Source organism: Sphingopyxis sp. HIX (genome assembly GCF_001468285.1).
Lineage (GTDB): Bacteria > Pseudomonadota > Alphaproteobacteria > Sphingomonadales > Sphingomonadaceae > Sphingopyxis.
This window is the reverse complement of record NZ_LNSB01000031.1, coordinates 1-53,705: the sequence shown is the minus strand read 5'-3', so window position 1 is coordinate 53,705 and position 53,705 is coordinate 1. Positions and strand designations below refer to the sequence as shown.

Annotated in this window: 57 protein-coding genes; 37 read left to right on the top strand and 20 right to left on the bottom strand. The window is 68.3% G+C overall.

Going from position 1 to position 53,705, the window contains the following annotated elements; genetic code table 11:
• Positions 1 to 96: 96 nt before the first annotated feature.
• On the top strand, positions 97 to 999 hold the full coding sequence (locus ATE62_RS15180; protein ID WP_058808775.1) for a TolB family protein: 903 nt from the start codon (positions 97 to 99) through the stop codon (positions 997 to 999).
• Here the strand turns inward: ATE62_RS15180 and ATE62_RS15175 are convergent.
• Positions 984 to 2,615: an alkaline phosphatase D family protein gene (locus ATE62_RS15175; protein ID WP_058808774.1), complete on the bottom strand. Its 1,632-nt coding sequence runs from the start codon at positions 2,613 to 2,615 to the stop codon at positions 984 to 986. The two genes, ATE62_RS15180 and ATE62_RS15175, sit on opposite strands and share 16 nt — an antisense overlap.
• A gap of 58 nt (positions 2,616 to 2,673) precedes the next feature.
• Positions 2,674 to 3,795, bottom strand: a complete 1,122-nt coding sequence (locus ATE62_RS15170) for a DUF3667 domain-containing protein (protein WP_058808773.1) — start codon at positions 3,793 to 3,795, stop codon at positions 2,674 to 2,676.
• Positions 3,796 to 3,873: 78 nt separating this feature from the next.
• Here ATE62_RS15170 and ATE62_RS15165 point away from each other — a divergent pair, with 78 nt between their 5' ends.
• From ATE62_RS15165 to ATE62_RS15110, 12 genes are all read left to right on the top strand, one after another.
• Positions 3,874 to 5,154, top strand: coding sequence for a glutamate-5-semialdehyde dehydrogenase (locus ATE62_RS15165; RefSeq protein WP_058808772.1), 1,281 nt, complete (start codon positions 3,874 to 3,876; stop codon positions 5,152 to 5,154).
• Between the two features lie 102 nt (positions 5,155 to 5,256).
• Positions 5,257 to 5,793, top strand: a complete 537-nt coding sequence (locus ATE62_RS15160; RefSeq protein WP_156420585.1) for a hypothetical protein — start codon at positions 5,257 to 5,259, stop codon at positions 5,791 to 5,793.
• Positions 5,794 to 5,847: 54 nt separating this feature from the next.
• Entirely contained in the window at positions 5,848 to 6,102 is a 255-nt protein-coding gene (locus tag ATE62_RS15155) for a CopG family ribbon-helix-helix protein (protein WP_058808770.1), read from the top strand.
• Positions 6,102 to 6,386, top strand: coding sequence for a type II toxin-antitoxin system RelE/ParE family toxin (locus ATE62_RS15150; protein ID WP_058808769.1), 285 nt, complete (start codon positions 6,102 to 6,104; stop codon positions 6,384 to 6,386). The genes ATE62_RS15155 and ATE62_RS15150 overlap by 1 nt, the downstream gene beginning before the upstream one ends.
• Positions 6,383 to 7,036, top strand: coding sequence for a nicotinate-nucleotide adenylyltransferase (locus ATE62_RS15145; protein ID WP_058808768.1), 654 nt, complete (start codon positions 6,383 to 6,385; stop codon positions 7,034 to 7,036). Before ATE62_RS15150 ends, ATE62_RS15145 begins: the two co-directional genes overlap by 4 nt.
• Positions 7,033 to 7,428, top strand: a complete 396-nt coding sequence (rsfS, locus tag ATE62_RS15140; protein ID WP_197411701.1) for a ribosome silencing factor — start codon at positions 7,033 to 7,035, stop codon at positions 7,426 to 7,428. The genes ATE62_RS15145 and rsfS overlap by 4 nt, the downstream gene beginning before the upstream one ends.
• 33 nt (positions 7,429 to 7,461) lie before the next feature.
• Positions 7,462 to 7,890, top strand: coding sequence for a 23S rRNA (pseudouridine(1915)-N(3))-methyltransferase RlmH (locus ATE62_RS15135; RefSeq protein ID WP_058808767.1), 429 nt, complete (start codon positions 7,462 to 7,464; stop codon positions 7,888 to 7,890).
• Positions 7,887 to 9,101 carry a murein hydrolase activator EnvC family protein gene (locus ATE62_RS15130; protein WP_058808766.1) on the top strand — a complete coding sequence of 405 codons (1,215 nt, stop codon included), beginning with the start codon at positions 7,887 to 7,889 and terminating at the stop codon, positions 9,099 to 9,101. Before ATE62_RS15135 ends, ATE62_RS15130 begins: the two co-directional genes overlap by 4 nt.
• A 133-nt stretch (positions 9,102 to 9,234) precedes the next feature.
• Complete coding sequence (locus tag ATE62_RS15125) at positions 9,235 to 10,632, top strand: S41 family peptidase (protein ID WP_058808765.1); 1,398 nt, start codon at positions 9,235 to 9,237, stop codon at positions 10,630 to 10,632.
• 109 nt (positions 10,633 to 10,741) lie between these two features.
• On the top strand, positions 10,742 to 11,224 hold the full coding sequence (locus ATE62_RS15120) for a disulfide bond formation protein B (protein WP_058808764.1): 483 nt from the start codon (positions 10,742 to 10,744) through the stop codon (positions 11,222 to 11,224).
• Positions 11,221 to 11,739 (top strand): demethoxyubiquinone hydroxylase family protein, encoded by a 519-nt coding sequence (locus tag ATE62_RS15115; protein WP_058808763.1) that lies wholly within the window; start codon positions 11,221 to 11,223, stop codon positions 11,737 to 11,739. The genes ATE62_RS15120 and ATE62_RS15115 overlap by 4 nt, the downstream gene beginning before the upstream one ends.
• A 77-nt stretch (positions 11,740 to 11,816) precedes the next feature.
• Positions 11,817 to 12,425, top strand: a complete 609-nt coding sequence (locus tag ATE62_RS15110; protein WP_058808786.1) for a hypothetical protein — start codon at positions 11,817 to 11,819, stop codon at positions 12,423 to 12,425.
• A 256-nt stretch (positions 12,426 to 12,681) separates the two neighbouring features.
• Here the strand turns inward: ATE62_RS15110 and ATE62_RS15105 are convergent, their stop codons facing one another.
• Entirely contained in the window at positions 12,682 to 14,013 is a 1,332-nt protein-coding gene (locus tag ATE62_RS15105; RefSeq protein ID WP_197411700.1) for a metallophosphoesterase, read from the bottom strand.
• Between the two features lie 229 nt (positions 14,014 to 14,242).
• The gene (locus tag ATE62_RS15100; protein WP_058808761.1) at positions 14,243 to 16,189 is read right to left on the bottom strand and encodes a S9 family peptidase; all 1,947 of its coding nucleotides are present in this window, start codon (positions 16,187 to 16,189) and stop codon (positions 14,243 to 14,245) included.
• Positions 16,190 to 16,260: 71 nt separating this feature from the next.
• On the opposite strand from ATE62_RS15100, the gene ATE62_RS23365 reads away from it, so the two are divergent.
• The 11 genes from ATE62_RS23365 (at position 16,261) to ATE62_RS15050 (ending at position 26,734) form a co-directional block, all read left to right on the top strand.
• Positions 16,261 to 16,479, top strand: a complete 219-nt coding sequence (locus tag ATE62_RS23365; RefSeq protein WP_156420584.1) for a hypothetical protein — start codon at positions 16,261 to 16,263, stop codon at positions 16,477 to 16,479.
• Positions 16,480 to 16,601: 122 nt separating this feature from the next.
• Positions 16,602 to 16,922, top strand: a complete 321-nt coding sequence (locus ATE62_RS15095) for a hypothetical protein (RefSeq protein ID WP_231736283.1) — start codon at positions 16,602 to 16,604, stop codon at positions 16,920 to 16,922.
• A gap of 59 nt (positions 16,923 to 16,981) precedes the next feature.
• On the top strand, positions 16,982 to 18,325 hold the full coding sequence (locus tag ATE62_RS15090; RefSeq protein ID WP_058808759.1) for a TldD/PmbA family protein: 1,344 nt from the start codon (positions 16,982 to 16,984) through the stop codon (positions 18,323 to 18,325).
• A gap of 7 nt (positions 18,326 to 18,332) precedes the next feature.
• Positions 18,333 to 19,124, top strand: coding sequence for an inositol monophosphatase family protein (locus tag ATE62_RS15085; protein ID WP_058808758.1), 792 nt, complete (start codon positions 18,333 to 18,335; stop codon positions 19,122 to 19,124).
• Between the two features lie 220 nt (positions 19,125 to 19,344).
• Positions 19,345 to 19,713, top strand: a complete 369-nt coding sequence (gene rpsM / locus ATE62_RS15080) for a 30S ribosomal protein S13 (protein ID WP_058808757.1) — start codon at positions 19,345 to 19,347, stop codon at positions 19,711 to 19,713.
• Positions 19,714 to 19,827: 114 nt separating this feature from the next.
• Positions 19,828 to 20,217 (top strand): 30S ribosomal protein S11, encoded by a 390-nt coding sequence (rpsK, locus tag ATE62_RS15075; RefSeq protein WP_003040416.1) that lies wholly within the window; start codon positions 19,828 to 19,830, stop codon positions 20,215 to 20,217.
• A gap of 106 nt (positions 20,218 to 20,323) precedes the next feature.
• The gene (locus ATE62_RS15070) at positions 20,324 to 21,382 is read left to right on the top strand and encodes a DNA-directed RNA polymerase subunit alpha (protein ID WP_058808756.1); all 1,059 of its coding nucleotides are present in this window, start codon (positions 20,324 to 20,326) and stop codon (positions 21,380 to 21,382) included.
• Between the two features lie 107 nt (positions 21,383 to 21,489).
• Complete coding sequence (locus ATE62_RS15065; RefSeq protein ID WP_082662840.1) at positions 21,490 to 24,090, top strand: TPR end-of-group domain-containing protein; 2,601 nt, start codon at positions 21,490 to 21,492, stop codon at positions 24,088 to 24,090.
• Positions 24,091 to 24,234: 144 nt separating this feature from the next.
• The gene (gene rplQ / locus ATE62_RS15060) at positions 24,235 to 24,657 is read left to right on the top strand and encodes a 50S ribosomal protein L17 (protein ID WP_058808754.1); all 423 of its coding nucleotides are present in this window, start codon (positions 24,235 to 24,237) and stop codon (positions 24,655 to 24,657) included.
• Positions 24,658 to 24,929: 272 nt separating this feature from the next.
• Entirely contained in the window at positions 24,930 to 26,024 is a 1,095-nt protein-coding gene (locus ATE62_RS15055; protein ID WP_058808753.1) for a Ppx/GppA phosphatase family protein, read from the top strand.
• Positions 26,021 to 26,734, top strand: coding sequence for an RlmE family RNA methyltransferase (locus tag ATE62_RS15050; protein ID WP_058808752.1), 714 nt, complete (start codon positions 26,021 to 26,023; stop codon positions 26,732 to 26,734). Before ATE62_RS15055 ends, ATE62_RS15050 begins: the two co-directional genes overlap by 4 nt.
• A gap of 89 nt (positions 26,735 to 26,823) precedes the next feature.
• Here the strand turns inward: ATE62_RS15050 and ATE62_RS15045 are convergent, their stop codons facing one another.
• Together ATE62_RS15045 and ATE62_RS15040 are read right to left on the bottom strand one after the other, a co-directional pair.
• Positions 26,824 to 28,407 (bottom strand): ABC-F family ATP-binding cassette domain-containing protein, encoded by a 1,584-nt coding sequence (locus ATE62_RS15045; RefSeq protein WP_058808751.1) that lies wholly within the window; start codon positions 28,405 to 28,407, stop codon positions 26,824 to 26,826.
• Between the two features lie 134 nt (positions 28,408 to 28,541).
• Complete coding sequence (locus ATE62_RS15040; protein ID WP_156420583.1) at positions 28,542 to 29,240, bottom strand: hypothetical protein; 699 nt, start codon at positions 29,238 to 29,240, stop codon at positions 28,542 to 28,544.
• A 95-nt stretch (positions 29,241 to 29,335) separates the two neighbouring features.
• Between ATE62_RS15040 and ATE62_RS15035 the strand changes: the two genes are divergently transcribed.
• From ATE62_RS15035 to ATE62_RS15025, 3 genes are read left to right on the top strand one after another with little or no spacing between them, the layout of a single operon-like run.
• The gene (locus ATE62_RS15035; RefSeq protein ID WP_058808749.1) at positions 29,336 to 29,905 is read left to right on the top strand and encodes a GbsR/MarR family transcriptional regulator; all 570 of its coding nucleotides are present in this window, start codon (positions 29,336 to 29,338) and stop codon (positions 29,903 to 29,905) included.
• Positions 29,906 to 29,915: 10 nt separating this feature from the next.
• Positions 29,916 to 30,587: a DUF4166 domain-containing protein gene (locus tag ATE62_RS15030; RefSeq protein ID WP_082662839.1), complete on the top strand. Its 672-nt coding sequence runs from the start codon at positions 29,916 to 29,918 to the stop codon at positions 30,585 to 30,587.
• On the top strand, positions 30,580 to 31,683 hold the full coding sequence (locus tag ATE62_RS15025; RefSeq protein WP_058808748.1) for a saccharopine dehydrogenase family protein: 1,104 nt from the start codon (positions 30,580 to 30,582) through the stop codon (positions 31,681 to 31,683). Before ATE62_RS15030 ends, ATE62_RS15025 begins: the two co-directional genes overlap by 8 nt.
• A gap of 229 nt (positions 31,684 to 31,912) precedes the next feature.
• On the opposite strand, the gene ATE62_RS15020 is transcribed toward ATE62_RS15025, so the two are convergent.
• Complete coding sequence (locus ATE62_RS15020) at positions 31,913 to 32,527, bottom strand: sigma-70 family RNA polymerase sigma factor (RefSeq protein WP_058808747.1); 615 nt, start codon at positions 32,525 to 32,527, stop codon at positions 31,913 to 31,915.
• A gap of 112 nt (positions 32,528 to 32,639) precedes the next feature.
• Positions 32,640 to 33,044, bottom strand: a complete 405-nt coding sequence (locus ATE62_RS15015; protein WP_058808746.1) for a BLUF domain-containing protein — start codon at positions 33,042 to 33,044, stop codon at positions 32,640 to 32,642.
• A 196-nt stretch (positions 33,045 to 33,240) separates the two neighbouring features.
• Between ATE62_RS15015 and ATE62_RS15010 the strand changes: the two genes are divergently transcribed.
• From ATE62_RS15010 to ATE62_RS14990, 5 genes are all read left to right on the top strand, one after another.
• A complete protein-coding gene (locus ATE62_RS15010; RefSeq protein WP_058808745.1) occupies positions 33,241 to 33,474 on the top strand; it encodes a NepR family anti-sigma factor in 234 nt (77 codons plus the stop codon).
• Positions 33,471 to 34,103, top strand: coding sequence for a sigma-70 family RNA polymerase sigma factor (locus ATE62_RS15005; RefSeq protein WP_058808744.1), 633 nt, complete (start codon positions 33,471 to 33,473; stop codon positions 34,101 to 34,103). Before ATE62_RS15010 ends, ATE62_RS15005 begins: the two co-directional genes overlap by 4 nt.
• 70 nt (positions 34,104 to 34,173) lie before the next feature.
• On the top strand, positions 34,174 to 35,352 hold the full coding sequence (locus ATE62_RS15000; protein ID WP_082662838.1) for a PQQ-dependent sugar dehydrogenase: 1,179 nt from the start codon (positions 34,174 to 34,176) through the stop codon (positions 35,350 to 35,352).
• Positions 35,353 to 35,362: 10 nt separating this feature from the next.
• Positions 35,363 to 36,103: an esterase/lipase family protein gene (locus tag ATE62_RS14995; protein ID WP_058808743.1), complete on the top strand. Its 741-nt coding sequence runs from the start codon at positions 35,363 to 35,365 to the stop codon at positions 36,101 to 36,103.
• A 43-nt stretch (positions 36,104 to 36,146) separates the two neighbouring features.
• Positions 36,147 to 36,461: a hypothetical protein gene (locus tag ATE62_RS14990; protein ID WP_058808742.1), complete on the top strand. Its 315-nt coding sequence runs from the start codon at positions 36,147 to 36,149 to the stop codon at positions 36,459 to 36,461.
• Positions 36,462 to 36,465: 4 nt separating this feature from the next.
• Here ATE62_RS14990 and ATE62_RS14985 read toward each other — a convergent pair whose 3' ends face one another.
• The gene (locus ATE62_RS14985; RefSeq protein ID WP_058808741.1) at positions 36,466 to 36,984 is read right to left on the bottom strand and encodes a GNAT family N-acetyltransferase; all 519 of its coding nucleotides are present in this window, start codon (positions 36,982 to 36,984) and stop codon (positions 36,466 to 36,468) included.
• A gap of 253 nt (positions 36,985 to 37,237) precedes the next feature.
• On the opposite strand from ATE62_RS14985, the gene ATE62_RS14980 reads away from it, so the two are divergent.
• Complete coding sequence (locus ATE62_RS14980) at positions 37,238 to 37,696, top strand: RrF2 family transcriptional regulator (RefSeq protein ID WP_058808740.1); 459 nt, start codon at positions 37,238 to 37,240, stop codon at positions 37,694 to 37,696.
• On the top strand, positions 37,689 to 38,384 hold the full coding sequence (locus ATE62_RS14975) for a class I SAM-dependent methyltransferase (protein ID WP_058808739.1): 696 nt from the start codon (positions 37,689 to 37,691) through the stop codon (positions 38,382 to 38,384). Before ATE62_RS14980 ends, ATE62_RS14975 begins: the two co-directional genes overlap by 8 nt.
• Before the next feature lie 191 nt (positions 38,385 to 38,575).
• On the opposite strand, the gene ATE62_RS14970 is transcribed toward ATE62_RS14975, so the two are convergent.
• Positions 38,576 to 39,919: an aminotransferase-like domain-containing protein gene (locus ATE62_RS14970; protein ID WP_058810284.1), complete on the bottom strand. Its 1,344-nt coding sequence runs from the start codon at positions 39,917 to 39,919 to the stop codon at positions 38,576 to 38,578.
• The gene (locus tag ATE62_RS14965; RefSeq protein WP_058810294.1) at positions 39,912 to 40,349 is read right to left on the bottom strand and encodes a DUF983 domain-containing protein; all 438 of its coding nucleotides are present in this window, start codon (positions 40,347 to 40,349) and stop codon (positions 39,912 to 39,914) included. Before ATE62_RS14965 ends, ATE62_RS14970 begins: the two co-directional genes overlap by 8 nt.
• 120 nt (positions 40,350 to 40,469) lie before the next feature.
• On the opposite strand from ATE62_RS14965, the gene ATE62_RS14960 reads away from it, so the two are divergent.
• Positions 40,470 to 41,045, top strand: a complete 576-nt coding sequence (locus ATE62_RS14960; protein WP_058810285.1) for a phosphoribosyltransferase — start codon at positions 40,470 to 40,472, stop codon at positions 41,043 to 41,045.
• A complete protein-coding gene (locus ATE62_RS14955; RefSeq protein WP_058810286.1) occupies positions 41,038 to 42,063 on the top strand; it encodes an adenosine deaminase in 1,026 nt (341 codons plus the stop codon). Before ATE62_RS14960 ends, ATE62_RS14955 begins: the two co-directional genes overlap by 8 nt.
• Here the strand turns inward: ATE62_RS14955 and ATE62_RS14950 are convergent.
• The 4 genes from ATE62_RS14950 to ATE62_RS14935 form a co-directional block, all read right to left on the bottom strand.
• Entirely contained in the window at positions 42,054 to 42,512 is a 459-nt protein-coding gene (locus ATE62_RS14950) for a hypothetical protein (protein WP_058810287.1), read from the bottom strand. The two genes, ATE62_RS14955 and ATE62_RS14950, sit on opposite strands and share 10 nt — an antisense overlap.
• Positions 42,513 to 42,584: 72 nt before the next feature.
• Positions 42,585 to 44,129, bottom strand: a complete 1,545-nt coding sequence (locus ATE62_RS14945) for a DHA2 family efflux MFS transporter permease subunit (protein WP_058810288.1) — start codon at positions 44,127 to 44,129, stop codon at positions 42,585 to 42,587.
• 9 nt (positions 44,130 to 44,138) lie between these two features.
• Positions 44,139 to 45,290, bottom strand: a complete 1,152-nt coding sequence (locus ATE62_RS14940) for an HlyD family secretion protein (protein WP_443028867.1) — start codon at positions 45,288 to 45,290, stop codon at positions 44,139 to 44,141.
• A complete protein-coding gene (locus ATE62_RS14935; protein WP_058810290.1) occupies positions 45,290 to 46,708 on the bottom strand; it encodes an efflux transporter outer membrane subunit in 1,419 nt (472 codons plus the stop codon). The genes ATE62_RS14940 and ATE62_RS14935 overlap by 1 nt, the downstream gene beginning before the upstream one ends.
• A gap of 65 nt (positions 46,709 to 46,773) precedes the next feature.
• Between ATE62_RS14935 and ATE62_RS14930 the strand changes: the two genes are divergently transcribed.
• Positions 46,774 to 47,418: a TetR/AcrR family transcriptional regulator gene (locus ATE62_RS14930; protein ID WP_231736282.1), complete on the top strand. Its 645-nt coding sequence runs from the start codon at positions 46,774 to 46,776 to the stop codon at positions 47,416 to 47,418.
• A gap of 184 nt (positions 47,419 to 47,602) precedes the next feature.
• Here the strand turns inward: ATE62_RS14930 and ATE62_RS14925 are convergent, their stop codons facing one another.
• The 5 genes from ATE62_RS14925 to ATE62_RS14905 all read right to left on the bottom strand — a co-directional run.
• The gene (locus ATE62_RS14925; protein WP_058810292.1) at positions 47,603 to 48,643 is read right to left on the bottom strand and encodes a rod shape-determining protein; all 1,041 of its coding nucleotides are present in this window, start codon (positions 48,641 to 48,643) and stop codon (positions 47,603 to 47,605) included.
• A gap of 164 nt (positions 48,644 to 48,807) precedes the next feature.
• The gene (locus ATE62_RS14920; RefSeq protein ID WP_156420682.1) at positions 48,808 to 49,191 is read right to left on the bottom strand and encodes a reverse transcriptase-like protein; all 384 of its coding nucleotides are present in this window, start codon (positions 49,189 to 49,191) and stop codon (positions 48,808 to 48,810) included.
• A 17-nt stretch (positions 49,192 to 49,208) separates the two neighbouring features.
• Positions 49,209 to 51,317 carry a TonB-dependent receptor plug domain-containing protein gene (locus ATE62_RS14915; protein WP_231736281.1) on the bottom strand — a complete coding sequence of 703 codons (2,109 nt, stop codon included), beginning with the start codon at positions 51,315 to 51,317 and terminating at the stop codon, positions 49,209 to 49,211.
• A complete protein-coding gene (locus ATE62_RS23930) occupies positions 51,314 to 52,180 on the bottom strand; it encodes a hypothetical protein (RefSeq protein ID WP_058810293.1) in 867 nt (288 codons plus the stop codon). The genes ATE62_RS14915 and ATE62_RS23930 overlap by 4 nt, the downstream gene beginning before the upstream one ends.
• Before the next feature lie 117 nt (positions 52,181 to 52,297).
• A partial coding sequence (locus ATE62_RS14905; RefSeq protein ID WP_156422288.1) for a M56 family metallopeptidase occupies positions 52,298 to 53,705 on the bottom strand: 1,408 nt, incomplete at its 5' end.

The window sequence follows — 53,705 nt, the reverse complement described above, 5'->3', positions numbered from 1 at the left end:
CGGCGCCGCCGCCGCCGATCGGACGATGGCCAGGCGCTGGGCAAAGCGGCACAAATCCGCCGCGCTTCTGCTAGCGCCCTGCCGGAGGGAAAGTCCATGCCATTTGCCGCCCGTGCCGCGATCCTGTCCTGCACCGTGCTGCTCGGCGCATGCGGCGCCGCGGCCGACACGCCGGTGCCGCGCGCCGCGACGCTATGGACCCCGGCCGCGATCGCGAGCGACGGCTATGAATCCTCGCCGACCTTCACCCCCGACGGGCGAGTGATGATCTATCTCGCCGCCGACAAGGATTTCGCGACCTACCGCCTGATGCAATCGAGCTGCGAAAAGGGCGCCTGGGGTGCGCCGGTGCCGCCGTCCTTTGCGCTACCGCTGCCGGTGATCGAGGCCGACCCCTTCGTGACGCCCGACGGCAAGCGGCTCTATTATATCTCGTCGCGCCACGCGCCCGAAAAAGAGGATTTCGACATCTGGTACGTCGAGCGGACGGCGGGCGGCGATTGGGACGAGCCGCAGCGCCTGCCCGAACCGGTCAACTCGCCCGCCGCCGAACTGCTACCGCGCGTCGATGCCGCGGGGCGCCTGATCTTCGGGTCGAGCCGCAAGGGCAGCGCGGGCGGCGGCGACATTTATGTCGCGACCGAGGTGCGGCCGGGCGAATGGACGGTGGCCAATCTCGGCCCGCCGGCGAGCGCGGGCGCCAACGACTATGAGGCCGAGATGTCGCGCGACGGCCGCACGCTGATCACCGTGTCCGACCGCGGCGACCGCTCGCACCTCTACCGCTACCGCCGCGCGGGCGATCGCTGGGTCGAGGTGGGGCGGATCCCCGCCGACCCTGACCAGTTCCAGGTCGGCCCGCTGCTGTCGCCGAAGGGCGACCGGCTGCTCTTCGCGCAGCGCCACGGCGCACGCTCGGGCGAGATGTTCCTGATCGACCTGGTGCCCGATCCCGACCGCTCTTGGCCGCCCGACTGCCGTGATCAGGCGGCGTTATAGGTCCGCCGTCCGCGCATCGCGGCCATGCTGTGGCTGGCCTTCATCGTCGGACTGTGCTCGCGGATCGTCTCCAGCAGGTGCCAGCTCGCGGTCACCTTGTCGGGCGTCAGCGCGACGGTGACATAGCCGCGGTCCTGCGTGTTCGCCCATTTGAGCTGCGGCGACGCGGCGCGGATCGCGCCGACGCGCGTCTCGTCCGAAATACCGCGCGTATAGCTTTCGTAACCCGGCGAGGTGACGCTCTGCCCAGCGATCTCGATCCCCGCGGGGCTCCCGCCTTCGCTGAGATCATAGGCCCAGGCATTGTGCGTGTCGCCGGTCAGCGTGACGAGGTCGGCATCGGCCTTTTGCGCCGCGGCGAGCAGCCGCGCGCGCGCCGCGGGATAGCCGTCCCACGCGTCCATGTTGAGCGGCAGCCCCGCCTTCGCCGCGGCCTGCGCGGTGGCGACGCGGCGGCGGATATTCTCCGACAGGTCGGTGCCGAACCACTTCTCCGATTCGGGCGGGGTGAAGACGCTGCCCATCACCACCTGCTGCGCGCAGACCTGCCAGCGCGTGCCCGCCCTGGTCGAGGCGGCGAAACCGTCGAACAGCCATTTCTCCTGATCGGCGCCGAGCATCTGGCGCGCGGGGTCGCGATAGGCGGTTTCGGCAAAGGCCTTGAGCTTGGCGGTCTCATCGCCGCCGCCGGCGACGATCTCGTCGAATTCAAACGGACGGTCGCGGCCGGTGACGCGCGTTTCGGGCAGGAAGATCGTCGCGAGGTCGCCGACCTGATAGTCGCGCCAGCGCGTCTCGGCGACGGGCATCCATTCGCGGTAGGCGCGCTCGGCGGCGGCCATGCGGTCGGTCCAGCTGCCTTCGCCTTCATTGTGGTTTTCGGCGCCGCCCTTCCACGCGTCGTTGGCGAACTCGTGATCGTCCCATTGCGCGATCATCGGGAACAGCTGGTGCAGCCGCTGAAGGTCGGGATCGGCGCGATAGGCGGCGTAGCGCAGGCGATAGTCGGCGAGCGCGACGATCTCGTGCGCCGGCTGGATCTCGCGCCCGGGCAGCAATTGGCCGCGCGAGGGATAGTTGCCGACCGGATATTCGTAGAGATAGTCGCCGACATGCGCGACGAGGTCGATGTCGTTTCGCGCGTTCGCATGCGCATAGGCGTTGAACCAGCCGAAGGGCAGGTTCGAACAGGAAAAGAGCGCGAGGGTGAAGGCGCTCGTCGGCCCCTGCGGCAAGGTGCGCGTGCGGCCGGTGACCGACTTGGTCCCGTCGGGCGCGACGAAGCGGTAGAAATACCAGCGGCCGGGCAGCAGGCCGTCGACCGTGAGCTTCGCGGTATGATCGCGCTCGCCGCGCGCGGTCACCGCGCCGCCCGCGACGATCCTCGCGAAGTCGGGGGTTTCGGCGACTTCGGCGGTCAGGCGCGCATCGGAGGCTGCGGCGTAGCGCGTCCAGAGGAGCACGCTGTTCGCCCCCGGCTCGCCGCTCGCGACGCCGTGGGTGAAGCCCTGCGCCATCATCGCATGCGCCGCGCCGGGCAGCGCCAGCGCGCCGAGCCCCGCGGTGCCGAGCTTGATCAGCAGGCGGCGGTCGATCTGGCCCCAAAGCTCGTGCATCGCGATTCTCCCTTTGACACGCGCCGGTTCTCTGCCCGGTCTTTGTGACGTTTCGGTGCTACCCCATCGTGCCCAAGGCGAGCAGCAGCAGCATGAAGGTGATCACCGCCCACAGGCTGAAAAAGAGCAGCAGGCTCGCGCGCACCAGCGATCCGAAGCGCGACGAACGATAGGCGCCGCGCAGCTGACGGTACATGTGGAAGGGAACGTAGAGCATCGCGAAAAAGGTCGCGACATCGCCGACGACGGTCAGGTTGAGCAGCCGCACCACGACGAACAAGAGCAGCATGAAGCTGATCGAGTAAGTGACGAAGACGAAATGGTCATAGGTGTGGAAGCGGCGGCTGAACGGATAGAGCAGCCACATGAAGGGCAGCGACAAGGGGATCAACGCCCAGGCGAATTTATAGGCGTTCGCCTGGAGTTTGTAGAAGATCAGCGCGGGGTTGGCGAAAGCCTTGGTCAGCCCCTTGTCGATCGCGGGCACCCCGGTATCGACCTTCAGCCGCGACAGGAAATCGGCGCTGCTCATCACCTGCTCTTTGGGATCTTCGAGCACCGGCGGCCCCTTGGCGCGTTCCTCGTCGGTCATCTTGGGCTCGACGCCCAGATAGGCGGCGCCTTTCTCCAGCGTCTCGCGCTCCTCGATCAGCCTTTTCTTCTCCTCGACGGTGACATCCTTCGCCGCCAGCCGCGCCTCGACGCGCGCGACCTCCTCGTCGAAGCTCGCCTCGAGCGCGTTCGAGCGCGTCTGCGCGTCGGCCGCCTTGGCGATTCCCTCGCCTAGCCCGCCGCCACTGCCGACCATCGCGAGCACCGCATAGGTCAGGAACACCGCGAACAGGAACAAGGCGAGCGGCGAGACGAAGCGCGCGCGCTCGCCGTGGATATAGCGGCGCGTGAGATCGCCCGGCCGCCAGGCGAGCAAGGGCAAAGTGTTCCAGATCTTGCCCTCGAAATGGAAGATCGCATGGACCAGATCGTGGCCGATCGCGCCGAAGCTGCGGTGGACGTCGGCGCGCTGGCCGCAATGATGGCAATGCGAGCCTTGCAGGCTGGTGCCGCAATTGAGGCAGCGCAGCCCCTCGTGCGCCGCCGCATGCCCGTGCCCCGGCTCGACCGCGCGCGCCGCCAGCCCCGCGGTCACCGCCGCCCCGATGCCTTCGATGTCCCCTGTCATGCCGCCTAGGTAGCAGCGCAGGCCGCAGGCGCAACGGGGGACTTTCACCGTCGGCGCAAAGCATGATAGGGGCCGCGCATGACCGCCAAAGCCCATCTGTCCGCCGTTCCCGATGCCGATGCGCTGATCGCCGACATGGGCGCGCGCGCGCGCGCCGCCGCGAAAAGGCTGGCGGTGGTGCCGACCGCCGACAAGGCCGCGGGGCTGCGCGCCGCCGCGGCGCAGTTGCGGCTGCGCGCCGACTCGATCCTCGACGCGAACCGGCGCGACATGGCGGCGGGCAAGGGCGCGGGCCTGTCGGCGGCGATGCTCGACCGGCTGCGGCTCGACGACGCGCGGCTCGGCGGCATCGCCGACGCGGTCGAGGCGGTCGCGGCGCTGCCCGACCCCGTCGGCATGGAAATCGACCGCGCGGTACGCCCCAACGGGATGGAACTCAGCCGCGTGCGCGTGCCGCTCGGCGTCGTCGGCATCATCTACGAAAGCCGCCCCAACGTCACCGCCGACGCCGCTTCGCTCGGCCTCATGTCGGGCAATGCGGTGATCCTGCGCGGCGGCAGCGAAGCGGTGCAGAGCAATCGCGCGATTCATGCGGCGCTCGCCGCCGGGCTCGCCTCGGTGGGCCTGCCCGCCGACGCGGTGCAGCTGGTCCCGACCCAGGATCGCGCCGCGGTCGGTGCGCTCCTCCGCGCGCAGGGGCTGGTCGACATCATCATCCCGCGCGGCGGCAAGAGCCTGGTCGCGCGCGTGCAGGACGAGGCGCGCGTGCCCGTGCTCGCGCATCTCGACGGGATCAACCATCTCTATATCGACGGCGCGGCCGATCCGGCGAAGGCCATCGACCTCGCGGTCAACGCCAAGATGCGCCGCACCGGCGTCTGCGGCGCGACCGAGACGATCCTGATCGACCGCGCCTATCCCGCCCCGCTCGCCATCGTCGATGCACTGGTCAAGGCCGGGTGCGAGGTGCGCGGCGACAAGGAGGTCGCGGCATTGAGCCCGCACGTCACCCCCGCGAGCGCGAACGACTGGGACTGCGAATATCTCGACGCGATCGTCTCGGTCGCGATGGTCGGCGGCCTCGCGGGCGCGCTCGCCCACATCGACGCGCATTCGAGCAAGCACACCGAAGCGATCGTCACCGAGGACACCGCCGTCGCCGAACGCTTCCTCGCCGAAGTCGACAGCGCGATCGTGATGCACAACGCCTCGACGCAATTCGCCGACGGCGGCGAATTCGGGCTGGGCGCCGAGATCGGCATCGCGACGGGGCGGCTGCACGCGCGCGGCCCGGTCGCGCTGGAAGGGCTCACCACCTACAAATGGCTGGTGCGCGGGTCGGGGCAGGTGCGGCCTTGAGCGCGGCAAACAGGCGATTTCGACGGTGAGCCATTGATGCGCCGCCGAATCAAATTCGCCTTGGTCATCCTGGCAGTCGCCGCGACCCCCTTTTGCTGGTCGATGGCGCGCGACCTGTTCCCATTCCTGTTGGCTGACAAGGACGAAGCCGGCAACGCCAAGGCCGCCATCGCGTTGCAAGTCGCCGCCGAGCACAGACGATTGCATATCGGCGAAGCGCCGCTTTCGTTCTCCATTTCAATGCCGGCCCGTTGTTATTCGGTGCCGAAGGCCAGTGTCCGGACGGAGTTTCGGCTGCCGAACAAGACGATCGACGGCATCGACGAAGATTTCCGGTCGCGTTCGGACATGGTCACCATGAACGGCTATAACATTCCCTATGCCCATTTTGCCGAGCAGATCGAACTCGAAGGACTGCAGAAGAATCTCTCGCCGTTCGAACTGGCCGCGCTGAACGCCTGCATGACGGCGACGCCCTTCGCCCGCTGGTGCGACACGCATTTCGAAGAGAATATGGGGGCCGACCATGAGCAGGTCGAACAAAGGCTCGTGACCTATGGCTTCATGCGCCACGCAATCGACGAATATGGCAGCGAAATCCTGTGCACGACGATCCCCGCGATCGAGGATCGTCCCTAGGGAGCAGTCGCACGCTTCCTTGAGTCGTTTGTATACAAGTGATACACCGAGCCCATGACCAAGCATGCCGTCATCTCCGCCCGTATCGACGCCGATCTTCTCGCCAAGCTGGATCGGATCGCAGCATTCAACGAGCGCAGCCGCGCTTGGGTGATCGGCCGTCTCCTCGACAGCGCCGCGACGAAGGAGTTGGAGTTCGTCGATTTCATCCAGGTCGGGCTGGACGATATTGCAGCGGGGCGTGTCGTGCCGCACGAAGAGGTGGTCGCCGAAATCGAGGCCCGGATCGCGGGGCGTAAAGCAGCTTGATGCGGCTGCAATGGGCGGACACCGCTCAAGAAGAACTTTTTCGAGCCGCCGACTTTCTCGACGACGAAGGCATGGGCTCAAGTGCTAAGATGCTGGAAGCCGTTCTTTTGGCCACCAGCCTTTTGGTCCAGCATCCCCAGGTCGGCCCGGCGATCATGGGGTCGCGGATCAGGAAATGGCCTGTCGCCGACCATCCATTTCTGTTGCTATACGAAGTCGACCGGCATGCGATCACCATCGTGCGCTTCGTCCACAACCGCAGCGACTGGCAGTCGCTCCTGTGATCACCACCGGCCTCCTCGGCGGCAGCTTCAACCCGGCGCATGGCGGGCACCGGGCGATCAGCCTCAACGCCATCGACGCGCTGGGGCTCGACGAGCTCTGGTGGCTCGTCTCGCCGGGTAATCCGCTCAAGCCCGCCAAGGGCATGGCGCCGCTGCCCGCGCGGCTCGGCGCCGCCCAGCGCGCCGCGCGGCGCTCGCCGATCCGCGCCACGGCGATCGAGGCCGAGCTCGGCACGCGCTATACCGTCGACACGCTCAAAAAGCTGGTGCGCAAATACCCCAATCGCCGCTTCGTCTGGATCATGGGGGCCGACAATCTCGCCCAATTGCCCCGCTGGCGCGACTGGCGGGGGATTGCGCGACTCATGCCGATTGCGGTTATCGCGCGTCCGGGCTATAATGGCCGCACCCATGCTGCAGAGGCGATGGGTTGGCTTCGGCGCTTCGTCCGGCCCGGCGACCAGAAATCTCACTGGACGGACTGGAGACCGCCTGCCCTCGTGTTCCTGCGATTTTCGCCCGATGTGCGATCCGCAACTGCAATACGGCAGGCCAACCCCCGCTGGTTCGAACGCTATGCAGGCCGCGCGATGCGCGACCCGCTGACGCATTCGCGCCTGGCAGCGCATGAAAGGAATGAAAAAGCTTGATAGCCGCCAGTAAGGATGCCGCGCCCGGCGCCGCACCGAACGACAGCGTGGACGCCCTCCACGCGCTGATCCTCCACCAGCTGGACGAGGACCAGGCCCAGGAAACCATCTCCATCCCGCTTGCCGGCAAGAGCAGCATCGCCGACCATATGGTGATCGCGAGCGGCCGGTCGACGCGCCATGTCTCGGCGATCGCCGACAAGCTGGCGCAGCGGATCAAACAGGAAGCGGGCCGCCTCGTCCGTGTCGAGGGCCTGCCCAACGCCGACTGGGTGCTGATCGATGCCGGCGACGTCATCGTCCACCTGTTCCGTCCCGAGGTGCGCAGCTTCTACAACCTCGAGCGCATGTGGTCGTTCGGCGACGCGCCGCCGGTTGCCGCGGTAAATTGACGCCTCAGCCTCGCACAGGCTAGGCGAGGCGTCATGTTGCTGCACATCATCGCGCGCGGGCGCATCGGGCGCGGGCCCGAGGCCGAGCTGGTCGAGCGCTATATGAAGCGCGTGACCTGGCCGCAGAAGATCAGCGAATTGCCCGACACCGGGGGCAAGGTCCCCGCCGCGGCGCCCGGCAGCCGCACCATCCTGCTCGACGAGACGGGCGAACAGATCAGCTCGCTCGACCTAGCCAAACTCCTCGAACGCTGGCGCGACGACGGGGTGCGCGAGACACGCTTCTGCCTCGGTGCCGCCGACGGCTTCACCCCCGACGAACGCAAGAACGCCGACAAGGCGATCGCCTTCGGCCGCGCGACCTGGCCGCATCTGATGGCGCGCGCGATGCTCGCCGAGCAATTGTGGCGCGCGACCAGCATCATCGCAGGCCACCCCTATCACCGCGAGGGCCAGCAATGAGAGGCGCCTTCGCCCTGCCCATATTGGCTTTGGCGCTCGCCGGGGGCGCGCTCGCCGTCGCGCAGAGCGACGTCTTCGACCCCGCGGCGATCGCCGCCGCCGAGCGCCAGCAGCTGGTCAGCGCCAAGGCGCAATCGGCCGACGCGATGGCGCGTAGCGCCGCGCTCGAGCGCCAGGCGCAGGCGGCGACCGACGCCGCCGACCGGCTGAGGAAACGCAGCGCCGCGCTCGCGGCGCGCATCCAGTCGGCCGAGGCCGATATCAGCGCGGGCGAGGCGCGCGTCGCGCTGGTCGGGCGGAGGCTCGCGGCGCAGCGCGCGGCGCTGGCAGAGCAGGAAGCGCCCTTGCTCGAACTCACCGCCTCGCTCCAACAGCTCTCGCGCCAGCCGCCGGTGAGCGTGCTCGCGCAGCCGGGCTCGCTCACCGACATGGTGCATGCGCGCGCGGTGCTCGACGCGGTGATGCCGGTGATCGAACGCCGCACCGCGGGCGTACGCCGCGAACTCGCCCAATTGCGCGAGACGCGGCGGCAGCAGTCGGTCGCGCTGGCGGCGCTCGCGGCGAGCCGGAAGCAGCTCGCGACGCGGCGCGACGAATTGACGCGGCTCGAGAACGAGGGCCGCCTGCGCTCGCGCGACCTGATGAGCAGCGCGCGGCTCGAGGCGGACCGCGCGCTCGGGCTGGGCGAAAAGGCGCGCGACATCGTCGAGCTGATGGACACGCTCGAGGCCGACGGCACGGTGCGCGCCGAACTTGCCGCGCTCGCGGGACCGGTCGCACGGCCGCGCAACCCCGCCAGCGGCAATCCCACCGCCGCACCGCGACCCAACGCCGAGGCCCAGCTGACCGAGGGCGCCTATCGCCTGCCCGTCGTCGGGCGCATCGTCGCGGGGCTGGGCGAGGTCGACGACAGCGGGGTACGCTCGCGCGGCATCACCATCGCCGCGCGGCCCGGCGGCCAGGTCGTCGCCCCCGCGCCCGGCCGCGTGAGCTTCGCCGGCGACTATCGCGGCTATGGCAAGATCGTGATCATCGACCATGGCGGCGGCTGGACCTCGCTCCTGACCGGGATGATCGCGCTGTCGGCAAGCGTCGGCGACAGCGTCGATGCCGGCGCGCCGATCGGCCGCGCGGGCGCCGACGACGCCTTCATCACCGTCGAGCTGCGCCGCGCCGGACGCCCCGTCGACATCGCCTCGATGCTGGGCTGAACGGGGCCCGTTAATCCCCCGTTTCGCTGCTGTCCCCTATCGGGAAGCGCCGCTTGACGCCCCGGACAATGCATAGGAATATGGCTCGCCGGGGATATAAGGCGCAGACTCCGCCAAAGGCTGAAAGACGATCATGACCGAAACGACCAAGAAACCCGTGTCGACGAAGCGCCGTTTCGCGCTGTGGCAGGGCGCCGCCGCGCTCAGCACGCTCGCGCTGGTGCCGCTCGCGACCGGGGCGATGGCGACCGTCGACACCGCGACGACCGACGAGATTTCGCGCTTCATGGACGTCTTCCTCGAGGTGCGGTCGAACTATGTCGAGCCGGTCGACGATTCGAAACTGATCGAGGGCGCGATCAACGGCATGCTCGCCAGCCTCGACCCGCATTCGGGCTATCTCGACGCGCACGGCTTTTCGACCCTGCGCACCCAGACCGACGGCGAATATGGCGGGCTCGGCCTTTCGGTGACGATGGAGGACGGCGTCGTGAAGGTCATCGCGCCGATGTCCGACACGCCCGGCGACCGCGCGGGCATCAAGGCGGGCGACTATATCACCCACATCAACAAGGAACTGATCTTCGGCCTGACCCTCGACGAGGCGGTCGAACAGATGAAGGGACGCCCGGGCACCAAAGTCGACATCACCGTCGTACGCGAAGGCCAGAGCAAGCCGATGGAATTGTCGCTGACGCGCGAGATCATCGACCTGAAGCCCGTCAAATGGGAAGCGAAGGGCGACGTCGGCGTGCTGACCGTGACCAGCTTCTCGGCCGACGCGACCACCGACCTGCGCGCCGCGATGCTGGCGGTCGAAAAATCGATGGGCAAGAAGCCGCGCGGCTGGGTGCTCGACCTGCGCTCGAACCCGGGCGGGCTGCTCGACGAAGCCGTCGGGATCAGCGACCTGTTCCTCGAACGCGGCGAGATCGTCTCGCAGCGCGGCCGCCGCAAGGGCGACATCGAACGCTATTTCGCCGAGCCCGGCGACCTCGCCGGCGGCGCGCCGGTGATCGTGCTGATCGATGCGGGGTCGGCCTCAGCCTCCGAAATCGTCGCGGGCGCGCTGCAGGACCAGCACCGTGCGGTCGTGATGGGCGAGCGCAGCTTCGGCAAGGGATCGGTGCAGACGGTGCTGCCGCTGACCGAAACCACCGCGCTGCGGCTGACCACGGCGCGCTATTATACGCCGTCGGGGCGCAGCGTGCAGGAAGGCGGGATCGAGCCCGACATCCGCGTGCCGCAGCTGTCGGACCCCGATTACAAGGATCGCCCGCGCTTCCGCGAGAGCGATTTGCGCCGCCACCTCGTCAACGAGAAGAAGGTCGACAACAGCCTGCTCGAAAAGGACGAGAAGGACGATCCGCGCTTCACCGCGACCGCCGAGGAGCTGAAGGCCAAGGGTATCGACGATTTCCAGCTGAACTATGCGCTGCAGACCATCGGCCGGATCAACCCCGCGGCGCGCATGGCGCAGTCGACCAAACCGCCCGCCAAGCCCGCCGCCAAGCCGGTGCGCCGCAACTGATTTTCTTTCCTCCGTCATCCCGGCGAAGGCCGGGATCTCGACCTGGCGTCGCATCGCACCGGCGAGATCCCGGCCTTCGCCGGGATGACGATCTATACAGGTAGGTTTGATGCTGAACTCGCGTATCGCCGCGCCGCTCGTCGCGCTCGCGGCGCCCTTGCTGCTCTACGGCGGCGCTTTGGTGTCGCAGCTCGGCTTCGGCCTGCACCCGTGCGAGATGTGCTATTGGCAGCGCTGGCCGCACCAGGCGGCGATCCTGCTCGCGCTGCTCGCGCTGCTGCTGAACAAGAACGACCGCGCGATGCGCGCCTTCACGCTGCTCGCCGCGATCGCCATTGCGGTGAGCGGCGCGATCGGCGTCTTCCACGCCGGCGTCGAATATGGCTGGTGGCAGGGGCTCACGACCTGCAGCACCACGGGCAGCGGGCCGGTGACGCTCGACAGCATCATGGCGGCGCCGATCGTCCGCTGCGACGTCGCGCAATGGACGCTCGGCGGCATCTCGCTCGCGGGGTTCAACGCGATCTTCTCCTTCGCCGGCGCGCTGCTCGTCTTGATCTTGCTGCGCCGCCGGTCCACATCGGCGGCATGAGCAGCAGCGACAAAAATGCGTCGATGATCCGCGTCGACCAGGCGGGCGAATATGGCGCGACGCGCATCTACGCCGGCCAGCTCGCGGTGATGGGCGACCGCCACCCGATGGCGCGCGAGATCGCGCATATGGCCGAGCAGGAAGAGCGTCACCGCAAATTCTTCGACGCGATGGTCGCGAAGCGCGGCGTGCGACCGACCGCGCTGCAGCCGGTGTGGAACGTCGCCGGCTTCGCGCTCGGCGCGGTGACCGCCGCGATGGGGCCGCGCGCCGCCATGGCGTGCACCGCCGCGGTCGAGACCGAGATCGACCGCCACTACCAGCACCAGCTCGAAGCGCTCGGCGACAGCGATCCCGAACTCAGCGCCGCGGTCGCCGATTTCCGCGCCGAGGAGCTCGAGCACAAGGAAGCCGCGCTCGCCGCGGGTGCCGAAAGCGCGCCGGGCTACCCGCTCTTGAGCTTCGCGATCCGCGCGGGCTGCCGTGCAGCCATCGCGCTGTCGAAGCGTATCTGATAAGGAAAAGGCCTGCCCGTTCATGACGGATGCAGGCGCGCGGTGTCATGCCGCATCAAACGACGAAGGATGATCCGATGACCCGCCTCCCCCTCGCCGCGCTGTTCCTCGCCGGCAGCCTGTTCGCGCTTCCCGCCGCCGCGCAGGAGGCCGACACCAGCGCCGCCGAGAAGATCAACCAGGTCATCGTCTATGGCAATGACCAGTGCGCGCCGAGCGCCGCCGACGAGATCGTCGTGTGTAACCGCCTGCCCGAACAGGACCGTTACCGCGTGCCGCAGCTGTTCCGCGGGGGCGACCCGCTCGACCCGCGCAACCAGGCGTGGCTCAACCGCGTGACGACGATGGAGCGCGTCGGCCGCTTCGGCACCGACAGCTGCTCGCCGGTCGGGCTCGGCGGCTTCACCGGCTGCACGCAGGCGCTCGTCGCGGGCGCGCGGGCCGAGGAGCAGGCCGCCGACAAGACCGACTGGCAGGCGATGATCGCCGACGAGCGCGCCAAGCGCATCGCGGGCATCGACGCCGCCGCCGACGAGGTCGAGGCCGCGGTCGTCGCCGAGGAACGCGCGCTCGCCGAGCGCCAGAAGGCGGCACAGGACCTGGAAGCCCAGGCCAACGGCACCGCGCCGCAGCGCGAACAGGCCGACCCCGAAGCGAGCGAACTTCCGGTCCCGCCGCAGAATTGAGCTGATACTGTCCGTACGCCCGATTGGGGGGTAGGGCGGGAGCGGACATTCCTAATCCTCCCTGTCGCGAAGCGATGGGGAGGGGGACCATGCGAAGCATGGTGGAGGGGTGGAGGCCTCTAACGCTGACGCGTATCGCATCGACCCCTCCACCACCCTGCGGGCGGTCCCCCTCCCCACGGCTTCGCCGCAGGGAGGATTAAGAACGCCCGCTCCCCACCCCGAAGGCGCCCTCCGACCGCCGTCTATCCCGCCTTCACCCGCTGCAGGTCACATCCATCGACGCCGGATAATGCCGCGGATTGGTCGGCACCGAGCGCTTGACCATCAGATAGCCGAGCATGTCGCCCAGCAACGCCTGCTCGGGCACCTTCGCGATCCATTCGCCCAGCGTCTCGCTGCCGTCGCAGGCCGTGCACGGATAATTGTCGGCAAAGCCGAAGCGATTGGCCGCGACCCAGTCCTTGCCCGTCGCCTCGCTGGCGTAGCGCGTCTCGGCCGCCAGCCACTCGTAGCGCGCGTCGTGGCGCAGCAGCTTCATCGCGGGGTTGCTGCCATGGTCGGTGGTCACCGCGGGGATCGACAGGTCGAGTTCGGTGACGTTGCCGTCGCAATCGCGCAGCCGGCGCAGGTCGTTGAGATGCGTGTGGCTGCTCAAGGTCCCGACGATCTGCTTCGAGAAAGCCCCGACCAGCGCCAGATAGACGTCCTGCACCGGCCGCCCGGTATAGCGCGTCAGCCCCGGCGCGCTCCCGGTATAAGCCCGCCCCGGGTCCCAGTTCGCCCCGCCGCCATAGCCATCGATCCCCGGCGGCACATGCATCGCGACGATCACCTTCTCCTTCTTGAGCGCCGCATCGGCCAGCTGGGCGTAGAGCCATTCGATCTGCGCATTGGCGTCGGCCTGCCGCGTCGCGGCATCGACGCAGCTCGCGCCCTGGAAAGTCCCGTAATTGGGATTGAAGATCACCGTGTTGAGCGCGAGCAGCCGCAGCCCCGCGGCCGGGACGCCCGGCGCGGGCTTGCCGAGCGGATAGGCCGAATAGAAACCGCGCGCGAGCTGGCCTGCGTCGATGATATCGCCCGGCTGCGCGTTGATCACCGGCCAGGCAGAAGGGTCGCTCGCGGCGTCGAACGGCGTCTGGCCGCCGGTGGTGAAGGCGCAATAATCCTCGCCGTCGCTGTCGTTGTTGCCGGGCAGGAAGAGCAGCCTCTTCTTCGTCCCCGCGACCAGCCCCTGCAACCCGTCGAGCACCACCTTGAACTGCGTTTCGCGGGTCGCCTGGGGCTCGCCATGCGCTGGCAGGTCGCCGAGATAGAGGATGAACCCCGGATCGTCGGCGGCGATCGCCCGCTTCGCCTCGGCCTGCGCGCGCGTCCACAGGATCGCGCTCGTTTCCTGGCCTTGGCCCCAGATATCGGTGCTGTTGCCATCGTAATGGACGTCGGAGAGCGTTAGGAAGCTGCCGGGCTGGCCGGCCTGCACCGCGATCAGCGGGCGCGCGCCGTTCGAAGGCGCCGGTGCTGCCGCGCATCCGGCGAGCCCCAGCATCGCCGCCAGACCCAAGACTATCGCCGCTTTTGCCATGCTGCCCCCCCTCCTTTGCCCCCCCTGCCCCGTCATCGAAGACTGGGCGCGAGGGAGCGGAGAGTCAAATGGGTGCGAACCGCATGATCCTCCCCGCTCGCGGGGAGGGGGACCGCCGAAGGCGGTGGAGGGGGCTCGCGGCCTGACGCAACGCCGCGTCAGGACGATAGCCCCCTCCGTCAGCGCTGCGCGCTGCCACCTCCCCACAAGTGGGGAGGATCGATGATCGTCAATTCAGCAGATATTGCTTCCAGAACACCAGCGACGCCCAGAAATTATAGTCGGCATTTTCCTTCTTCGCGAAGCCATGGCCCTCGTTGGTGCCGACGAGGTGCCACGCCGTGCCGCCGTTCGCGCGCACCGCCTTGACGATCTGGTCGGCCTCCGACGCAGGCACGCGCGGGTCGTTGGCGCCGGTGACGATGAACAGCGGCTTCTTGATCTCGGCAACGCGGGTCAGCGGCGAGATTTCGAGCAGCTTGGCGCGCTGCGCCGGATCGCGCTCGTCGCCATATTCGACGCGGCGAAGGTCGCGGCGATAATCCTGCGTATTTTCGAGGAAGGTCACGAAGTTCGAGATCGCGACGACGCAGAGGTTCGCGCGCAGCTTGTCCGAATAATGGATCGCCGCGGCATAGCACATATAGCCGCCATAGCTGCCCCCGGTCAGCGCGAAACGCGCGGGGTCGAGCGCCTTGTCCTTCGCGAAATGGTCGAGGAAGGCGCCCATGTCCTTGACGCTGTCCTCGCGCTTGAACGGCCCGTTGTCGAGGCTGACGAAGGTCTTGCCATAGCCCGTCGAGCCGCGGACGTTGGGATAGAAGACCGCGATGCCCATCTCGTTGATCAGATAGTTGGTGCGCCCCATGAAGCCCGGCCGCGACTGCCCCTCGGGCCCGCCGTGGACGTTCATGATCATCGGGCGCTTGCCGGGGAATTTCGCCGGGTCGGGGCGATAGAGGAAGCCCGACACCTCGAGCCCGTCGAAGCTCTTCACCTTGACCAGCTCGGGCTCGACATTCTTGGTGACGTCGAGGCCGCCGGTCTCGCTTTCGGTCCAGCGCGTGACCTTCAGCGTCTTGGGATCGACGCTATAGGCATCAGCCGCCGCGCGCGCCGAGGTGAAGCTGATCCCGATCTCGCCCCAGGGCGCGATCTCGACCCCGCCGATGATCCCGGGGGGCAGCGCCTCGACCGTGCGCACCGCGCCGGTCTTCGGGTCGAGCAGGCGCAGCTTCGACATGCCCGCCTCGTTCACCGTATAGGCGATGAAGCTGCCGTCGTCGGCGACGTCGAAGCCGCCGACTTCCCATTTCTCCGCCGGGCCCTTCGGCGTGAACGCCCCCGTCGCGGGGTCGAGCGTGCCGAGCCGTTCGAACTCGGCGCCCTCGTCGCTGGTGATCCAGATCGTGCCGTCGGGCGCGAACTGGCCGCCACCCCGCGACACCGACTGCGCATGGTCGCCGATCGGGGTCATCGCGCCCGTCTTGAGATCAAGGCGGAAGAAGTCCGATTTCTGCACCGACGTATATTTGCCGACCAGCGCCCAGCTCTTGTCGGGCGCGAAGTCGAGCAGGCCCCAACCGCCGCCCTCGACCTGCGCCGCCAGCCGGTCCGATTTGGGATTGCGCGGGTCGATCAGATAGATGTCGCTGTCGCGCCCGTTGCGGCGCGTCGAGGTGTAAGCGACGAGCTGGCCGTCCTTGCTCCACGCGTTGAGCCCGTTGCGGCTCTTGCCGTCGGTGAGCAGCTCGAGCCGCCCGTCCTTCATCGCATAGATCTGATAGAATTCATTGCCGCCGATGTCCTTCTGCACCAGCATCAGGTCGCCGGTCTTCGGCGACCAGGCGGCACCGCCGACGGGTTCGGCCTCGAAGGTCAGCTGCTTGCGGTCGCCCATCGGCACCGCGACGCGGTGAATCTGGTTGGTGTTGCCGAAGCGCGTCGAGATCAGCATCGACTTGTCAACCGGGTTCCAGCCGACGAAGCCTGCGCCGCGATTTTCCATATAGGGCCGCGTCGCCGCCGCGAGTTCGGCGGGCACGTCGGGCATGCCGTCGGCAACCAGTGCCGCCGGCTTGGGTGCCACGTCGGCGCCGGCGGGCTTCGCCGCCTCCTGCGCGAGCGCGGGCGCGAGCGGCAGCGCAAGCGCGGCCAGAAGGGCAAGATAACGCATCGATGATTTCCCCTGTGTTTTCGAACTGATCCGAACGGACAGGATCTAGACGCTATCAGGCGTTCGCCCGGATGCAAGGTTTCGACGGAAACCAGTCGTCGGTCGACGAAGCGCGCCGCCGCCGCCGAGTCGCGAGCGCAAGCATGTCGAAGGCCTTTTCAGGCCAGTTTCGCTGCCAAAATGGCGGCATGCCCGCCTCCCATCGCGAAATCGTTGCGAATCCGGGGCGAATCGAAGGCAAATTTAACGAATCACGGGCACCTTGTCTTGACTCGGTCATTTATGGCTGAAAACGTGTCGTTTCTGGGAATCGCCGGCCGGGGAGGCTGAAAAAATGGCATCGACATTCGGACCGCGCCTGTTCAGGCGCTCGACCCGCAGTGTGCCCACGGCACGCCATTTGGGCCGCCGAATGACCTTCCACGCCGCCGCCGCGCTCCTCGTTTTCGCCGTGCTGCAGATCTGGCTCGTGTCGAGCGCGATCGCCGCGGGCGCGCCGACCGCGCTCACCTTTATTGCGCTCGCGCTACTGCTCGCGCTCGCGGTGCCGATCGCGCGGACCACCGAACGCCGCTGGTATCATCTGAGCCGCCAGGCGCTCGCCAGCTGGGGGCTGCACGCGCGCTTCCGCCGCGACGTCCGCCGCCTGTGGGTCGCCGCGCTCGCGCTGCCCTTCGTCTGGGTCAGCGGCGCGATGGCCGCGACCACCGGCCTCTCGGTCATCGGCGGCTGAGCGCCCCGCCCCACCGATAAGATTTTGACGGCAAAGCGCGCGCGCCCTAAGGCGCGGCCATGCTGACCGTAGCCGAAGCCCTCGACCGTGCGCAGATGCTGTGCGACGCCGCCACCAAGGCGGGCGCCGACGCCGCCGACGCGCTCTATTATTGCAACGCCGCGACCTCGGTCTCGATGCGCCTCGGCGCATTGGAGGATGTCGAGAGCTCCGAAGGGCAGGACATCGCGCTCCGCGTCTTCGTCGGCCAGCGCAGCGCGAGCGTGTCGACCGCCGACATGGACGCCGGCGAACTGGCGAAGCTGGTCGAAAGGTGCGTCGCGATGGCACGCGAGGCGCCCGAGGATATCTACGCCGGCCTCGCCCCCGAAGAGCTCCTTTATAAGGGCCCGATCCCCGACCTCGACCTCGACGACGCGAGCGAGGCTGACCCGCAGGCGCTGCGCGCCGCCGCGCGCGCGGTCGAGGAGGCCGCGCGCGCGGTCGCCGGGGTGACCAACAGCGAGGGCGGCACCGCAAGCCACAGCCGCACGCGCATCGCGCTCGCGACCAGCCACGGCTTCGCGGGCGGTTACGGCGCGAGCGGGCACAGCCTCTCGGCGAGCGTCATCGCCGGCGAAGGCGCGAGCATGCAGCGCGACTATGGCTGGCACAGCGCGCATTACCTCGCCGACCTCGAAGGCGTCGCGGACATCGGCACGCGCGCGGGCACCCGCGCGGTCGCGCGGCTCAATCCCGGCAAGGCGCCGACGGGCAAACTCCCCGTCGTCTTCGACCCGCGCGTCTCTAACAGTCTCGTCAGCCACCTGCTCGGCGCGATCAGCGGTCCGGCGATCGCGCGCGGCACCAGCTTCCTGCTCGGCAAGGAGGAGCAGGTCCTCTTCGACAGCGCGATTATCATCCGCGACGAGCCGCACCGGCCGCGTGGGCTGCGCAGCCGCGCCTTCGACGGCGAGGGCCTGCCGACCGCGGCGCGCGACCTCGTCGCCGCGGGCAAGCTCACGGGCTGGCTGCTCGACACCGCCTCGGCCAAGCAGCTCGGCCTCACCCCCACCGGCCACGCCAGCCGCGGCGGCGGCGCATCGGGGGTTGCCGTGAGCAACGTCCATCTCGCCGCAGGCAGCGTCACCCCGGCCGCGCTGATGGAGGGGGTCGCCGAGGGGATCTATGTCACCGAGCTGATCGGCCAGGGGGTCAACCCGGTCACCGGCGATTACAGCCGCGGCGCGTCGGGCTTCGCGATCCGGAACGGCGAGCTCGCCGAACCGATCGCCGAATTCACCATCGCCGGCAATCTGATCGACATGTTCGCCGCGCTCATCCCCGCCGACGACCTCGCCTTCCGCCACGCGACCAACGTTCCCACGCTGCGCATCGACGGCATGACCGTCGCCTCGAGCTGAGAACGCCATGCCGGGTCGCAACCTCGAAGCCGTGATCGCCGCCACCCGCGAGGTCGGCGACATGGCGATTGCGCGCTGGCGCGGCGAGGGCCGGCCGGTCGACGTCTGGCACAAGTCGCACGACAATCCGGTCAGCGACGTCGACCTCGCGGTCGATGCGCGGCTTAAAGCCGTGCTCGGCGCAATGGTGCCCGAGGCGGGCTGGCTGTCGGAGGAGACCGCCGACAACGAGGACCGCCTGGCGTGCCGCGCGATGTGGTGCGTCGACCCGATCGACGGCACGCGCGACTTCATCCGCGGCCGCCCCGGCTGGTGCGTGTCGGTCGCCTTGGTCGTCGACGGCGCGCCCGAGCTCGGCGTGCTCTATGCCCCCGCGCTCGACGAATTGTGGGTCGCCGAAAAGGGCAAGGGCGCGACCTTGAACGGCGAAGCGCTGCGCGCCAGCCGCCGGATGATCTTCGACGGCTCGCGCGTTCCCGCCGACAGCCTGCCCAAGATCGACCGCGACCTGATCATGGTGACCAAGCCGAACAGCATCGCGCTCCGCATGGCGCTGGTCGCCGACGACCGCGCCGACCTGGTCGCGACCCTGCGCTGGGGTTTCGAATGGGACGTCGCCGCCGCCGCGCTGATCGCGGCCGAGGCGGGAGCGGCGGTTTCGGACGCCTTCGGCGAGCCGCTGCGCTTCAACACCCCGCGCGCGCAGGCCTTCGGCGTCATCGCCTGCGCCCCCGGAATCCACCGGGCCGTCGTCGCGCGCTTGCACGATCGCGCGGTTGCGCTTACGTCCAAGGAATAGCGGGGCTCACGCCATCGTTTCCGCGTCGCGGAAACCCCATCATCGCGCCGCAGTTCGCTTGACAATTCAGGCGACTCACCTTACTTGCGCCTTCCATTCCGACAGCCTGACCGGACGGCGAAGCGCAGCTGCGCATTCGTGGTCCGTTTTTTGCGTTGGAAATCAGACGCTTTGAGATGGGGCCGTTGCCAGCGACCCTGTGGAGCAGGAGAAAGTATCCATGGCACGTATCGCGGGCGTCAACCTGCCCACCAACAAGCGCGTGATCATCGCGCTCACCTATATCCACGGCATCGGCCGCAAGACCGCCGTCGACATCGCCGACAAGCTGGGCATCGACCACACGCGCCGCGTGCAGGACCTGTCGGACGCCGAAGTCCTGCAGATCCGCGAAACGCTCGACGCCGACCACACGGTCGAGGGTGACCTTCGCCGCACCACGGCGATGAACATCAAGCGCCTGATGGACCTCGCCTGCTATCGCGGCCTGCGTCATCGCAAGGGCCTGCCGGTCCGCGGCCAGCGCACGCACACCAATGCGCGCACCCGCAAGGGCAAGGCCAAGCCGATCGCCGGCAAGAAGAAGTAAGGTCGAGCGCGCCTGCACCCTTTCCAAGAGGGCGGCGCGCTTCCTTGCTTTCCCTGCCGGGGCAGCGGCCTCCAGCCCGCCACCGGCCATTCAGGATTAGGTTAGGATTATATCATGGCTCGTGAACCGCAGCGTCTTCGTCGGCGCGAACGCAAGAACATCTCGTCGGGCGTCGCCCACGTCAACGCCACCTTCAACAACACGATGATCACCATCACCGACGCGCAGGGCAATGCGATTGCCTGGTCGAGCGCCGGCATGATGGGCTTCAAGGGCAGCCGCAAGTCGACCCCGTACGCCGCCCAGGTGTGCGCCGAAGACGCCGGCAAGAAGGCCGCCGAACATGGCGTCCGCACCCTCGAAGTCGAAGTCAAGGGCCCGGGTGCGGGCCGCGAATCGGCGCTCCGCGCGCTGCAGGCGGTCGGTTTCCACATCACCTCGATCCGCGATGTGACCCCGATCCCGCACAATGGCGTCCGCCCGGCCAAGCGCCGCCGCGTCTGACGCCTGCTTCGGATGCGCCCCGGTCGGGGCCGCATCCGCCACCTCCTAACGCCGGACCGGTCGGTTTCCGCCCCCGCCCTGTCCCGCCAAAAGCAAAGGGAAGTCCATGACTGTCAATATCCGGAACTGGCAGGAATTGAAGAAGCCCAGCAACCTGGAAATCAAGGCCGGCAGCGACGGCAAGCGCAAGGCGACCTTCGTCGCCGAGCCGCTTGAGCGCGGTTTCGGCCTGACGCTCGGCAACGCGCTGCGCCGCGTTTTGCTCTCGTCGCTCCAGGGTGCGGCTATCACGTCGATCAAGATCGAGAACGTCCTGCACGAATTCTCGAGCCTGGCCGGCGTGCGCGAGGACGTCACCGACATCGTCCTCAACGTGAAGCAGATCGCGCTCAAGATGGAAGGCGAAGGCCCGAAGCGGCTCCAGCTTTCGGCGACCGGTCCCGCGACCGTCAAGGCCGGCGACATCATGGTGTCGGGCGACATCAAGGTGATGAACCCGAACCATGTCATCTGCCACCTCGACGATGGCGCGACGCTCAACATGGAACTCGTCGCCGACACCGGCAAGGGCTATGTCCCCGCGACCGCCAACCGCCCGGCCGACGCGCCGATCGGCCTGATCCCGGTCGACTCGCTCTTCTCGCCCGTGCGCCAGGTCGCCTACAAGGTCGACAATGCCCGCATCGGCCAGGAACTGGACTATGACAAGCTGTCGCTGACCGTCGACACCGACGGCACCGTGACCCCGGAAGACGCCGTCGCTTACGCCGCGCGCATCCTCCAGGACCAGCTGCAGGTCTTCGTCCACTTCGAAGAAGCGATGAACGACAGCGGCATGATCGGCATGGCGGCCTCGCCCACCACCGCCGACGAGAGCGACGTCAACCAGCTCAACCGCTTCCTCCTGAAGAAGGTCGACGAGCTCGAGCTGTCGGTCCGTTCGGCCAACTGCCTGAAGAACGACAATATCATCTATATCGGTGACCTCGTTCAGAAGACCGAAGCCGAAATGCTGCGCACGCCGAACTTCGGCCGCAAGTCCTTGAACGAAATCAAGGAAGTGCTGTCGTCGATGGGCCTGCGCCTGGGCATGGACATCCCCGGCTGGCCGCCGGAGAATATCGAGGAAATGGCCAAGAAGCTCGAACAGGAGCTGTTGGGCTGATAGCGCTGCTATCCCGATATTTTTTCGATTGGCAAAAGAGCCGCCCTCGGGCGGCTCTTTTCATTTGTGCGCGCAGCGAATAGCTTCCGGGAAAGGGGAGGTATTTGATGCCATTGAAAGAAGCGAGCATTCTTCAGGTCGCCGAGCTGGTGCGCGGTGCCCATGTCGGCGGCGTCAAGGCCTGCGTGCTGGTCGGCGCCGGCGTCTCCAAGACGGCGGGCATCGGGCTTGCGGGCGATTTCGTCGAAAGAATCCGGAAGGGCTATCCCCAAAGCTACGCCAAAGCTTGCGAGGCGGCCGAAACCCCGGGCAATCCCGGCTACGCCGAGTGCATGGCGGCGCTTCCCACCGCCTTGCAGGTGCAGTTGGTCCGCGAGGACATCGACCGGGCGCGGATCAACTGGGCACATATCGGCATCGCACGCCTCGAGGCCGCAGGGGTGATCGATACGATCCTGACCCCCAATTTCGATCCCCTCGCCTCGCGCGCCTGCGCGATGTTCAACCGTTTTCCGGCGATCTACGATCTGGCCGGGCTGCGCGACGATGCGAACAACCAGATCAATTTCGACCGGTCCTTCGTCAAGGGATCGGCGATCTTCCACCTGCACGGTCAGCATACCGGCTTCCTGTTGCTGAACACCGCCGACAAATTGCAGCAGCAGGCCGATCGCATCCGGCCGGTGCTCGACGCGGCGATGAAGGGAAAGCCGATCATCATCGCCGGCTATAGCGGCGAGTGCGACCCGCTGGTGGATCGGATCGCCGAGTTGGCGCCGTTTAACCACGGGCTGTTCTGGGTCTGTCACGACGACCGCGACCCGGCCGCCAATGTGTGCGAAAAATTGCTGGAGAAGGAAAATTGCTGGGTCGTCCGCAACGCCCCCGGCGATCCGTTTTTTATCGAACTGGCCAATGCTCTTGAAGTCCCGGCACCGCAATGCCTCGCCGATCCCTTTGGCCATATGAAGGACGTTCTGGGGGCGATAGCGCCCTTTGATAGCGACGGAAACAGCCCGAACGACCTGTTGCTGACGCAAGCGCAGCAGCGATTGGAGCAGGCGGCCGAGCGTTTTCCGGAAAGGTCGCAGATTACACAATTGATGGCGGACGGACGATATCAGGACGTGTTGGATATATTTGGCACAACAGCAAGTCCCGACGAAGCGGACCGCGACCTTGCCGCATGGGCCGCGACAGAATTGGGCAACGTACTGTCGGACCAAGCTGAACGCAAATCGGGCGAGGAGGGCGACGCGCTCTTCGCTGAGGCCTATGCGAAATATGCCACCGCGCTCGCGATCAAGCCCGACATGCATGAAGCGCTGTACAATTGGGGTGTCGCGCTGTTGGAGCAGGCGGAACGCAAACCGGGTGAGCAAGGCGACGCGCTCTTCGCTGAGGCCTATGCGAAATATGACGCCGCGCTCGCGATCAAACCCGACAAGCATGAAGCGCTGAACAATTGGGGCACCGCGCTGTTGGAGCAGGCGAAACGCAAACCGGGCGAGGAAGGCGACGCGCTCTTCGCTGAGGCCTATGCGAAATATGACGCCGCGCTCGCGATCAAACCCGACAAGCATGAAGCGCTGTTCAATTGGGGTGTCACGCTGTCGGATCAAGCGGAACGCAAACCGGGTGAGCAAGGCGACGCGCTCTTCGCTGAGGCCTATGCGAAATATGACGCCGCGCTCGCGATCAAACCCGACAAGCATGAAGCGCTGTTCAATTGGGGTAACGCGCTGTCGGATCAGGCGAAACGCAAACCGGGCGGGGAAGGCGACGCGCTCTTCGCTGAGGCCTATGCGAAATATAACGCCGCGCTCGCGATCAAGCCCGACAAGCATGAAGCGCTGCATAATTGGGGTGTCACGCTGTCGGATCAGGCGGAACGCACGCCGGGCGAGGAAGGCGACGCGCTCTTCGCTGAGGCCTATGCGAAATATGCCGCCGCGCTCGCGATCAAGCCCGACAAGCATGAAGCGCTGCACAATTGGGGTGTCACGCTGTCGGAGCAGGCGGAACGCACGCCGGGCGAGGAAGGCGACGCGCTCTTCGCTGAGGCCTATGCGAAATATGCCGCCGCGCTCGCGATCAAGCCCGACATGCATGAAGCGCTGTTCAATTGGGGTACAGCGCTGTCGGATCAGGCGGAACGCACGCCGGGCGAGGAAGGCGACGCGCTCTTCGCTGAGGCCTATATGAAATATGCCGCCGCGCTCGCGATCAAGCCCGACAAGCATGAAGCGCTGAACAATTGGGGTATAGCGCTGTCGGAGCAGGCGGAACGCACGCCGGGCGAGGAAGGCGACGTTCTCTTCGCTGAGGCCTATGCGAAATATGCCGACGCGTTTGCAATCAAGCCCGACATGCATGAAGCGCTGAACAATTGGGGTGTCGCGCTGATGGAACAGGCGAAACGCAAATCGGGCAAGGAAGCGGCAGCCTTGTTCGACGGAGCGGAAAGCAAGTTTATGCAAGCCGAGACCATCCTGCCCGGATCAGCCGCCTATAATCTGGCCTGCCTATCGGCCTTACAAGGTCAGGCGGCGGAGGCGGCGAACTGGTTGCGTAAATCCCAGCGCACAGCTTTGGACTTCCCGTCCTGCGACCACATCACCACCGACACCGACTTCGATGCGATTCGCGACACCCCCGAATTTCAGGCGGCGCTCGCCGATGTCGGCTGTGCGCCGCCGCCAGCTTGACTCTCCGCCCGTTTTCGCTAAAGGCACCCGCGAAGAAAACGGGGCCACGCGCCCCGCTTTTCGTTTCAGGGTTTGGGCTCACCCGTAAACGGGCCTGGCTTGGGGTACCTTGTACGGCCCCTCTGACAAACGAAGGAATGGATTATGCGTCATAAATCGGGTGGCCGGAAGCTGCAGCGCACCAGCGCGCATCGTACCGCGATGTTCCGCAACATGTCGGCCTCGCTCATCAAGCATGAGCAGATCATGACCACCGTCGCCAAGGCGAAGGAACTGCGTCCCTATGTCGAAAAGCTGGTCACGCTCGCCAAGCGCGGCGGCCTTGCCAATCGCCGCCTCGCGCAGAGCCGCCTGCTCGACGAAACCCAGCTGAAGAAGCTCTTCGACACGATCGCCGAGCGCTACAAGGATCGCAACGGCGGCTACACCCGCGTGATCAAGGCCGGCATCCGCGCCTCGGACGCCGCCCCGATGGCGATCATCGAATTCGTCGATCGCGACGTCGACGCCAAGGGCCAGGATTCGGGCCCCGTCGAGCAGTATGACGACGAGATGGAAGCCGCGTAAACTCGGACTTTCGATCGAACAAAAAAGGGACCGGAAGCGCGTGCTTCCGGTCCCTTTTTTGTTTTCCAGAGTTCCCGTGGCGACTTTCGGGCGGACGTTGACGGAGTCGACACCCCATCGCTTTTGCGGGGGGCCGGGGATCGCATGGGAGCAGCTCGCCATCCCGACCCTGCCACCCGCCCCCGGGGTTGCCATTACCCCCCCGCGCGCCTAGGCTTGCCCCCAAGTGCACGTCCGGTCTTCGGGCGCGTGAGAAACAGGTAAGAATAGCCATGCGGCAAATGGCAGCGCCCCAGGGGCGGTCGCCGCGGCCCGGGGCGGCAGCGGCGCAGAATCGGAAACCGGCCGGCGGTCATGACCGGCCCGCACCCTTTACGCGGCCCAAAAGCTATGCCGCGATCGACCTTGGCACCAACAATTGCCGGCTGCTGATCGCGCGGCCGCAGGACGGCGAACTGGTCGTCATCGACGCTTTTTCGCGCATCGTCCGGCTGGGCGAGGGGCTGCACGGCAGCGGCCGGATCAGCGAGGCGGCGATGGACCGCGCGGTCGCAGCGCTGTCGATCTGCGCCGACAAATTGCGCCGCCGCCACGTCAGCCTATCACGCGCGGTCGCGACCGAAGCGTGCCGCCGCGCCGCCAACGGGCACGAACTGGCCGACCGGGTGAAGCGCGAAACAGGGATCGTGCTCGACATCATCTCGCCCGCCGAGGAAGCCCGGCTGGCGGTGCTCGGCTGCCACAATCTGATGGAGCCCGGCGACGGCCCGGCGCTGATCTTCGACATCGGCGGCGGCTCGACCGAGCTGATGCACGTCGAGGGCAGCGGCAACGACGTCGCGATCCGCGACTGGGTGAGCGTGCCGTGGGGCGTGGTGTCACTGACCGAACATGCCTCGTCCACCGGCGCAACCATGGCCGAGCGCCAGGCGAGCTATCAGCATATGCGCGAGACGACGCGCGAGGCCTTTGCCGCCTTTGCCGCGCGCGCCGAGCGCCATGCGGGGCAGCCGCTACGCCTGCTGGGCACCAGCGGCACGGTAACGACGCTGGCCAGCGTCTTCCTCGACCTGCCGCGCTACGACCGGCGCGCGGTCGACGGGCTGGTCGTCCCCTGCGACGCGATGCGCGACATCAGCCGCCGCCTGGCCGAGGCGAGCATCGCCGACCGCGCCGAGATCGGCTGCATCGGGCGCGAGCGCGCCGATCTGGTCGTCGCGGGTTGCGCGATCCTGGAAAGCATCATCGACCTGTGGCCCGCCGCGCGCGTCGGGGTCGCCGACCGCGGCATCCGCGAAGGCATCCTCCGCACGCTGGCGATGCAGGGGCGCGACATTCCGGTGACGCGGCGCGAGTATCGCAAATGAGCCAGGGTAAGGGCGGCACCAAGGGCGGCGGCCGGGGCAGCCGCGGCGGGCTGCACGTCCGCGTCAAGACCGCGAAGAAGCGCACGACATCGTCGACGCGCTGGCTGGCGCGTCAACTCAACGACCCCTATGTCCGCCGCGCGCAGGCCGAGGGCTATCGTTCGCGCGCCGCGTACAAGCTGATCGAGCTCGACGAGAAATTCGCCTTCGTCAAAAAGGCGCGCGCGGTGGTCGACCTGGGCATCGCCCCGGGCGGCTGGTCGCAGGTCGTGCGCAAGACCAACCCGCGCGCGAAGATCGCGGGGATCGACCTGCTCGAATGCGAGCCGATCGAGGGGGTCGAGATCCTGCAGATGGATTTCATGGACGATGCCGCGCCGGGCGCGCTGATGGAGGCGCTGGGCACCGCCCCCGACCTCGTCATGTCGGACATGGCGGCGAACACCGTCGGCCATCCGCAGACCGACCATTTGCGTACCATTGGCCTTGCCGAGACCGCCGCCGATTTCGCGGTGCGCACCCTGCTGCCCGGCGGCACCTTCGTCACCAAGGTCTTCGCGGGCGGCGCCGACCACAGCCTGCTGACCCTGCTCAAGCGGAATTTCGCGACCGTGAAGCACGCCAAGCCGCCGTCGAGCCGCAAGGGATCGCCCGAATTGTTCGTGGTCGCGCAAGGCTTCAAGGGGCGGAAGGACGCAGCGGAGGATTAGGTCGGCGGCAGGACGAATACGGACGGTCCCAGCCCCCTCCTGATTCAGAGGAGGGGTTCGATATCCAAAACCCACCCCGAAGCCGCCAATCAGCCACCGCCAAGCTCCACCCGCCGCTCCACCCCGATCGCTTCCAGAAACGCCGCATCGTGACTCACCACCAGCAGGGCCCCGTCATAGCCGCGCAGCCCCGCCTCGACCGCCTCCAGCGAGTCGATGTCGAGATGGTTGGTCGGCTCGTCGAGGATCAGCAGCAGCGGCGGTTTCGGCGCGCCCAGGGTGCACGCCAACCCGGCGCGCAGCATCTGCCCCCCGCTCAGCGTGCCGACCAGCTGCAACGCCGCGTCGGCGCGGAAACGGAAGCGCGCGAGCGCCGCGCGGCATTCATTCTCGCCCGTTTCGGGATGCAGGCGGCGGAAATTGTCGCGGATCGACAGCGCGGGATCGAGCAACGACACCGTCTGGTCGAGCATCGCATGCTCGGGCACGACGCGCACCCGTCCCGCCCAGGGCACCAGCCGCCCGGTGAGCAATGCGAGCAGGGTCGACTTGCCCGACCCGTTGGGTCCGGTGACCGCGACCCGCTCGGGCCCGGTCACCGTGAAGCTCAGCCCATCGACAACCGGTATCCCGGGCGCATATCCCGCCGACACCTCCTCGACTTCGACCACCGTCCGGTTCGCCGCGAGCCCGCTCGGCGCGATCTCGACGGTCAGCGGCTGCAGGACCTCGACCTTCGCGCGCGCCGCCACGAGCGTCTCGCCGGCCTCGGCGCGCTTGCGCTCCGCCAGCCGCGCCCCCGCGCCCGCCGTCTCTTCGGCGCGGCGCTTGAGCGCGCCGATCAGGATGCGCGGCATGTCGCCCTTCGCGGCCTTCTTGCGCCCGCCCTTGTCCTTGCGCGCCTGCCGCTCGCTCGCGCCCTGGATCTCGCGCGCGACCTGCGCCGAATGCCGCTCGGCGTCGGCGAGCCCCTGCTCGGCCTGCGCAAGCTCGGCATCCTTGCGCGCGCGATAGGCGCTCCAGTTCCCGCCGTAGCGCGCGGCGCCGAGCGAGCTCAGCTCGACGATCGCGTCCATTTCCTCGAGCAGTTCGCGATCGTGGCTGACCACGATCATCCCGCCGCGCCAGTCGCGCACGAGGTCGCGCACCGCCTCGCGCCCCTCGCGGTCGAGATTGTTCGTCGGCTCGTCGAGCAGCAGGAAGTCGGGCTCGGCGAGGATCGCCGCAGCGAGCGCCGCGCGCGTCCGCTGCCCGCCCGACAGCCCGGCGAGCAAAGTCTCGGGCGTCGCATCGAGCCCGACGCGGCCGAGTGCGGTTTCGATCCGGCTTTCGAGCGTCCAGTCGGCCTCGGCGAGTTCGTCGACCGTTGCGGTCCCGGTTTCGGCGCGCGCGAGCAGCGCCAGCGCATCGGCCACCCCGAACAGATCGGCGATCGTCTCGCCCACGCCGGGCCGGACGCTCTGGCGCAGCACCGCGAACGTGCCCGACACCGAAACGCTCCCCGCCTGCGGTTCGATCTCGCCCGCAATCAGGCGCAGCAAGCTCGTCTTGCCGACCCCGTTGCGGCCGACGAGCCCCGTCCGCTCGGCAGCGAAGCCGAGGTCGAGGCCGGTGAACAGCGGCTGCGCGTCAGGCGTGGTGTAGTGAAGATTCGCGAAGGTAATCGAGGGCATGGAAATCATCCTGCAAGGCAAGGCTCTGGGGCGATGGCTTGGCGATGAAATCCATGACGGCTACCTATTCCTGCGAAATCAGGCGGCTAACATAGGCCGCGCGCGCCGCCGCCGCAACCCGCGCGCGCCGGCAATCATAGGCCGGACGCCAAAGCCATCGCGCGCATGTCTTGCACGGCCTCGCGCAAATCCTCCTCGCGGATCGTCGCGGCGAGCCCGTCGGCCTCGTCGATCAGCCCGCGATCCTTCACCTGCACGGCATGGTCATAGAGCGCCTCGACCAGCAGATGTTTCTCGAAATCGCTGTCGGGAAAGGCCTTCGACCGATAGCGGTTGGCGAGCACGCGCGTTGCCGACCAGTCCGGCAGGCGCGGGTCGCGGAAGCGGACGCCGAGGCTGTAGAGCTGCCCCGCGGCGCCGCGAAACGCGTAATTGGGCCGGTCGTCGTCGCCCGCGACGCCCGCCGCCAGCACCGGCGCCAGCACCTCGACCGTCTCGGCCAGCCATATGATCTCGGCCTTCTGCCCCTCGACATCGGCCCATTCGGGATCGTTATGCTGCGCGGCGTTGAAGATCGCATGGCCCTGCAGCGCGCGCAGCCGGTTCGCCGTCGCGGGATCGCCGGCATAAAGCTCGGCCGCGGCCCTGGCGCGATCGCGCATCGCCACATAGCCGTCGCGCATCGCATCCTTCTGGCTGTCGTAATCGAGCCGCGCGATAGCCTCGCCCATCGCCTCGATCGCGGCGATCTCGGCCTCAGCCGCGGTGTCGGCTGCCGCCACCGGCGCGGCGAGCGCCATCGCCATAACCAACGCGAGCATCGTCTTTCGCATATTCGCATCCCCAAGCATGCCCGCCGCTTCCCTACCCCGGCCCCATGAATCACGCCAGACTTGACTCCATTCCTGTCCCGACTATTATTTCTGTTATGACAGAAATAATAGAACATGACGCAAAACTCTCCCCGGCGGCGACCGAGTTCATCCTCCATTGGGGCAATCTCGGCGGGCAATGGGGCGTGAACCGCTCGGTGGCGCAGATCCATGCGCTGCTGTTCGTGTCCGACCGCCCGCTGCATGCCGAGGAGATCGCCGACCTTCTGGGCCTCGCGCGTTCGAACGTGTCGAACTCGATCAAGGAACTGCTGGGCTGGCGGCTGATCGAGCGCGTGCCTTTGCTCGGCGACCGGCGCGACCATTTCACCGCCGAGACCGATATCTGGGAAATGGTCACACGCATCGCCGCGGGGCGCAAGGCGCGCGAGGTCGACCCCGCCGAGGCGGCGCTCAAGGCCTGCGTCGCCCGCGCGGCGCACGATCCCGGGCTCAGCGACGGTGCCAAGGCGCGGCTCGCCGACATGCTCGATTTCGTCACGACGATGAGCCGCTGGCACGACGAGATGCTGAGCGTGCCCAAGCCCGCGCTGATGCGGCTGATCAAGCTCGGCGCGGGGGTGACGAAACTGATCAACTGGCGGCCCGGCAAGGGCAAGCAGTAGGAGACGGACGATGTGGGGCGGAGCGCAGCGCGAACCGGTCGAAACGGCCCCCGCCCCGTCGCTGCGCGACGACGAGCCGCTTTACGACACGCGCTTCCGCCGCCTCGTCCCGCGCGGCGACTGGGACGCGCTGCCCGAAGACGTGCGCCGCCGCTTCGCCAAGCGGCTCACGGGGCAGGCGGTCGCGACCTACGGCGGCGAGATCGTGTGGACGCGGCTCTCCCGGGTGGGCTGGCTCCTCGCGCAGCTGTGCCGCCTGATCGGCGCGCCGCTGCCGCTCGAGGCCAGCGGCCCCGCCCCCGCGGCGGTCGCGGTCAGCGAGGAGCGCCATAGCGGCGGCCAATATTGGACGCGGCTCTACGGCCGCCGCCGGGGCCATCCGCAGGCGATCCACAGCGCCAAGAGCTTCGCCGGTCCGACAGGGCTGGAGGAGCATATCGGGCGCGGTTTCGGCATGGCGCTGACCGTGCGCGCCGAAGCCGACGCGCTGATCTTCACCTCCGACCATTATTTCTGGCAGGCCGGCCGCCTGCGGCTGCGGCTCCCCGCCTGGCTCACGCCGGGCGAGACGGTGGTGACGCACCAGCACCTCGGCCACGCGCGCTTCGCCTTCGACCTCAAGGTCACCCACCCGCGCCTCGGCGAACTGGTCAACCAGCACGGGCTGTTCCGCGATGGCTGACCTTCGCGTGCTGCTGATCGGCGCGACGGGCGTCTTCGGCAGCCGCCTCGCCGCACGGGCCGTTCTGGAACAGGGCATCGCGCTCACGCTCGCGGCGCGCGACCGGTCGAAGCTCGATGCGCTCGCGGCGCGGCTCGGCGGTTTGCCGGTACGAATAGTCGATCGCGAAAGCCTGACCGGTGCCGACCTCGCCGGTTTCGACCTCGTCGTCGATGCAGCGGGGCCGTTCCAAGCCTCGGCCCCGACCGTGATCGAGGCGGCGATCGCGGCGCGCGTCTCTTATGTCGACCTCGCCGACGGGCGCGATTTCGTCGCCGCCATCGGCGCACACGATGCGGCGGCGAAGGCCGCGGGGATGAGCGTCACGACCGGCGCCAGCTCGATCCCCGCGCTGTCGCACGCCGTGCTCGACGCGTTGGTCGCGCGCTGGGGCCGGATCGACGCCATCCGCATCGGTATCTTCCCCGGCAACCGCGCGCCGCGCGGGCTCGCGGTGGTACAGGCGATCCTCTCCTATGTCGGCCATCCGGTGCGCGTGTGGCGCGGCGGGCGCTGGACCCAAGTGCCGGGCTGGGGGATGACACAGCGCTGGGCGGTGCCGGGCGTCGGCAACCGCTGGGCAAGCGTGTGCGACACCCCCGAACAGGATCTGCTCGTCGCGCGCTATCGCCCCGCGCAAAGCGCCGAATTTTTTGCCGGCATGGAATTGTCGATCCTGCACCTCGGTCTCGCGCTGCTGGCGCTGCCGGTGCGCTGGGGATGGCTCCGCAGCCTGCAACCCGCGGCCCGGCCCTTGCTCGCGATCGCACGGCTGCTGCTGCCCTTCGGCAGCGATGTCGGCGCGATGGACGTCCGCGTCGACGGGCAGGACGCCGACGGAAAGACCGCCGCCGCGCGCTGGACGCTGCGCGCCGACGGCAATCGCGGGCCCTATGTGCCGACGCTGGCCGCGCTCGCGATGCTGCGCCGCTTTCGCGACGGCCACGCCCCCGACCCCGGCGCCCGCGCCTGTGCGGGGATGCTGCCGCTCGCCGAGTTCGCCGCGGATTTTGCCGTGTTGGGGATCAAGACCAGCCGCGACGATTGCGGCGAGTGACGGCGGATGGTGGCGTTGGGGTGGGGAACTGACGTTGACCTCCCCTCCCGCTTGCGGGAGGGGTTGGGGGTGGGCATGCGGCGTTGCAACGGCCCACCCCGCTGCGACTAGGGCGCAAGCGCCCAAGTCTCGCTGCCCCTCCCGCCTGCGGGAGGGGACATCAGTTTAGTCCTTCATCGGCAGCTAACGCCCGGAACCCTCCCCTACCGAACCAAGTAAGCAGAGGGCCTTACCCCCCGCTCGGCCCGTTCGAGGTCAGGCTGTCGACATCGTCCATGATGCTGCGGAAGGCCTCGCTCGCGGGCAGTTCGTCGTCGCTGCGCAGCGGCATCTGCCCGCCCTCGAGGATCGCGTGCAGCGCGGTGCGCGCGCGCGACACGCGGCTCTTCATCGTGCCCACCGCGCAGCCGCAGATCGCCGCGGCCTCCTCGTAGCTCAGCTGCCCTGCGCCGATCAGCACCAGGGCCTCGCGCTGGTCGACGGGCAATTGCATCAGCCCGCGCTGGACGTCGGCGAGGTGCAGGCTGTCGTCCTGGTCGTCGGGCGCGACGAGCAGCCGCTCGGCGGCGAGCTCGTCATAATCGGCGGTGAATTTCCTGCGCCGCATCTGCGACAGGAAACAGTTGCGCAGGATGACGAAGGCCCAGCTCTTCATGCTCGACGGGCCGGGAATATATTGCTCGCGCGCCTTCCACGCCTTCAGCATCGTTTCCTGGACCAGGTCGTCGGCGAGGTCGGCGTTGCCGCACAGGCTGCGCCCGAAGGCGCGCAGATGCGGCAGCATCGCGGCGAGTTCGCGCTTGAAGGTCGCGTCGTCGAGCGGCCGGGCGGTGTCGCGGGTCATCGGGGGCGCCGCTGGGGACGCCGGGGCGCGGCCGGGAAATTTAACATCATCTTTTGCGGGCTTAGCCCGTTCGGCCGCCAATGCAAAGTCCTATGGGATGGCGCCAGCAGGGTCACCCTGCGCCGCCGTGCCGGCCAAGCGCGAGGAAGTTCGCGATCAGCCTTTCGTCCTGCGGGTCGAGCGTGCCCTGCGCCGCGAGCCGCGACAGATCCTCGTCATGGTCGCGGAACAGCGGGCTGTAGAGCATCGAGAAGCCGGCGAACTCGCGGGTCGTGACCAGCCGCCGCCGGATCTCGATCATCCCGTTGTGGCGCCGGTCGGCGCGGATACGCGCGAGGCACGCCTCGGCCTTCGCCACCGGACCTTCGAGCAGCTGCATGAAATTCTGGCCATTGTAGATGAGCGCGCCGGTCAGCTCGTCGCGCGCGTTGCACCGCTGCGCGCCCTCGACCAGCGACGCGATATCGTCCGGCGTCAGGCCGGGGTCGGCGACGCTTACATAAATGACCGACAGCAATGCGCGACCCTCCCGCCGCCGCGACGCGCGGGGGCTTTGGGCGACCCTAGTCGCCCACCCCCGATCGCGGCTTAACCTGGGTTAACGGCTGAAAATAGTGGCGCGACTCCACATCCCGTCGCAAAAAACAACGCGCCGGGGAACTCGGCGGCATTTTTTTCGTTCCTCGGACATGGCAACCCACGGCGATCATAGGATGAAAGGCAGCGAACTGCGCGGTTCCGCGACCAACGGTCGCCGGACGTCGCAGGGCAGCTTCCCCGGCACCGGCGGCGACCAGTGGCACCGCGCGCTGACCGGCCGCCAGGCGCCCGAGCCGGTGAGCACCAAGCTCAAGATCATCTATGGCAATATCGTCGCCGAGCCGCTTCCCGACGAGATGCTCGACCTGCTGTTCAAGATCGACCAGAAAGCGCCCGGACACGAATGACCCAGGCAAGCGCCGTTTCGCAGCGGGAGGAGGGGCAGCTTTCCGACCGGGAATTCAAGACTCTGCTCGCGGGAGTCATTCCCCATCTTCGCGCCTATGGCCGCAGCCTGTCGGGCAATCCCGACCTTGCCGACGACCTGACGCAGGACACGATGGTCAAGGCTTGGGCCTCGCGCGACCGTTTCGAGGCGGGGACGTCGATCAAGGCGTGGACCTTCGTGATCCTGCGCAACACCTTCCTCTCGCAGATGCGCCGGAACAAGTTCGTCGGCGATTATGACGAAACCGCAGTCGAACGCACGCTGTCGACCCCCGCCAGCCAGGAGGAATCGGGCGAGATGGCCGACCTCCAGCGCGGCCTCATGGAATTGCCGCAGGACCAGCGCGAGGCGCTGATCCTCGTCGGCGCGGGCGGCATGTCGTACGAGGAAGCCGCGGGCATCTGCGGCTGCGCGCTCGGCACGATGAAGAGCCGCGTCTCGCGCGCGCGGCACGCGCTCGAGGACATCATGAACAGCGGCCATTTCAGCCAGAAGCGCGCCGACGCCGCACCCGCGAGCGAGGCGATCGACGCGATCATGGACAGCGTCGAGACCATCGCCGCGCGGCATGGGGCGGGGAGCCGCTGACCCTCTCGACATTGCGCGCGGCGCGCGGCAGACTGCGGTTTCGATCCCCCCAGCGAAACGAGTCAAATCCATGAAGACCCTGCCCAATTTCGCCATCGCCGCGGCGATGCTCGTCGGCGCCTGCTCGACGGGCGCGACGCAGAGCGAAGCCGCCCCCGCCGATACCGCGGCGATCGACGCCAATGGCGAACAGCCCGCGGTCCCGCTCAGCGCGGCGCCCTTCACGGTCGAGGAAGTCGAAAGCTTCAACGAGCCCTGGGCGATGACTTTCCTCCCTGGCGGCCGCCAAGCGCTGGTCACCGAGAAATCGGGCAAGCTCAAACTCTGGCAGGAGGGCGGCTCGACGCTCGACGTCGCGGGCGCACCGACGGTGGCCTATGGCGGGCAGGGCGGGTTCGGCGACGTCATCCTCGCCCCTGACTTCAAGGCGAGCGGCACGATCTACCTGAGCTGGGTCGAACCCGGCGAGGGCGGCACCTTTGGCGCGGTGGTCGGCACGGCGAAGCTGGTGCAGGGCGCCTCGCCCAGGATCGAGGGCCTCAAGACCATCTGGACCCAGTCGCCCAAGGTCAGCGGCCGCGGCCATTTCTCGCACCGCCTCGCCTTCTCGCCCGACGGCAAATATCTCTTCATCGGCTCGGGCGAGCGCCAGAAATTCGACCCCGCGCAGGACATGAAGGCCAATCTCGGCAAGATATTGCGCCTCAATCCCGACGGCAGCGTGCCCGCCGACAATCCCTATGCATCCGAAGGCGGCGTCACCGCGCAGATCTGGTCGCTCGGTCACCGCAACATCCTCGGCCTGACCTTCGACGGCGCGGGCAAGCTCTGGAACCAGGAAATGGGGCCCAAGGGCGGCGACGAGGTCAACCTCGTCGCGGCGAAAGCCAATTACGGCTATCCGGTCGTCTCGAACGGCGACCATTATGACGGCAAGGACATCCCCGAACACCCGACGCGCCCCGAATTCGCCGCGCCGAAACTGTGGTGGAACCCCGCCGTCTCGCCCGCCGGCCTCGCCTGGTACGACGGCGACCTCTATCCCGGCTGGAAGAACAGCCTGCTGATGGGCGCGCTGTCGGGCGAGGGCCTGATCCGCATGGCCGTAGACGGCGAGACGCTGCACAAATCCGACCGCTGGGATTTCGGCACCCGCATCCGCGAGGTCGAGGTGCGCGAGGACGGCAGCGTCTGGCTGCTCACCGACGGCAGCGGCGGCAAGCTGGTGAAACTCGTCCCGAAGGGGTAAGGCGCGCCGCATGATCCGCGGCTTCCTCACCCGGCGCGCCGAATGGCCGGCGCGCATCCCCGATCCCGACGCGCCCCCGTCGCTGGGGCTGCTCTGGCGCGAGGTGACGGGGCTCCTCCGCGCGCTGGTCGGCCGCGTCCGCACGATGCCGCCCGAACCCAATCCCGACAGCGACCATCCGCCGGTGATGGTGCTGCCGGGCTTCCTGTCGGGCGACTGGGCGACCAAGGCGCTGCGCGCCGACCTTCGCCGCGCGGGCTTTCGCTGCTACGCCTGGGGCCTCGGCTTCAACCGCGGCGCCACCCCCGACATCATCGAGCGCATCGACGGCCGCGTCCAATGGATCATCGAGCGCACCGGCCATGCGCCCGCGCTCGTCGGCTGGAGCCTCGGCGGCATCTATGCCCGCGAATATGCCAAGCATCACCCGGACAAGGTCGCGCGCGTCGTCACCCTGGGCTCGCCCTTCTCGGGCAGCCGCCGCGCCAACCGCGCGTGGCGTCTCTATCACCTGATCGCGCGCCACCCGGTCGAGAATCCGCCGATCGACTTCCACCCCGCGCCGCGCCCCGAAATGCCGACCTTCGCCTTGTGGTCGGCCTATGACGGCGTCGTCGCGGTGAACAGCGCGCGCGGCGGCGAGCATGAAAGCGACCGGCAGGTCGAGGTCGACTGCGGCCATATGGGTTTCGCCTATGCGCCGACCTCGGTCGCGGCGATCGTCAAGGCGTTAACCGAAGACATAGGTTAATGCGGCATAAGGCGATCCGATACCGCGCCACAGGAACCTGCCGATGCTCTCGATGACGACCGCCCTCGCCCTTGCCTTGCAAGCCGCGCCCGCGCCGCCGGTCTGCGCGGCGGGCCTCGCCGCGGGCAGCAGTCCGAAGATCTGGGTCTATAAATCGCCCGGCGCGCGCAAGACCGACAAATTGCGGCGGGGTTCGCCGCTGTTCGTCTGCAGCGCCAACGGCGGCTGGGTCTATGTCCTCTACCGCGACCGGGCCCATACGTGCCCGGGCACCACGGCCGGGCTCGACCTGCGCTATGCCTCGGCGTGCGCCGGGGGCTGGGTCCAGCGCCAGCAGGTCGCGCTGATCCGCCGCTAGATTGCTAGCAAACGTCGATGCGCCAGGCGGGCGCCGCGCGCCATTCCATCAGCATCCGCCCGGGCCGCCTGCCAGGACGTCCCGTCGACACGAAACCGACGCGGCGCAGCAGCGCGCGCGACGGCTCGTTGTCGGGATGGCATTCGGCGACGATCGGCGCGCCCGGCCGGGACGCGGCGAGCGCGGCGACGACGGCGCGCACCGCCTCGGTCGCGATCCCCTTGCCGCGCACGCGCGCCGCGAACCAGTAACCGATCTCATATTCCTGCCCGACGCGGCGATGCACCCCGATCACGCCGTTGAGGTCGAGGCCGTCCGCATCGCGCACCGCATGGAACATATCGCCGCCGCCCGACCCCGCGATCAGCGCGCGGGCATCGGCTTCGGTGAAGGGAGCAGGCAGGAAATGTACGCGCGAGGTCACCGTCTCGTCGGTGATCGCGGCGAGCGCGCGCGCATCGTCCGCGAACAGCGGGGTGATGCGGCAATGGTCGGTCGACAGGGCAAGCAAGGTATCGGTCATGTCGCGTCTTCTTCGAAAAGCGCGCGCCGCGGCCGGGGGGTTCTGGTCTGATGCTGTGAAAACAACCAATCGCCTTCCGGTCACGGCGGCGATGGTCACAGGTGATGCCATGCCGCTCCTATGTAAAGGAGCGCCAATACGCCTTGAATCGGGTGGATCGGTCGTTGGTCATCGCCGCTGTGGCTAATCGCTCTGCGGCTGCGGGTCAATCCCGCGTCTTGACGATCGTATTTCACGTACTATTTAAAGTTACATGAAACGCGACAGCCGACTCTCGGGCGTGCTCCACGTCCTCCTCCATATGGCCGAGCAGGGCACGCCCATGACGTCGGAGCAGCTCGCCAGGGCGATGCAGACCAATGCCGTCGTCGTCCGCCGCATCCTCGGCGGGCTGCGCGAGGCGGGGTTCGTGCACAGCGAAAAGGGCCATGGCGGCGGCTGGACGATCGCGCGCGACTTGGCCGCGATCACGATGCGCGACGTCTATGACGCGATCGGCCGGCCGCGGCTGATGGCGATGGGCAACCGCACCGAGGCGCCCGGCTGCCTCGTCGAGCAGGCAGTCAACGCCGCGCTCGACGACGGTTTTCGCGACGCCGAAGCGCTGCTGCTGGTGCGCTTCGGCGAAGTGACACTCGCCGCGCTCGCTGCCGATTTCCACGCGCGTTTGGCCGCGCGAAACCTCACCGCACAGGAGCATATCCATGGCTGAAGGCGCCCAGCATTTCCTCGACAGCTTCAAGGATCCCGAGGCCGTCGCGCGCTATACCGAAGGCCCGCGCCGTTTCGTCCCCGGGCTGGACGGCCTCCACCGCATGACCGGGCTGCTGCTCGCCGAGCGCGTACCCGCGGACGCGCATATCCTCGTGCTCGGCGCGGGCGGCGGGCTCGAGCTCAAAGCGCTTGCCGACGCCTGGCCCGGCTGGACCTTCACCGGGGTCGATCCCGCGGGCGCGATGCTGGGTCTCGCCGCGCAGACGCTCGGCGCGCACGCGCATCGCGCCGAGCTGGTCGAGGGCTATATCGACGACGCCCCGCCCGGACCCTTCGACGGCGCGATCTGCCTGCTCACGCTGCACTTCCTCGCCACCGAGGAGCGCATCCGCACCGCCGCCGAAATCCGCAAGCGTCTCAAGCCCGGGGCGCCGTTCGTCGCCGCGCACGGCAGCTTCCCGCAAGGCCCGGACGAGCGCGACCGCTGGCTCGACCGCTACGCCGCCTTCGCCATCGCCTCGGGCGGCGATCCCGAGCAGGTCGCCAAGGGTCGTCAGGCGGTCGCCACCCACGTGGCGATGCTGAGCCCCGAAGCCGACGAGGACGTGCTGCGCACCGCGGGCTTCACCGGGGTCGAGCAATTTTACGCCGCCTTCACGTGGCGCGGCTGGGTGGGGTACGCCTGAGGCCGGGATCGGGCGGAAGGCGACGTTAATCTCCCCTCCCTGAAAGGGAGGGGCTGGGGGTGGGTTTGCCGCCGAAAGGCGGCGTTCTTACTCTTGCTCGCTACGCTCGCTACCCACCCCTAACCCCTCCCTAGAAGGGAGGGGAATGGCTCAGATCCACCCCAAAGCCGACGCTCTTATCCCGCTAGACTTCAACCCGCCCCCACCAGCTCCATCTCAAGTACCGTCAACCCGCGCGCCAACCCCGCACGGGTGATCGCGCCGCCGAGCGACACGCGCAGCGCCGCCCCGCCGCCTTCGCCCGCGGCAAAGGCATCGGCGGGGATCGCGGTCATCCCCGCGGCGCGCAGCGCCTCGGCCACACGCGCCTGATCGGCGCCGGCGGCCAGCGGCACCCACAGATGATAGCCGCATTCGTGCGCGGCATAGCTGCCCGGCGGCAACACCGACGCCGCGATCGCCTGCCGCGCCTTCGCCTCCGCTCGCGTCTCGGCGGCGAGGCGGGCGTAGCTGCCGTCCGCGATCCAGCGCGTCACCAGCGCGCAGTCGAGCGGCGGCGCCATCACCGTCGAGGCGTGCACCTCGGCGGCGAGCGCCAATGCGTCGCGCACGCCCGGCGCCCGCACATGCGCGACGCGGAGCGCAGGCGACAATATCTTCGACACGCTCGCGACATAGAAACCAAGCTCGGGCGCGAAGCTGGTCACCGGCGCGAGCGGCCGGTCGGGAAGCTGGCCATAGGCGTCGTCCTCGATCAGCCGCACATCGTGGCGGCGCAGCACCCCCGCCAGCGCCTCGCGCTCGGCGATATCGAGCGTGCGCGTCGTCGGATTGTCGTTGGTGGGAACGAGGTACAGCGCCGCCACCTCGGTGATGCGGCACAGCGCATCGAGGCTCGCGGCATCGACGCTGGCGAGCGGTGCGAGACGAAGGCCGAAGCGCCGCGCGAGCGCGAGGAAGACCGAATAGACATGCGCCCCGCACGCGACGACATCGCCGGGCTTCAGCGTCGCAGAAACGATCGCGTGCAGCGCATTTTGCGCGCCTGCGGCGACGATCAGCTGGTCGGGCTCGCTGCTCAGCCCCAACCGGCCGAACAAGGCCGCCCCCGCCTCACGGTCGGCGGCGCGCCCGCCCGCGGGCGTGTAATGCAACCGTCCGCCGGCGCCCTCGGCGCGGAGCAGCGCACTCGCGGTGCGCTCCCATGTCGCGAGCAGCGACCCGCCCGCGACCTCGGGCGGCATGTTCATGCCCGTGTCGCGCGGCGGCGGCCCCGCGGCGATCGCGTCCTGCGGCAGGATGAAGCTGCCCGCACGCCCGCGCGCGCCGATCAGCCCGCGCCCGCGCGCCTGGTCATAGGCCTTGGTGACGGTGGTGAGGTCGACCCCGAGCCGCGCCGCCAAGTCGCGCTGCGGCAGCAGCCGGTCGCCCGCGCGCAGCCGCCCGCTCTCGACCGCCGCCTGCATCGCATCGGCGATCGCCAGATATTTGGCGCCCGTCATCCGGCTGAGATCGGGAACCCATGCTTCAGGCATCCGCCTCCCGAACCTCCCCTTTGGCGCGCGCGTTGAGCTCGGCCCATAGCGCGCCCGTGCCCGCTTCCTGCGCCTTGTTCACATATTGCGACGCGACGAGCCAGCCCTTGATCGGGTGCAGCACCGCGAGGCACGGCAGGATCATCAACGGCACCGAGGTCAAAAGATGCACCCACCAGGGCGGGTTCACCGCGACCTCGAACCACACGACGAGGAAGAGCAAGGGAAAGGCGACGAAGCAGAGCGAGAAAAAGGCGGGTCCGTCGTCGGGCGCCGCAAACTCATAATCGAGCCCGCACACCTCGCAGCGGTCGGAGACTTTCAGCCAGCGACGGAACATCCGCCCTTCGCCGCAGCGCGGGCAGTGGCCATGCAGCCCCGCCCGATAGATCCAGAGCCATTTTTCGCGCCCTTCGAGTTCGCCGCTCATCTTCGATACCTTGCATGAAGCCGTGTAGAAAGCCATACACAATACCATACATAATAACGATACCCCGGAATGTCGAGTCCCCGGCTTGCGGGGCGTCGGCGGCAGGATTAGGCCCGGTCCATGGGCGACGAGAAAATCTTCATCGATGCGAATCACCTGCTCGCGGACTCGCTGCGGCTCGGCATGCAGGTGATCGACAGCGGCTTCAAACCGACACATCTCGTCGGCATCTGGCGCGGCGGCGCGCCGGTGGGCATCGCGGTGCAGGAACTGCTCGACTATCACGGCCAGCATTGCGACCATATCGCGATCCGCACCTCCTCCTACCACGGCATCGACCGGCAGGACCCGCAGGTGAAGGTCTTCGCCTTGGGTTATCTGATCGACACGCTCGATCCGACCGACCGCCTGCTCATCATCGACGATGTCTTCGACAGCGGGCGCAGCATCCGCGCCTTCATCGCCGAGCTGAAGGCGCGCTGCCGCCACAATATGCCGCGCGACATCCGCATCGCGACCGTGTGGTACAAACCGCGCCGCAACGTCACCGACTTGAAGCCCGACTATTACATCCACGAAACCGACCGCTGGCTGATCTTCCCGCACGAGATCGACGGTCTGAGCCCCGAGGAAATCCGCCGTCACAAGCCCGAGGCGGCGATCATCCTGCGCGAGGAGGAGGTGCCCGATGCCTGAGGCTTTTGCGTCGCGCGAGGAGCGCGCGGCCTTCATCGCCGGCCTGCCCAAGGCCGAGCTGCACCTGCATATCGAGGGCAGCCTCGAACCCGAGCTGATGTTCGAGCTCGCGCAGCGCAACGGCGTCGCGATCCCCTTCGCGAGCGTCGAAGAGGTCCGCGCGGCCTATGCCTTTTCGAACCTCCAGGATTTCCTCGACATCTATTATCAGGGCATGGGCGTGCTGATCACCGAACAGGATTTTTACGACCTGACCGCCGCCTATCTCGCCCGCGCGCGCGCCGACACTGTCCGCCACGTCGAGATCTTCTTCGACCCGCAGGGGCACACCGAGCGCGGGGTCGCGTTCGAAACCGTGATCGCAGGCATCACGCGTGCGCTGGACGATGCCGAGGCGCAGCACGGCATCACGTCCAAGCTCATCATGTGCTTCCTCCGCCATCTCAGCGAAGCCGAGGCCGAGGCCACGCTCGACGAGGCGTTGCCCTGGCTCGATCGCATCGACGGCGTCGGGCTCGATTCCTCCGAAGTCGGTCACCCGCCCTCGAAGTTCGAGCGCGTCTTCGCCCGCGCCCGCGGCCTCGGTCTGAAGATCGTCGCGCACGCCGGCGAGGAAGGCCCGCCGGCCTATGTCCATGAGGCGCTCGACCTGCTCAAGGTCGACCGCATCGACCATGGCAACCGCAGCCTCGAGGACCCCGCGCTCGTCGCGCGGCTCGCCGCCGAAGGCCTGACGCTCACCGTGTGCCCGCTGTCGAATTTAAAGCTCTGCGTGGTGGACGACATCGCCGCGCATCCGCTCAAGACGATGCTGGGCGCCGGGCTCAAGGCCACGGTGAACAGCGACGACCCGAGCTATTTCGGCGGCTATGTCGGCGCCAATTATCTGGCGGTCGCCGACGCGCTCGACCTGTCGAAGGCCGAGCTCGTCACGCTCGCGCAGAACAGTTTCACCGGATCGTTTCTGGACGAGGACACCAAGTCGAAACACCTCGCCGCGATCGACGCCTACGCCTGAGGCACCAGGAACTTCAGCCCCTGCAATTTGACCACGCTGTCGCCGACGCACACCGGCGCCGCGATCAGCCGCATCCAGCGCGGCGCGCCCATCGCCGGCCGGATCTCGGCATCGAGGGTGAAACCGCGGCGATGGCGGATCGCATAGGCGCGGAGCTTCTCCATCGCCGCGCGCGACGGTTCGGCATAGAGCGCGACCGCCTCGCCGCGCGACACCGCCGCGCCGTCGGGAAGCCCGAAAATCTCGTAGACCTCGCGCGACCAGCTCAGCCGATTGTCGGCGAGGTCGCACGACCATTGGCCGATATTGCCGAGGCGCGGCGACGCCGAGGCGATCAAGGGTTCGGCATCGAGCGAATCATAACCCAGCCATTGCCCCAGCTCGAAATGGCGCGCGCTTTCGTACAGCGGCCAGCTGTGATGGATCGGCAGGGGATGTCTGTGCTTCAACGCCGCGCCCTTCCGCTACGCCCCCTCAGGCTAGCGCGGGCCCCCTAACAAGTGATGAGCGCGCTCGCCAGCCTAATGCGAGGCGCCCATCGAGACTTGCTTGGGCAAGGGCGCGCACCACACCGCGACCGCCGCGATCACGAACACCACCCCCGCGGCGAGGAACAGGTGGAGCACGCCGATCGTCGCCGCCTGCACATCGACCAGCCGCTCGATCGCCGCGCGCGCCTGTTCGAGCGTCAGCCCGGCGCGCTGGAGCTGGTCCATCGTTTCCGACGTCCCGTTCATATGGCCGACGAGTTCGGAGCGCGCGACGCGGTTCTCGGTGTCCCACGCCGAGGTCGCGATCGCGGTGCCCATCGCCCCGGACAAGGTCCGCAGGAAGCTCATCAGCCCCGCCGCCGAGGTCTGCTTGTCGGGCGGCACGCTCGACAAGGCGAGCGCGGTCAGCCCGACGAAGAAGAAGGGCATGCCCATGCCCTGAAGCAGGTGCGGCATGGCCAGCGTCCAGTAGTCGACGTCGGCGTTCCAGCTCGCGCGCAGGATCGAGATGAAGGCCATCCACAATATGCCCGCGCTGATCGAGATTCGGATGTCGATCTTGCCGATCAGGCTCGCCGCCAGCGGCGACATCAGCACCGCGAAGACCCCGATCCACGCGACGATATAGCCCGTCTCGGTCGCGGTATAACCCGCGACCTGCTGGAGCCACAGCGGCGTCAGCACGACCTGCGCGAAGAAGGCGCCGAAACCCAGCGAGATCGCGATCGTCGCGAAGCTGAAGCCGCGGAAGCGGAAGACGCGGAGGTCGACGACGGGATTCTCGTCGGTGAGCTCCCAGATCACGAAGGCGGCGAAGGCGATCGCCGCGACGATCGCGAGCCCGATGATCCACGTCGATTCGAACCAGTCATGCTCGCGCCCGGTATCGAGCATCAGCTGGAAGGCGCCGACCGACAGCACCAGCAGGATCAGCCCGATCGTGTCGATCCGCGCCTTGGCCTTCTTGGTCTCGAAGGGGCGGAGCAGGCTCGCAACGCCGAAGGCGCAGAGCGCGACCACGGGCAGGTTGATGAAGAAGATCCACGGCCAGCTCCAATTGTCGCTGATCAGCCCGCCGAGAATCGGGCCCAGGATCGGCGCGGTCGTGGTCGTCATCGCCCAGATCGCGAGACCGATCCCCGCTTTCTCCTTGGGGAAGATACGCAGCAGCAGGATCTGCGACAGCGGCATCAGCGGCCCGCCCGACAACCCCTGCAGGATGCGGAAGGCGATCAGCCCGTCGAGCGTCTGCGCGATGCCGCACAGGAAGGAGAAGATGCCGAAACCGACGATCGAATAGAGGAACCAGCGCACCGTGCCGAAGCGCATCGCGAGCCAGCCGGTGAGCGGCACGCTGATCGCGTCGGCGACCGCATAGCTGGTGATTACCCATGTCCCCTGGGTCGGCGACACCGCGAGGCCGCCCGCTATATGCGGCACCGAGACATTGGCGATCGTGGTGTCGAGCACGACGACGAAATTGGCGAGCGCCAGCGCGAAGGCCGCCACGAACAGCCGCACCCCGGTCAGCGGCGCGGGTTCGTCCGGCAGGGTGGTGGCGGCGGCGCTGGCCATCGGCTCGGATCAATCCTTGCCACGCGTGTCGATCGTCGCTTCCATCGACAGCCCGACGCGCAGCGGATGCGCCTTGAGCTCCTTCGGGTCGAGCGCGATGCGCACCGGCAGGCGCTGCACCACCTTCACCCAATTGCCCGTCGCATTCTGCGCGGGGATCAGCGAGAAGGCCGCGCCGGTGCCGCCGGCGATGCCGATGACCTTGCCGTGGAAGACGACATCGTCGCCATAATAGTCCGACACCAGCTCGACCGGCTGGCCGATGCGGATGTCCTTGAATTGGCTTTCCTTGTAATTGGCGTCGACATAGGCGGTCGAGATCGGGACGATCGTCATGATCGGCGCGCCCGCCGCGATGCGCTGCCCCACCTGGACCTGCTTGTTCGTCACGATGCCGTCGACCGGCGCGCGGATGACCGTGCGCGCGAGGTCGAGCTCGGCCTTTTCGAGCCGCGCCTGCGCCGCGGCGACGTCGGGCGCGCTGTCGATCGTCGTCCCGCGCACCAGCGCCTCGGCTGCGCCGAGATCACCGCTCGCCGATCCCTGCGTCGCCTGCGCCGAGGCGATCGCCGCCGACGCGAGATCGCGGGCCGCGCTCGCCGACTGGAGCGCGGCGCGCGCGGCGGTGATTTCCTCGGCCGAGACCGCGCCGGTGCCCGCGATGCTCTCACGCCGCGCGAGTTCGGCGCGCGCCTTTTCGACCGCCGCATTGGCGTCGCGCAGCCGCGCGCGCGACTGGTTGACATCGGCACCGCGCGCCACCACGCGCGCCCGCGCCGCATCGGCGTTGGCGCCCGCCTGGCCGTAGCGCTGGCGCGCGAGACGCAGCGCCGCCTGCGCGTCGGCGACCGCGAGCCTGGCGTCGGCATCGTCGAGGATGACGAGGATGTCGCCCTTCTTCACCGCCTGCGTGCCCGCGACGCGCACTTCCTGCACCGGCCCCGCGACGAGCGCGGTGACGACGGCGGAATCGGCGCCGACATAGGCGTTGTCGGTGTGCACGCGCCCCGCCTGCGTCAGATAATACCAGGCCGCCCACAGCAGCGCCGCGGACAGGACGACGATCGCCAGGATGCGCAGGAATTTCCTGCGCTTGGCGCCATTGCCGCCCAAGTCGGGGGAGGTTTCGGCGGGGGTCGCAGCCGTTTCGTCGGCCATCATCACTCTCCTGTTGAAGTCTGGTACCCGCCGCCGAGCGCACGGATCAGGGAAATGTCGAGCGCGAGCTGGCGCGCCTCGAGGTCCGCGACCGCGCGCGCCAGCGCGACCGCGCTGTCCTCGGCGGTGAGCACCGCGATCTGGTTCGAGAGGCCGGCGCGGTAGCGCAGGCTCGCGAGCTTCGACGCCTCGGCCGCCGCCGCCAGCGCCGCGCGGCGCTCGGCCAGCTGGCGCGCATTGGCAGTGCGACTCTGAACAATATCGGCGACCTCGCGCAGCGCGCCGATCAGCACCTTGTCGTAGTTGCCCACCGCGACGTCATAGTCGGCGCGCGCACCGCGATAGCGGCCCTGCAGCCGCCCGCTGTCGAAGATCGGCAGCGTGAAGGCGACCCCGCCATTGCCATATTCGGAGCCCTTGTCGAACAGGTTCGACAGGCCGAGCGACTGCAGGCCGACGAGCGCCGACAGGCTGATGTTCGGATAGAAATCGGCCTTGGCGACATCGATGCGCTTTGCCGCCGCCTCGCTGCGCAGCCGCGCGGCGACGATATCGGGACGCCGCCCGACGAGCGCGATCCCGGCATCGGCGGGGAGGCCCGCGGCGGGCACCGCCAAGGTCGGCCGCGCCAGCGCCAAACCGCGATCGGGGCCCGCGCCGACCAGCGCCGCGATGCGGTTGCGGGTGAGCGCGATGGCTTCCTCGAGCGCGACGATGTCGCCGCGCGCCGCGGCGGCGCGGCTCTCGGCCTGGCGCTGCGCCGACAGATTTTCGATCCCCGCCCGGGCACGCTCGGCCGAGAGGGTGCCGCTCGCGTCGCGCACGCGCAGCGCGTCCTTCGCGACATCGAGCGCGGCGAACTGCCCCGCGAGGTCGGCATAGGCCGCCGCGATTCCGGTGGTCAGCATCAGCCGCGCCTGCGCCGCATCGACGCGCGCCGCCTCGGCCTCCGAGGTCGCCGCCGCCAGCGCCGCGCGATTGCGGCCCCAGAGGTCGAGGTCGAAGCCGAAGGTCGCGGCGAGGCGGCCGGTGTCCTGGATGCCGTCGGGCACGAACTGCGGCGGGATGCCCATATTCTTGCTCTGCTGGACGCCGCCCGCACTGCCCTCGACCCCGACGCGCGGGCCGAGCGCCGCGCCCGCCTGCTGCGCCAGCGCATCGGCGGTGCGCACGCGCGCCGCGGCGATCGCCACGTCGGGCGACCCCGCCAGCCCCTCGTCGATCAGCGCCGTCAGCTGCGCATCGCCCATCGCCTGCCACCAGCCTTCGGCGGGCCATTGGCCGGATGCATCGGCGAAGGAGGCGCGCGAGTCGAGCGACTCGGCGGCGACCGGAACGGGCTTGGGCCCGACGTCGGGGGTGCTCACACAGCCCGCAAGCAGGCCCAAAAGCGCGGTCGAGAGAAAAAATCTGGAGAGCATGGCGTCCAACGATACTAGCTGGTATCATGCGCCAATGAACCCCGGAGAATGCGTTGTCAATTGAAATGATACCAGACAGTACGACGGACACCGTAACGCTGGACGACGCCGCCGCGGCGCGGCGCAAGGCGTTCGTCGACGCCGCCCGCGCGCAGTTTTTCGCCAACGGCTATGCGGGCACGACGATGTCGTCGATCGCCACCAAGGTCGGCGGGTCGAAGACCACGCTCTGGACCTATTTCCCGTCGAAGGAGGAATTGTTCGCCGCGGTCGTCGACGACATCGTCGGCGAATATGGCACCGCGCTGCACGTCGACCTGCCCGTCGACCGGCCGGTGGTCGAGGTGCTCACCGGTTTCGGCAATATCTTGATGGCGGCGCTGGTGACGACGCCCCTGCTCTCGCTTTTCCGCCTCGTCGTCGGCGAGGCCGAACGCTTCCCGCATCTCGCCGAAACCTTCTACGAGCGCGGTCCACGCCGGGGGAAGGCGCGCGCCGCGCTGTGGGTCGCCGAGAAGATGGTACGCGGCGAACTGCGCCAAGGCGACCCGATGCAGGCGGTCCGCCATTTCTCGGGCCTCTGCCAGTCGGGCCTCTACCAGCATGCGGTGCTCGGCCTGCCCGAAGGCCGCGACACTTCGCGCCTCGCCGCCGAGGTCGACGCCGCGGTCGACACCTTCTACCGCGCCTGGGGACCCGAAACGCGCTGAACCGGCGCCGGGGAAGCGCCGGGTCGCGCCTTCAGCCTGCTCCACCGCATCGCAACACGCCCGGCACGAGCCCGGGCGCCTTCGGGCGCCGGCTCTGGAAACGCAATCGCGCCGCTCTCCGGGGGGGGGTGGAGAACGGCGCGACGCGTGCGGCTTTGGGGAAAGCCGCTGGGGGAAGCTTCGATCAGGCGGCGATCAGCACGCCCTGATAGTCGGGCTCCTCGGCCGCGCGCCCCGCGCCCATCGCGACGCACATCAGCGCATCGTCGGCGACCGCGACGTGCAGCCCCGTCGCGCTCGCGATCGCCGCGTCCATCCGGCGGAGCAGCGCCCCGCCGCCGGTCAGCACGATGCCCTCGTCGATGATGTCCGCCGACAATTCGGGCGGCGTCGCCTCGAGCGCGGCGCGCACCGCGCCGACGATCTGCCCGACGGGCTCGGCCAGCGCCTCGGCGATCTCGGCCTCGGTGACCTGCACCTCCGACGGGCGGCCGTTGACGAGGTCGCGCCCCTTGACCCCCATCACCAGCCCGATGCCATCGGGCGGGGTCGCGCAGCCGAGCAGCAGCTTGACGCGCTCGGCGGTCATCTCGCCCACCATCAGATTATGCTTGCGGCGGATATAGGAGGCGATCATCTCGTCCATCTTGTCGCCGCCGACGCGCACCGAGGTGCTGTAGGCGATGCCGCCGAGCGACAGCACCGCGACCTCGGTCGTGCCGCCGCCGATGTCGACGACCATCGCGCCCTGCGGCGCGGTGACCGGCAGCCCGGCGCCGATCGCCGCCGCGAGCGATTCCTCGATCAGCCGCACCGACACCGCGCCGGCGTTCGACGCCGCATCGCGGATCGCGCGGCGCTCGACCATCGTCGACGCCGCGGGAACGCAGATCACGACATGGCTGCGGCGGCGAAAGCGGCTGGGTCCGCCCAGCGCCTTTTCGATGAAGTGCGACAGCATCTGCTCGGCGACGCCGATGTCGGCGATCACCCCGTCGCGCAGCGGACGAATCGCCTGGATATTGTCGGGGGTCTTGCCCAGCATCAACTTGGCCTCGTTGCCGACGACCTTGACGCGCTGGACGCCGCCGCGCGTTTCGAGCGCGACCACCGAGGGTTCGTTGAGCACGATGCCCTGGTCGCGGGCATAGACGACGGTATTCACCGTGCCGAGGTCGATCGCCATGTCGTGCGCGGAAGAAGTAAGGCGGCGGAAAAACTGCATCTGGAAGTGCGGCCCTTTGGGAATGAGGACGCGCGGCTGGCCATAAGGCGCCCGCGCTGTGGTTGGTCTCCCTCTCGCCTGCGACCGGCGCCGGGGCGCGTCAATCGCCCGCACCCTACGCGGTGACAGGCCGGTGGTTTCTCAGGTCCGGCCGAAGCCGCGGACTATCGCGGATGGAGCCGCGCGAGCGCGATCCCCGCCAGATTCTGCGCGCGCCCGATATGGCGGACTCGCGGGGCCGCCGCTTCACCCGCCAGTGCGCGAAAGACGGCGAGATGCTGCGACGCCCTGCCACGTGCGGGTACGACGCCATTCGCCTGCGCCACGACCGCCGCCGCGTCGCCGAGCAGCAGTATATCGTCGAGCCCCCGCGCCCGCGCCAGCCGCAGCGCCGCGATCAGCGCCAGCCACTCGGCGTCGAGGCTGCTGCCGACGCCGATATCGCGCTCGACATGAGCGACGCCGCGGCAGACGACGGCGATCTCCATCGCCCCCGGGTTCGGCCGCGCGCCGCCGTCGAAATAGATTTTGGTGCGGCGGGTCGTCACCCCGCCATGCTAGACGCTCAAAACGTCCCGCGCACCGAAAAGGAGAAGATCGGGCCGATCAGCCGGTTGCGATCCTCGATGAAGTCGATGTCGCTTTCGCCGCGCACGCCCTCATACACAATACGGTCGCGGCGCGAGCGCGCGTTGACGATATTGTTGATCGTCGCGCGGATCGTCAGCCCCATCACATCCTTGTGCTCGACAAAGACCGACGCCCACACCGGCCCTTCCCACACCTTGTCGACCTGGTTGCGGCGGTAGTTGGGCTGGTAATGCGCATATTCGGCATTCGCGCCCCACGCGATATCGCTGCCCGGGATGTCGTGGCGCACCCCGATCGAGGCGACGGTGTCGGTGAAGCCGCTCCACTGGCGTTTCTCGCCGGTGAAGGGATCGCGCAGCGAGCTGGTCTGGAGCAGCAGCCGCGGCTCGAGCTTCATCCCCTTAATCCCGGCGGGATCGAGGTTGATCGTCGCGGTCCAGTCGATCGCGCTCGCCTTCGCCTTGGCGATATTGCCCACCGCCTCGCCGCCGCCGTCGACGGGGATGATGTCGACGCGATCCTCGACGTCGCGGTGGACGAGGATGATCTTGGTCGAGCCCCAGGCGCCCAGCTTCTTGTTGATCTCGGCCTCGTAGCTCCAGTCCTGCTGCGGGCGGAGGTCGAAATTGGTCTCGTTCTGGTTGCCGTCGTTGAGGAAGGCGCGGCCGAGGAAGTCGTAGAAGGAAAGCTGGAGCACGCGCCGCCGGATTTTGAGCGAAGCATCGAAATCGGCCGAGGGCTTCCACGACAGCGTCAGCGAGCCCTTCGGCCGCGCGAAGCTGCGGCTGACGCCATCGGGCCCCGCCTGGACGATCGTCGAATGTTCGGCCCCCGCGACCAGCTGGAACGAGAAAGTGTCGGTGATCTTGCGTCCGAAGCTCAAGAGCCCCTCGTAACGGTCTTCGCTGACCCCGCCGGTACCGGGCAGGAAGGGTTTTTTGTCGAAGCTGCCGTCGGGTTGGAGCTCGCCAGTCGACGCGACATTGTCGAGCGTGTTGAACGCGGCCTCGCCCGACAATTGCCAGTCGCCGCCCCACATCTTCCACTGATATTCGCCGCGTGCGATCGTCTCGCCGAGGTCGCCGACCTGCGCGAAGCGGTCGCCCTCCGCGAGGCGGCCGTCTGCGAAAGTCGTGATGACTTCGGACGAATAGGGTTCGTGGCTGAAGCGCCGCAGCCCGATCAGCTTGAGCTTGCCGGGACCGACGCCGAACTGATAATCGCCGCTGATCTCGTAATTCCAGCTGTCGGCCTTGTCGCGCACGGTGCGGAAACGGTCGACGAGGCCGGGCCCGCTGCGCACGCCATCCTCGTAATAGCGGTCGTATTTGCGCTGATAATGGCCGCCGAAATTCGCCACGGTGTCGCCCGCGGGATCCCAGGTGATGCGCCCCGACAATTTGGGCGTGTCGAAATGAGTGTTCCACACGTCGCGCCGCCGCTCGATGATATTGCCCGCGCCGTCGGTGATGATCGTCGGCCCGCCGGCACCGCTGCGCGCCGAATCGTCGTTGCTGAGCGCCGCCTCATATTCGATCTCGCCCTTGCGCCCGCGCACCGACACGTCGCCGCGGGTGAACAAAGGATCGGTGTAATGCGGACGGAATTGCGGCTTCCACGAGAACTGGCCCGAGAAACTGTCGGCGCGGTAGACGATATTGGCGACCTGCCCCGACAGGCCGGGGATGTCGAGCGTCGCGCCGTCGACGATCTCGATGCGTTCGACGTTGCCCGCGGGGATGCGCGACAATTGGGTGTACATGTCGTCGGCCTTGTTCGACGGCCTTTCGCCGTTGAACAGCACATTGCCCGTCGCGACCCCCAGCCCGCGGAGGTTCTCGTTGTCGCGGATCGAGAAGCCGGGGACCTGGATCAGCATGTCATAGGCGTTGTTCGGCGCGTAGCGCGCGAAATCGGCAGGGCTATAGACCTGCCCCTGCGTCCGCTGGCCGCCGACCGGCGCCTCGGTCGGCGCGGGCGGCGGGGTGTCGCCGGTCGGGGCGTCCTGCGCCGCGGCCGGGACCGACGTCAGGACCGCGGCGACCGCGGCAAGGCTCGTCCCCAGGCTCTTTCGATGGTTCACCGGGTGCCCCCTGCCGCGCCGTTCATCCGCCGGGCATAGTCGCCCGTCACCCCCATCGCCTTCATCCCGATCACATCCTCTGCCGATAATTTCGCGTAGCCCGCGGCGCGCAGCTCGCGGACATAGTCGCCGGTGACTCCCAGCGCCTTCATGCCGGTGACGTCGTCGATGCCGAGCTTGGCAAAGCCGGCCGCATTGAGGTCGCGGACATAATCGCCCGACACGCCGAGCGCGCGGAAGGCGACGGCATCGTCGACCTCGCTCAGCTGCAGCGACGTGCCCTTGAAGCCGCGGACATAATCGGGGGTCACGTCGAGCGCCGCCGCCGCGATCAGTTCGTCCGAATCCGCGGGCTTCACCCCCTCGGCGGTCAGCCCGTCGGCGAGTTCGACCGTCGCATCGACGATGAACATCGCAAAGAGGTCGCCGCGCGTGTCGGGCGTCAGCCCGCGTGCCGCGAGCTCGCGCTCGAAGCCCGCATCGGGGGTAAAGCTGCACCGCCCCTCGCCCTTGTAGCTCTTCGCCAGCGTGCCGCTGCATTCGAGCGTGCCCGACGCGTGGCGCACCGCAAAGCGCACCGGTCCAGTGCCGCCCAGCGCGCTTTGCGCCGCGTCGAATTCGGGGCGCTGCACCGACAGGTCGGCGTCGAGCGACAGGTCGCTGCTCGACTTGGCGTGGCTCAGGCGCAGCTTGGGCGCCCCCTCCTTGCCCCCGGCGGGCTCGACGGTCCAGCGCACGTCGCCGCGCTCGGCGCCATTGTCCGTACCGGCTTCCTGCGCCGCCGCCGTCGCCGGCTGGCTGGGCGTGGTGCAGGCAAGCACCGACAGGATCGCCAGGCTCGAGGCGAAAATCAGGGTCTTCATGGCAACACTCCTCCCTTCGTGCGCCAGACGAGCGCCATCGCTCGCCGCCGCAGCGACATTTTTCAAAACAGCTTCGATCAGCAGCTTGTGGGTGCGGACGAACGTCCGGACGTCAGCTCAATGGGTCGGCGGCACCGGGGGCACGGGCGCCGCGGGCATTTCGACGCGCGCCACCGACCCGTCGGCATCGCGCACCTCGATCACCCCGGCGCCGGGCCCCGGACCCATCCGCACCGTTGCCGACTTGGGTCCCTTGTCCCCCTTGCCGCCCTTGGACGCCTTGCTGGCGACGAACATGCCCGTCGCGCGCAATTCGATCGCATCGTCGGCATCGCGCATGCGCACCCCCGACTTCTGCATCTCGGTGACGAAATCGCAGTCGACCCCCATCGATTTGAGCGCGATCAGGTCGTCGATCCCGACGCCGGGGAAATGCGATTTCATGTCGCGGGCGAAGGCCGGCGTGACCCCCAATTGCCGCGCGCCGACCAGCTCGCCGAAATCGGCGCCGCGGACGATCCCGCGCATCTCGCGGATATAGGCGGGGTCGAGCCCGCTCGCGCGCGCCGCGATGATGTCGTCGGCGTCGAGCGCGCCGCCATGCTCGCGCATCTCGGCGACATATTCGGGCGTAACCCCGACCGCGCGCATGCTCACCAGCTCGTCGGCGGTCAGCGCCTTGGCCTTCGCCGCCGCGACGTCGCGGTCGGCCTCGGCGACAACGCGCGCCGCATCGGCGGACTGCGATTCGGCCAGTGCCTTTGCCTGCGACACTTCGGCGACGGCTTTCTCGACCGCCGCGTCGCGGTCCGCGGTCGCCGAAAAGGCCGCCAGCGGCGCGGTGACCCCCGCGAGCAGCAACAGGCTCATCAGCATCCAGCTCGCGCTCGCCGGACCGCGCTTCAGCCCGCTGTCGAGCACGCGGGTGATGCGGCGCTTCAGGCTCGACTTGCCCGGCGCGACGCCATGCGCCGCGAGCAGCGCGCCCTGGTTGTCGTGGCGCGCCGCGCCGACCAGCAGGCTCGCATAGTCGGGGCCGTCGATGTCGGCCATCAGCACCGCGTCGTCGGCGGCTTCCTCGCGCAGCTGATGGCTCTCACGCGCGAGCATCCACACCAGCGGATTGAACCAGAAGACCGCGCAGGCGACGCGCGCGCCGAGCAGCTTCGCCCAGTCGAGCCGCGCGACATGCGCCAGTTCGTGCGCGATGATCGCCTCGGCCTCGCCGGTCGCGCTCACCGCCTTGGGGCTCAGCACGATCGTCGGGCGCAGCACGCCCCAGCTGATCGGCGAACGCAATTCCTCGCTGACGAGCAACGCCGTGCCATGCTTGAACCCCATGCGCCGCTGCGCCTCGGCCAGCGCCGACAGCCACGAGCCGTTGGTCAAGATCTCGGCGCGGCTCCGCATCGCGAACAGCCGCACCACCGCGAGCAGCATCACTCCGAACAGCAGCGCCAGCGGGATCGCATAGAGAAAGGGGGCAAGGTCACCTGCCGCAAAAACGATCGGCGGCGATCCCGCC

What these genes read in the sequence shown, in the direction of transcription:
- ATE62_RS15180 (WP_058808775.1), top strand. Translation starts at nt 97, where the DNA reads ATGCCATTTGCCGCCCGTGCCGCGATCCTGTCCTGCACCGTGCTGCTC.
- ATE62_RS15175 (WP_058808774.1), bottom strand. Translation starts at nt 2,615, where the DNA reads ATGCACGAGCTTTGGGGCCAGATCGACCGCCGCCTGCTGATCAAGCTC.
- ATE62_RS15170 (WP_058808773.1), bottom strand. Translation starts at nt 3,795, where the DNA reads ATGACAGGGGACATCGAAGGCATCGGGGCGGCGGTGACCGCGGGGCTG.
- ATE62_RS15165 (WP_058808772.1), top strand. Translation starts at nt 3,874, where the DNA reads ATGACCGCCAAAGCCCATCTGTCCGCCGTTCCCGATGCCGATGCGCTG.
- ATE62_RS15160 (WP_156420585.1), top strand. Translation starts at nt 5,257, where the DNA reads ATGGCGCGCGACCTGTTCCCATTCCTGTTGGCTGACAAGGACGAAGCC.
- ATE62_RS15155 (WP_058808770.1), top strand. Translation starts at nt 5,848, where the DNA reads ATGACCAAGCATGCCGTCATCTCCGCCCGTATCGACGCCGATCTTCTC.
- ATE62_RS15150 (WP_058808769.1), top strand. Translation starts at nt 6,102, where the DNA reads ATGCGGCTGCAATGGGCGGACACCGCTCAAGAAGAACTTTTTCGAGCC.
- ATE62_RS15135 (WP_058808767.1), top strand. Translation starts at nt 7,462, where the DNA reads ATGTTGCTGCACATCATCGCGCGCGGGCGCATCGGGCGCGGGCCCGAG.
- ATE62_RS15130 (WP_058808766.1), top strand. Translation starts at nt 7,887, where the DNA reads ATGAGAGGCGCCTTCGCCCTGCCCATATTGGCTTTGGCGCTCGCCGGG.
- ATE62_RS15125 (WP_058808765.1), top strand. Translation starts at nt 9,235, where the DNA reads ATGACCGAAACGACCAAGAAACCCGTGTCGACGAAGCGCCGTTTCGCG.
- ATE62_RS15120 (WP_058808764.1), top strand. Translation starts at nt 10,742, where the DNA reads ATGCTGAACTCGCGTATCGCCGCGCCGCTCGTCGCGCTCGCGGCGCCC.
- ATE62_RS15115 (WP_058808763.1), top strand. Translation starts at nt 11,221, where the DNA reads ATGAGCAGCAGCGACAAAAATGCGTCGATGATCCGCGTCGACCAGGCG.
- ATE62_RS15110 (WP_058808786.1), top strand. Translation starts at nt 11,817, where the DNA reads ATGACCCGCCTCCCCCTCGCCGCGCTGTTCCTCGCCGGCAGCCTGTTC.
- ATE62_RS15105 (WP_197411700.1), bottom strand. Translation starts at nt 14,013, where the DNA reads ATGGCAAAAGCGGCGATAGTCTTGGGTCTGGCGGCGATGCTGGGGCTC.
- ATE62_RS15100 (WP_058808761.1), bottom strand. Translation starts at nt 16,189, where the DNA reads ATGCGTTATCTTGCCCTTCTGGCCGCGCTTGCGCTGCCGCTCGCGCCC.
- ATE62_RS23365 (WP_156420584.1), top strand. Translation starts at nt 16,261, where the DNA reads ATGCAAGGTTTCGACGGAAACCAGTCGTCGGTCGACGAAGCGCGCCGC.
- ATE62_RS15095 (WP_231736283.1), top strand. Translation starts at nt 16,602, where the DNA reads ATGACCTTCCACGCCGCCGCCGCGCTCCTCGTTTTCGCCGTGCTGCAG.
- ATE62_RS15090 (WP_058808759.1), top strand. Translation starts at nt 16,982, where the DNA reads ATGCTGACCGTAGCCGAAGCCCTCGACCGTGCGCAGATGCTGTGCGAC.
- ATE62_RS15085 (WP_058808758.1), top strand. Translation starts at nt 18,333, where the DNA reads ATGCCGGGTCGCAACCTCGAAGCCGTGATCGCCGCCACCCGCGAGGTC.
- rpsM (WP_058808757.1), top strand. Translation starts at nt 19,345, where the DNA reads ATGGCACGTATCGCGGGCGTCAACCTGCCCACCAACAAGCGCGTGATC.
- rpsK (WP_003040416.1), top strand. Translation starts at nt 19,828, where the DNA reads ATGGCTCGTGAACCGCAGCGTCTTCGTCGGCGCGAACGCAAGAACATC.
- ATE62_RS15070 (WP_058808756.1), top strand. Translation starts at nt 20,324, where the DNA reads ATGACTGTCAATATCCGGAACTGGCAGGAATTGAAGAAGCCCAGCAAC.
- ATE62_RS15065 (WP_082662840.1), top strand. Translation starts at nt 21,490, where the DNA reads ATGCCATTGAAAGAAGCGAGCATTCTTCAGGTCGCCGAGCTGGTGCGC.
- rplQ (WP_058808754.1), top strand. Translation starts at nt 24,235, where the DNA reads ATGCGTCATAAATCGGGTGGCCGGAAGCTGCAGCGCACCAGCGCGCAT.
- ATE62_RS15055 (WP_058808753.1), top strand. Translation starts at nt 24,930, where the DNA reads ATGCGGCAAATGGCAGCGCCCCAGGGGCGGTCGCCGCGGCCCGGGGCG.
- ATE62_RS15050 (WP_058808752.1), top strand. Translation starts at nt 26,021, where the DNA reads ATGAGCCAGGGTAAGGGCGGCACCAAGGGCGGCGGCCGGGGCAGCCGC.
- ATE62_RS15045 (WP_058808751.1), bottom strand. Translation starts at nt 28,407, where the DNA reads ATGCCCTCGATTACCTTCGCGAATCTTCACTACACCACGCCTGACGCG.
- ATE62_RS15040 (WP_156420583.1), bottom strand. Translation starts at nt 29,240, where the DNA reads ATGCGAAAGACGATGCTCGCGTTGGTTATGGCGATGGCGCTCGCCGCG.
- ATE62_RS15035 (WP_058808749.1), top strand. Translation starts at nt 29,336, where the DNA reads ATGACAGAAATAATAGAACATGACGCAAAACTCTCCCCGGCGGCGACC.
- ATE62_RS15030 (WP_082662839.1), top strand. Translation starts at nt 29,916, where the DNA reads ATGTGGGGCGGAGCGCAGCGCGAACCGGTCGAAACGGCCCCCGCCCCG.
- ATE62_RS15025 (WP_058808748.1), top strand. Translation starts at nt 30,580, where the DNA reads ATGGCTGACCTTCGCGTGCTGCTGATCGGCGCGACGGGCGTCTTCGGC.
- ATE62_RS15020 (WP_058808747.1), bottom strand. Translation starts at nt 32,527, where the DNA reads ATGACCCGCGACACCGCCCGGCCGCTCGACGACGCGACCTTCAAGCGC.
- ATE62_RS15010 (WP_058808745.1), top strand. Translation starts at nt 33,241, where the DNA reads ATGAAAGGCAGCGAACTGCGCGGTTCCGCGACCAACGGTCGCCGGACG.
- ATE62_RS15005 (WP_058808744.1), top strand. Translation starts at nt 33,471, where the DNA reads ATGACCCAGGCAAGCGCCGTTTCGCAGCGGGAGGAGGGGCAGCTTTCC.
- ATE62_RS15000 (WP_082662838.1), top strand. Translation starts at nt 34,174, where the DNA reads ATGAAGACCCTGCCCAATTTCGCCATCGCCGCGGCGATGCTCGTCGGC.
- ATE62_RS14995 (WP_058808743.1), top strand. Translation starts at nt 35,363, where the DNA reads ATGATCCGCGGCTTCCTCACCCGGCGCGCCGAATGGCCGGCGCGCATC.
- ATE62_RS14990 (WP_058808742.1), top strand. Translation starts at nt 36,147, where the DNA reads ATGCTCTCGATGACGACCGCCCTCGCCCTTGCCTTGCAAGCCGCGCCC.
- ATE62_RS14985 (WP_058808741.1), bottom strand. Translation starts at nt 36,984, where the DNA reads ATGACCGATACCTTGCTTGCCCTGTCGACCGACCATTGCCGCATCACC.
- ATE62_RS14980 (WP_058808740.1), top strand. Translation starts at nt 37,238, where the DNA reads ATGAAACGCGACAGCCGACTCTCGGGCGTGCTCCACGTCCTCCTCCAT.
- ATE62_RS14975 (WP_058808739.1), top strand. Translation starts at nt 37,689, where the DNA reads ATGGCTGAAGGCGCCCAGCATTTCCTCGACAGCTTCAAGGATCCCGAG.
- ATE62_RS14970 (WP_058810284.1), bottom strand. Translation starts at nt 39,919, where the DNA reads ATGCCTGAAGCATGGGTTCCCGATCTCAGCCGGATGACGGGCGCCAAA.
- ATE62_RS14965 (WP_058810294.1), bottom strand. Translation starts at nt 40,349, where the DNA reads ATGAGCGGCGAACTCGAAGGGCGCGAAAAATGGCTCTGGATCTATCGG.
- ATE62_RS14960 (WP_058810285.1), top strand. Translation starts at nt 40,470, where the DNA reads ATGGGCGACGAGAAAATCTTCATCGATGCGAATCACCTGCTCGCGGAC.
- ATE62_RS14955 (WP_058810286.1), top strand. Translation starts at nt 41,038, where the DNA reads ATGCCTGAGGCTTTTGCGTCGCGCGAGGAGCGCGCGGCCTTCATCGCC.
- ATE62_RS14945 (WP_058810288.1), bottom strand. Translation starts at nt 44,129, where the DNA reads ATGGCCAGCGCCGCCGCCACCACCCTGCCGGACGAACCCGCGCCGCTG.
- ATE62_RS14940 (WP_443028867.1), bottom strand. Translation starts at nt 45,290, where the DNA reads ATGATGGCCGACGAAACGGCTGCGACCCCCGCCGAAACCTCCCCCGAC.
- ATE62_RS14935 (WP_058810290.1), bottom strand. Translation starts at nt 46,708, where the DNA reads ATGCTCTCCAGATTTTTTCTCTCGACCGCGCTTTTGGGCCTGCTTGCG.
- ATE62_RS14930 (WP_231736282.1), top strand. Translation starts at nt 46,774, where the DNA reads ATGATACCAGACAGTACGACGGACACCGTAACGCTGGACGACGCCGCC.
- ATE62_RS14925 (WP_058810292.1), bottom strand. Translation starts at nt 48,643, where the DNA reads ATGCAGTTTTTCCGCCGCCTTACTTCTTCCGCGCACGACATGGCGATC.
- ATE62_RS23930 (WP_058810293.1), bottom strand. Translation starts at nt 52,180, where the DNA reads ATGAAGACCCTGATTTTCGCCTCGAGCCTGGCGATCCTGTCGGTGCTT.